The 57,671-nt window shown below is 61.4% G+C and carries 47 protein-coding genes and 1 pseudogene (1 of these 48 only partly in view); 23 read left to right on the top strand and 25 right to left on the bottom strand.

What is annotated here, in order from left to right; all coding sequences use genetic code 11:
* Window positions 1–33 precede the first annotated feature (33 nt).
* The 5 genes from RHM57_RS13265 to RHM57_RS13285 form a co-directional block, all read right to left on the bottom strand.
* Window positions 34–612, bottom strand: coding sequence for a uracil-DNA glycosylase family protein (locus RHM57_RS13265; RefSeq protein ID WP_322135198.1), 579 nt, complete (start codon window positions 610–612; stop codon window positions 34–36).
* A 97-nt stretch (window positions 613–709) separates the two neighbouring features.
* Window positions 710–970 (bottom strand): hypothetical protein, encoded by a 261-nt coding sequence (locus RHM57_RS13270; RefSeq protein WP_134450068.1) that lies wholly within the window; start codon window positions 968–970, stop codon window positions 710–712.
* 686 nt (window positions 971–1,656) lie between these two features.
* Window positions 1,657–1,998 (bottom strand): hypothetical protein, encoded by a 342-nt coding sequence (locus tag RHM57_RS13275; protein ID WP_322135195.1) that lies wholly within the window; start codon window positions 1,996–1,998, stop codon window positions 1,657–1,659.
* A 699-nt stretch (window positions 1,999–2,697) separates the two neighbouring features.
* Window positions 2,698–2,928, bottom strand: a complete 231-nt coding sequence (locus tag RHM57_RS13280; protein ID WP_322135194.1) for a hypothetical protein — start codon at window positions 2,926–2,928, stop codon at window positions 2,698–2,700.
* Window positions 2,929–2,937: 9 nt separating this feature from the next.
* On the bottom strand, window positions 2,938–3,831 hold the full coding sequence (locus tag RHM57_RS13285) for a hypothetical protein (protein ID WP_322188298.1): 894 nt from the start codon (window positions 3,829–3,831) through the stop codon (window positions 2,938–2,940).
* A gap of 1,951 nt (window positions 3,832–5,782) precedes the next feature.
* On the opposite strand from RHM57_RS13285, the gene RHM57_RS13290 reads away from it, so the two are divergent.
* Window positions 5,783–7,084 (top strand): ISL3 family transposase, encoded by a 1,302-nt coding sequence (locus tag RHM57_RS13290; RefSeq protein ID WP_322135197.1) that lies wholly within the window; start codon window positions 5,783–5,785, stop codon window positions 7,082–7,084.
* 782 nt (window positions 7,085–7,866) lie between these two features.
* On the opposite strand, the gene RHM57_RS13295 is transcribed toward RHM57_RS13290, so the two are convergent.
* Window positions 7,867–8,166, bottom strand: coding sequence for a hypothetical protein (locus RHM57_RS13295; protein ID WP_322135192.1), 300 nt, complete (start codon window positions 8,164–8,166; stop codon window positions 7,867–7,869).
* On the bottom strand, window positions 8,145–8,366 hold the full coding sequence (locus tag RHM57_RS13300; protein WP_322135191.1) for a hypothetical protein: 222 nt from the start codon (window positions 8,364–8,366) through the stop codon (window positions 8,145–8,147). Before RHM57_RS13300 ends, RHM57_RS13295 begins: the two co-directional genes overlap by 22 nt.
* A gap of 196 nt (window positions 8,367–8,562) precedes the next feature.
* Here RHM57_RS13300 and RHM57_RS13305 point away from each other — a divergent pair, with 196 nt between their 5' ends.
* The 4 genes from RHM57_RS13305 to RHM57_RS13320 all read left to right on the top strand — a co-directional run bounded on the left by RHM57_RS13305 (window position 8,563) and on the right by RHM57_RS13320 (window position 12,111).
* Entirely contained in the window at window positions 8,563–8,967 is a 405-nt protein-coding gene (locus tag RHM57_RS13305) for a cytidine deaminase (RefSeq protein WP_322135190.1), read from the top strand.
* Window positions 8,968–9,267: 300 nt separating this feature from the next.
* On the top strand, window positions 9,268–9,576 hold the full coding sequence (locus RHM57_RS13310; RefSeq protein ID WP_322135189.1) for a hypothetical protein: 309 nt from the start codon (window positions 9,268–9,270) through the stop codon (window positions 9,574–9,576).
* Between the two features lie 606 nt (window positions 9,577–10,182).
* A complete protein-coding gene (locus tag RHM57_RS13315; RefSeq protein ID WP_322188300.1) occupies window positions 10,183–10,947 on the top strand; it encodes a hypothetical protein in 765 nt (254 codons plus the stop codon).
* A 213-nt stretch (window positions 10,948–11,160) separates the two neighbouring features.
* Window positions 11,161–12,111 carry an alpha/beta hydrolase gene (locus RHM57_RS13320; RefSeq protein WP_322188302.1) on the top strand — a complete coding sequence of 317 codons (951 nt, stop codon included), beginning with the start codon at window positions 11,161–11,163 and terminating at the stop codon, window positions 12,109–12,111.
* Window positions 12,112–12,573: 462 nt separating this feature from the next.
* Here the strand turns inward: RHM57_RS13320 and RHM57_RS13325 are convergent, their stop codons facing one another.
* Window positions 12,574–13,233, bottom strand: a complete 660-nt coding sequence (locus tag RHM57_RS13325) for a DUF1345 domain-containing protein (protein ID WP_322188304.1) — start codon at window positions 13,231–13,233, stop codon at window positions 12,574–12,576.
* A gap of 644 nt (window positions 13,234–13,877) precedes the next feature.
* Window positions 13,878–14,948, bottom strand: coding sequence for an LCP family protein (locus tag RHM57_RS13330; protein ID WP_322188306.1), 1,071 nt, complete (start codon window positions 14,946–14,948; stop codon window positions 13,878–13,880).
* Window positions 14,949–16,098: 1,150 nt separating this feature from the next.
* Between RHM57_RS13330 and ftsW the strand changes: the two genes are divergently transcribed.
* The 5 genes from ftsW to RHM57_RS13350 all read left to right on the top strand — a co-directional run bounded on the left by ftsW (window position 16,099) and on the right by RHM57_RS13350 (window position 21,535).
* Window positions 16,099–17,265 (top strand): putative lipid II flippase FtsW, encoded by a 1,167-nt coding sequence (ftsW, locus tag RHM57_RS13335; RefSeq protein WP_322188309.1) that lies wholly within the window; start codon window positions 16,099–16,101, stop codon window positions 17,263–17,265.
* A 284-nt stretch (window positions 17,266–17,549) separates the two neighbouring features.
* Window positions 17,550–17,978, top strand: coding sequence for a low affinity iron permease family protein (locus tag RHM57_RS19620; RefSeq protein WP_416173091.1), 429 nt, complete (start codon window positions 17,550–17,552; stop codon window positions 17,976–17,978).
* A 148-nt stretch (window positions 17,979–18,126) separates the two neighbouring features.
* A complete protein-coding gene (locus tag RHM57_RS13340) occupies window positions 18,127–19,065 on the top strand; it encodes an undecaprenyl-diphosphate phosphatase (RefSeq protein WP_322188310.1) in 939 nt (312 codons plus the stop codon).
* A gap of 573 nt (window positions 19,066–19,638) precedes the next feature.
* Window positions 19,639–20,340, top strand: a complete 702-nt coding sequence (locus tag RHM57_RS13345) for a DUF4397 domain-containing protein (RefSeq protein ID WP_322187993.1) — start codon at window positions 19,639–19,641, stop codon at window positions 20,338–20,340.
* Between the two features lie 382 nt (window positions 20,341–20,722).
* Window positions 20,723–21,535 carry an anti-sigma factor domain-containing protein gene (locus RHM57_RS13350; RefSeq protein WP_322188312.1) on the top strand — a complete coding sequence of 271 codons (813 nt, stop codon included), beginning with the start codon at window positions 20,723–20,725 and terminating at the stop codon, window positions 21,533–21,535.
* Window positions 21,536–21,762: 227 nt separating this feature from the next.
* Here the strand turns inward: RHM57_RS13350 and RHM57_RS13355 are convergent, their stop codons facing one another.
* From RHM57_RS13355 to RHM57_RS13385, 7 genes are all read right to left on the bottom strand, one after another.
* Window positions 21,763–22,920, bottom strand: coding sequence for a cation:proton antiporter (locus RHM57_RS13355; RefSeq protein ID WP_322188314.1), 1,158 nt, complete (start codon window positions 22,918–22,920; stop codon window positions 21,763–21,765).
* Window positions 22,921–22,933: 13 nt separating this feature from the next.
* Entirely contained in the window at window positions 22,934–23,335 is a 402-nt protein-coding gene (locus tag RHM57_RS13360) for a hypothetical protein (RefSeq protein WP_322188316.1), read from the bottom strand.
* A 579-nt stretch (window positions 23,336–23,914) separates the two neighbouring features.
* A complete protein-coding gene (locus RHM57_RS13365; RefSeq protein ID WP_322188318.1) occupies window positions 23,915–25,036 on the bottom strand; it encodes a nuclease-related domain-containing protein in 1,122 nt (373 codons plus the stop codon).
* Window positions 25,037–25,243: 207 nt separating this feature from the next.
* Window positions 25,244–26,566: an MFS transporter gene (locus RHM57_RS13370; protein ID WP_322188320.1), complete on the bottom strand. Its 1,323-nt coding sequence runs from the start codon at window positions 26,564–26,566 to the stop codon at window positions 25,244–25,246.
* A 5-nt stretch (window positions 26,567–26,571) separates the two neighbouring features.
* Window positions 26,572–27,720 (bottom strand): galactonate dehydratase, encoded by a 1,149-nt coding sequence (dgoD, locus tag RHM57_RS13375; RefSeq protein ID WP_322188322.1) that lies wholly within the window; start codon window positions 27,718–27,720, stop codon window positions 26,572–26,574.
* A complete protein-coding gene (locus RHM57_RS13380; RefSeq protein WP_322188324.1) occupies window positions 27,717–28,367 on the bottom strand; it encodes a 2-dehydro-3-deoxy-6-phosphogalactonate aldolase in 651 nt (216 codons plus the stop codon). The genes dgoD and RHM57_RS13380 overlap by 4 nt, the downstream gene beginning before the upstream one ends.
* Before the next feature lie 2 nt (window positions 28,368–28,369).
* The gene (locus tag RHM57_RS13385) at window positions 28,370–29,488 is read right to left on the bottom strand and encodes a 2-dehydro-3-deoxygalactonokinase (RefSeq protein ID WP_322188326.1); all 1,119 of its coding nucleotides are present in this window, start codon (window positions 29,486–29,488) and stop codon (window positions 28,370–28,372) included.
* Window positions 29,489–29,558: 70 nt separating this feature from the next.
* Between RHM57_RS13385 and RHM57_RS13390 the strand changes: the two genes are divergently transcribed.
* From RHM57_RS13390 to RHM57_RS13405, 5 genes and pseudogenes are all read left to right on the top strand, one after another.
* Window positions 29,559–30,365, top strand: a complete 807-nt coding sequence (locus RHM57_RS13390) for an IclR family transcriptional regulator (protein WP_322188328.1) — start codon at window positions 29,559–29,561, stop codon at window positions 30,363–30,365.
* Between the two features lie 342 nt (window positions 30,366–30,707).
* Window positions 30,708–31,706, top strand: coding sequence for a hypothetical protein (locus RHM57_RS13395; RefSeq protein ID WP_322188330.1), 999 nt, complete (start codon window positions 30,708–30,710; stop codon window positions 31,704–31,706).
* Between the two features lie 96 nt (window positions 31,707–31,802).
* The gene (locus RHM57_RS13400; protein WP_322188332.1) at window positions 31,803–32,579 is read left to right on the top strand and encodes a hypothetical protein; all 777 of its coding nucleotides are present in this window, start codon (window positions 31,803–31,805) and stop codon (window positions 32,577–32,579) included.
* Window positions 32,527–32,775, top strand: a pseudogene (locus RHM57_RS19625) (DUF3037 domain-containing protein); the annotation flags it as partial. The gene RHM57_RS13400 and the pseudogene RHM57_RS19625, both read left to right, overlap by 53 nt.
* A gap of 249 nt (window positions 32,776–33,024) precedes the next feature.
* Window positions 33,025–33,459 carry a hypothetical protein gene (locus RHM57_RS13405; protein ID WP_322188334.1) on the top strand — a complete coding sequence of 145 codons (435 nt, stop codon included), beginning with the start codon at window positions 33,025–33,027 and terminating at the stop codon, window positions 33,457–33,459.
* A 369-nt stretch (window positions 33,460–33,828) separates the two neighbouring features.
* Here RHM57_RS13405 and RHM57_RS13410 read toward each other — a convergent pair whose 3' ends face one another.
* The 7 genes from RHM57_RS13410 to RHM57_RS13440 all read right to left on the bottom strand — a co-directional run bounded on the left by RHM57_RS13410 (window position 33,829) and on the right by RHM57_RS13440 (window position 48,431).
* Complete coding sequence (locus RHM57_RS13410; protein ID WP_322188336.1) at window positions 33,829–34,929, bottom strand: IS110 family transposase; 1,101 nt, start codon at window positions 34,927–34,929, stop codon at window positions 33,829–33,831.
* Window positions 34,930–35,053: 124 nt separating this feature from the next.
* Entirely contained in the window at window positions 35,054–38,242 is a 3,189-nt protein-coding gene (locus RHM57_RS13415; protein WP_322188338.1) for a type I restriction endonuclease subunit R, read from the bottom strand.
* Window positions 38,243–38,934: 692 nt separating this feature from the next.
* Window positions 38,935–40,137, bottom strand: a complete 1,203-nt coding sequence (locus tag RHM57_RS13420; RefSeq protein WP_322188340.1) for a type II toxin-antitoxin system death-on-curing family toxin — start codon at window positions 40,135–40,137, stop codon at window positions 38,935–38,937.
* Window positions 40,138–40,247: 110 nt separating this feature from the next.
* Window positions 40,248–43,436, bottom strand: coding sequence for a type I restriction endonuclease subunit R (locus RHM57_RS13425; protein WP_322188342.1), 3,189 nt, complete (start codon window positions 43,434–43,436; stop codon window positions 40,248–40,250).
* Window positions 43,436–44,632, bottom strand: a complete 1,197-nt coding sequence (locus RHM57_RS13430) for a restriction endonuclease subunit S (RefSeq protein ID WP_322188344.1) — start codon at window positions 44,630–44,632, stop codon at window positions 43,436–43,438. The genes RHM57_RS13425 and RHM57_RS13430 overlap by 1 nt, the downstream gene beginning before the upstream one ends.
* A complete protein-coding gene (locus RHM57_RS13435; protein ID WP_322188346.1) occupies window positions 44,629–46,245 on the bottom strand; it encodes a class I SAM-dependent DNA methyltransferase in 1,617 nt (538 codons plus the stop codon). Before RHM57_RS13435 ends, RHM57_RS13430 begins: the two co-directional genes overlap by 4 nt.
* On the bottom strand, window positions 46,245–48,431 hold the full coding sequence (locus RHM57_RS13440) for a hypothetical protein (protein WP_322188348.1): 2,187 nt from the start codon (window positions 48,429–48,431) through the stop codon (window positions 46,245–46,247). Before RHM57_RS13440 ends, RHM57_RS13435 begins: the two co-directional genes overlap by 1 nt.
* 345 nt (window positions 48,432–48,776) lie before the next feature.
* Here RHM57_RS13440 and RHM57_RS13445 point away from each other — a divergent pair, with 345 nt between their 5' ends.
* On the top strand, window positions 48,777–49,265 hold the full coding sequence (locus tag RHM57_RS13445; protein WP_322188350.1) for a hypothetical protein: 489 nt from the start codon (window positions 48,777–48,779) through the stop codon (window positions 49,263–49,265).
* A gap of 81 nt (window positions 49,266–49,346) precedes the next feature.
* Window positions 49,347–50,270, top strand: coding sequence for an Ltp family lipoprotein (locus tag RHM57_RS13450; RefSeq protein WP_322188352.1), 924 nt, complete (start codon window positions 49,347–49,349; stop codon window positions 50,268–50,270).
* Between the two features lie 269 nt (window positions 50,271–50,539).
* On the opposite strand, the gene RHM57_RS13455 is transcribed toward RHM57_RS13450, so the two are convergent.
* Window positions 50,540–50,974, bottom strand: coding sequence for a DUF3846 domain-containing protein (locus RHM57_RS13455; RefSeq protein WP_322188354.1), 435 nt, complete (start codon window positions 50,972–50,974; stop codon window positions 50,540–50,542).
* Window positions 50,975–52,079: 1,105 nt separating this feature from the next.
* On the opposite strand from RHM57_RS13455, the gene RHM57_RS13460 reads away from it, so the two are divergent.
* The 3 genes from RHM57_RS13460 to RHM57_RS13470 all read left to right on the top strand — a co-directional run bounded on the left by RHM57_RS13460 (window position 52,080) and on the right by RHM57_RS13470 (window position 54,177).
* Complete coding sequence (locus tag RHM57_RS13460; RefSeq protein ID WP_322188356.1) at window positions 52,080–52,586, top strand: hypothetical protein; 507 nt, start codon at window positions 52,080–52,082, stop codon at window positions 52,584–52,586.
* 484 nt (window positions 52,587–53,070) lie between these two features.
* The gene (locus RHM57_RS13465; RefSeq protein ID WP_134564062.1) at window positions 53,071–53,367 is read left to right on the top strand and encodes a hypothetical protein; all 297 of its coding nucleotides are present in this window, start codon (window positions 53,071–53,073) and stop codon (window positions 53,365–53,367) included.
* 216 nt (window positions 53,368–53,583) lie between these two features.
* Complete coding sequence (locus RHM57_RS13470; RefSeq protein ID WP_322188358.1) at window positions 53,584–54,177, top strand: NUDIX hydrolase; 594 nt, start codon at window positions 53,584–53,586, stop codon at window positions 54,175–54,177.
* On the opposite strand, the gene RHM57_RS13475 is transcribed toward RHM57_RS13470, so the two are convergent.
* Window positions 54,103–55,314, bottom strand: a complete 1,212-nt coding sequence (locus RHM57_RS13475; protein WP_322188360.1) for a helix-turn-helix transcriptional regulator — start codon at window positions 55,312–55,314, stop codon at window positions 54,103–54,105. The genes RHM57_RS13470 and RHM57_RS13475 overlap by 75 nt on opposite strands.
* A gap of 161 nt (window positions 55,315–55,475) precedes the next feature.
* Between RHM57_RS13475 and RHM57_RS13480 the strand changes: the two genes are divergently transcribed.
* The 3 genes from RHM57_RS13480 to RHM57_RS13490 form a co-directional block, all read left to right on the top strand.
* Window positions 55,476–55,862 (top strand): hypothetical protein, encoded by a 387-nt coding sequence (locus RHM57_RS13480; protein ID WP_322188362.1) that lies wholly within the window; start codon window positions 55,476–55,478, stop codon window positions 55,860–55,862.
* Window positions 55,863–55,935: 73 nt separating this feature from the next.
* The gene (locus RHM57_RS13485; RefSeq protein WP_322188364.1) at window positions 55,936–57,339 is read left to right on the top strand and encodes an FtsK/SpoIIIE domain-containing protein; all 1,404 of its coding nucleotides are present in this window, start codon (window positions 55,936–55,938) and stop codon (window positions 57,337–57,339) included.
* Window positions 57,340–57,380: 41 nt separating this feature from the next.
* Window positions 57,381–57,671, top strand: partial view of a replication initiator gene (locus RHM57_RS13490; RefSeq protein WP_322188366.1) — the beginning only. Its footprint extends 1,125 nt past the window's final position; 291 of the gene's 1,416 nt are visible here — the first part of the coding sequence; it begins with the start codon at window positions 57,381–57,383; its stop codon lies beyond the right edge, outside the window.

Below are 57,671 nucleotides of genomic sequence, written 5' to 3' on the forward strand. Positions count from 1 at the left end.
CAGCGGGGACTCTGTCGATGACACGCTGGGCGCTTACTCGATCGCGTCAGCGACGGAGGTCCTCAGCGCGGGCACTAGGTCAGTCTCGAACCAGGGATTGCGCGCTTGCCACCGGAAGTTGAGCGGTGACGGGTGCACCACGGGAAACACATCGGGCAGGTACTCTCGGAACGCTCGGACAGTCTCGGTGAGGTTGCGCTTGCCACGGCCGACGAGATACTGGTCCTGCGCGTACTTGCCGACGAGCAATGTCAAACGAATCCCAGACAGCTGGCCGACGATGAGCGGATGCCACCGCGGTGCAAAGTCTTTTCGTGGCGGCAAGTCGCCGCTGGTTCCTTTGCCCGGGTAGTAGAAGTCCATCGGGAGGATCGCGAACAGCGCGGGATCTCGGAATTGATCCTCCGTCACACCCAGCCACAGCATCAGCTTCGCGCCGCTCGCGTCGTCCCAGGGGATTCCGGAGGCTTCCGCCTTCTGTCCGGGCGCCTGACCGATGATCACAATCCGAGCGGCAGGGTCCGCGACGAACAGGGCCCCCACGCCTCGCTTCGCCCAGGCAGCGTTCGAGGGATCGGTGTCAATGGCCTGCCGGATCTCGTCGAGGGTCACGTGTCCCTCCTGAGCCGACTCGCCAAGCTCGAGAACGGTTGCAGCATTCTGCAGACAGTAGCAGTTGTGAAAGTGCGGCGCCGAGATCGTGAAATCGTCAAATTTTGATGCGAATAGTTCCCCGGTAAGCGCCCTTGTCATCGTCGCCGGGCAAGGGGGCCGGCGCGGGCAAGATCGACTGGCGGTCCATCTCTACCTGCGCTTCGTAACGTGTCGGATTGAATGCCTCATCGGCGATTGTCATCGATCCGCCTCGACGCCTCTGATTCCAGGAGAAGTCGACCCACCCCTTGCGCTGCCCGACAATGGCTACAACAGTGATCACGGTGATGACACCTGCAACGATTATCCAGTTCACCCTTCAAATCTAGTTTGATTACATTCCGAGGTGGCGAGTCTCTTGGGGCCCCTTCCCGGAGCTGTTGCGGTCAGGCCAAGTCCTTGAAGCTGTCCTCGCCGGGGCGCCAGACCGTCCACGCTTCGTCGTGGAATCCCCTGAGCTCGGCGATCTCAACGTAGACGTCTTCTTTCTCAGGGTGGATCACGATCGCGCCCGTGTCGAGGTCAATGCGGATACCTGCCCCGGAGGATTCGCGACGTCAACGTGCCAGGGGTCAATCAGCGTAGAGAATCTGCGTAGCCACGGTCCTGCTGCGGCAGATGCGAACGGCTTCTAGAAGAAGTCGAAAACGAAGCGGCCAAGCGCCCGCAGAGATCGGCCAAGACTGCGCACCCACCCGATACCGCGACGTCTCGATTCTGCCCAAGTGGCGCCGGCCACCATCACTGCGGCAACCAATGCGACGAGCAGCGCGACCTCGACAATCGGGCCGGGCAGACGGACTACACCATCAAGGGCGATGACGATTCCGGCTGCGAAAAGAACTACAAGCCCGAGGACGGTCGTCCACAACGGCCAACGGGACCTTGGTCGGTGTTCCTCGGGCGGCAGCACAGGCCAGACGCTAGCACGCGAACTCCCATTCCATGCAAGCATGACACTCATGCGTGACGCCGACTGCCCGGCATCTAGAGCGGCGTACGTCACGCGTTTGAAGGAGGGCTGCCAATTCCGAGCTCCCACGGGCCCGCACCCGACCAGAACAAGTTGAATGAGCACGACTGCCCCAGCGTCGAGCCCTGCTTCGCCTTGCCCACCAAATCAACTGTCATCAGCTTCGGGGAGATATCGGAGTCACTGCTCATTTCTCGTCCAACCGGAGAGATCTTGGAACACTGTTCGAAAACGACACCCGCACTCTCGGCAGTGTATGCCGACGGTGCAGACGCGAAGAGATCCTCGAGCGCCTGCTGGTCCCCGGCGTCAATGGCCGCGATCACCTGCTGACGAAGCTCTCTTGCCGATCCGTCAGGGGGCAAGGACATCGTGGGCTCATCGAATGCGGTGCACCCGGAAAGCACCAATCCTGCGAACGTTACAACGAAGCACAGGAGCAAACGCTGGGGGTGACCGCGATCCATTCTGGACGATATCGGCATTAGATTTCGCGAACTGACCGGGCGTCGTCGATTCCGTGGTCAAGCGTCCTGCCGGCTGCCAACTCGTTGACTTTGTTATTCGAACTCATCTCGACACGCGGCCACGCAACACGCCCAGAATTCAGTACGGCCGAGTTAGAGAGGGATCGTTGCATCGCGCTCTTCGTCTTCCCCATGGGTTTGATCATTGCAGCCCCCGCGGGCATTGCCCAGAAGTGCGCAGACTCACTGCGGTGCAAGGCTGTCGACCCGGCCCAAACCATTTCCTTTTGGGTACACACGTAGGTACACGCATCGACCTGGACAGAAACGGCGGATACCAACGGTCCAAGTCACCGGAAACGCCGATAAGGCCCGGTTCGGCGTGAAAAAGTGTGCCCCTGGAGGGATTCGAACCCCCAACCGTTTCCTTAGGACACAACCGAAAATGCTATCTTTTTCGCCAAGATTACAGTTTTGATCAGGGATAATAAGTAGCGATGTGGTCCTGGTGTACACAGCGGTGTACACATACAGACTGATCGACAACGCACGCCTCGCGCGCAGCAGTAGCCCCGACGGTCCAAGCACATACGACAAAGCCGATTAGTGCTCTTCCTTCGTTCTCGCCGCGATGGTGAAGACAACGGCGAGGTAGGCAATCACAGCCACGGGGACCACCGTCGAGACGATCGGCATCAGAGCCGGGCTGGGTGCGATCCAGTAGAGAACAAGTGCGACTACGGATAGGACCCCGATGACGATGCCAATTGCCGCGTACACGGGTGTCCTGATGACTCGCCGCGCTTGGCGTCCCAGTGTTTCACTGTCTTTCACTATTGCCTCCTATGCATAGCAGTTGATGATCACGGGATGGGCGGAGCCACCAATGGCTAGCATCCGGAATCCCACGCACTGTCCCGTGTTCTTGGCCTGTACTGCGGCGACCCAGAAAGCAGCGCTATACACACCGCATGCGAAGCCGATAATGGGGTTGAGAAGGGCGGCGCCACCGCACAGCACGGCGCCCGCCCCGACGGCGGTCTCACTGGCCGTTTGCGTTTCGGTCTTAGTGAATTCAAGCGTGCACCAAACGAAGTCACACTGCACTCTCGGATCAGCGACGACAGGAAAAGCCGTGGAACTGGATGGCGCGACAGATTGGATGAGCGTGTTTCCATCGATCGTGTACGACGTTTCGACGGGGCTGCCTTGAGCGTCCTTCGCCCATGCCGAGCCGATCACGTTCACAGCAATTCCGTTTTGATCCGAAACCAGAATCCGGCCGTCGATTTCGGAGAGTACTGCTGGCTTGTCGTTCGCAGTGATCTGGAATCGGTAGTCCGTTGGGGCGTTCTTGTTGTGGAGGACGATGTAGCCAGCATTGGCTTGTGCTCCTCCTGACTGACTCGTAAGGGCATACGAAGAATCAGGCCCAGCGAGAATTGTTACCTTCGAGTCCGCGGATAGTGCACCTGACAAGGTCGAAACCGGGGCGATTTCAACCGTGCCCGTCTTCGATCGCACCTGGAGACGCTCGGCAGTCAGAACGGTTGTACCGGGGTCCGCTACCGTGGCACGCGCAGCACCCGAGCCGAGGGTATTTGACAGTAGTCCGAGACTATTCAGGGCGTCGGTCACGGTATCTGAGTTCGGGGCCGCTGACGCGGGTGCCGCCGAGATCCCCCCGACAATGACTGCGCCGATAACAGCGCTGGCGAGAATGTTCTTGAATTTCATCTCTGGTTCCCCCATCTACATGTGTCCACGCCTACCTGACGCGAGCACGCGTCACCCCAAAACGTGAATCACTTCTGTTCAATGGAACCGCACAACCGCCGCGCCAGCAAGTCGGCGGATATGCCGACTTGAATGTCTAAGCGCCACCCGATATGGTCACGATCAGGAATTTCAGAATGTCTGCCCCGACTACTGAAGGAGCCAACGGCGGACTACCAACGGTGGCACAATGCACATCAACCAGCGTCCCAACCCTTGGGAGCGCGTGCATCAGGCTTCCAAACCCGAGCTGAGGCATCAGATGACGGCGCTAGCGGATTTCATCGAGGCTGACATCGATCACCGCGCCGAAGACGCCCGAGCCCTTCAACGATGGGTCAGCGCTACAGGCCCGCGGCGAATCCACTCGTTGGCCAAGCGAACGTGTCAAAAGGCACCCTGAGAGGGTATCCGCGATTTCACACCGACATTAGTTGAAACCATCGCCGTCACCGCGCATATCGCTGGAAGGCCGGCAGTTCAGCGCAGTGAACGCAGGTAGCGTTTGCGCACGATCCGTTGTGCAATAAGCATCAACGGGCAGAGGACTCGCCAGGGCTACGTGGCGCGGGGCTTTTTGGTATACACAGCGGTGTACACATGGGCAGCAGAAGAAATGGCGGATATCGGCTACAGAACTGACCGAAAATGCCGATTAGGCGTGTTCTGGTGAGGAATAGTGTGCCCCTGGAGGGATTCGAACCCCCAACCGTTTCCTTAGGACACAACCGAAAGTAGCTTGACTTTCGACAGAAATAGTCATTTGATCAGGATATAAGAATCCCGAATTCGTCCAGGTGCACACAGAAGTACACACATAGCGGTTACTCGATCAAAGACTGCGGTCACATCTGTCCGCTTGAGTGGATGGCCGGACAATCCGGTGGATGCCCCATGACAACCCCACTGACCGCAGCAACCACTCCAAGATTTAGGAGCGGCTCGACCTGCCCGAGGATCGGCGTCGGCTTGGTCCGCTGACCGCTGACCGCTGACCGCTGACCGCTGACCGCTGATGGTGACCAAGCTATGGGGTATGTCAAGTCAACCAACCGCCGTCAGTCCCGGCCGAATATGGATTCCATCGTGTCGCAACTTGAGGCGAGCGTCATAGCATACTGCGGAAGGGCACTTAGATCGTCTCGACAGCGAACCCGAACCACTGCAGCGCAGCACACGCAATCCCAAAGACCCCGGCTGATGCGTCGGATGCCGGTGATATCGAGTTCCGATACACCCCGATAGTCATCGGCGACACGAGCATCTCCGAGTCGATCGTGTAGATCTGATCATAAACAGCCACCTGCAACCCGGTTCGACCGAGCAACTCCAGAGATGAACCTGAATCGTCTCGGACAGAAGTGGGTGACATCTTTCGAAACGCCATGGCCATGCTCCTATATCCGAAGAGTGAATTGGCCGCAGCTCTTCTTCAAGCGCGTGGTCATGCCCCGGCTAGGTCTGGTGAACAAGCTGCTCTCTCAGATCGCAGCTGTAGTTCATCGGAATTCTGACGGCGACCGTCTTCAAGCGAGGCGCCGGGGTAGAGACTACCCAATGCCTTGACAGAACTACGAATGAGACCGATCGTCGACTACGGCAAGCATCATCCCCTCGGGGGGTTGGTCGATATCGTATGTTGACCGCTCTTCAAGCCGTTCGCTTCTGTTGGCGGTCATCCACGGCGGAGTCGTCTGAACGATCATAAGTTCCGGGTAGCGTTCGACAATCTCCTCACGTGATCGCGCCCACAAGTATCCCCAGAGTCCACCCGTGCCGTAGTCATACGCGACTAAATATGGCTCTCCTGACGTTACCGTGGGTGGTTTCCGAGCGCCTTAACGAGTGCACGCCGCTCTCCGTCTAGGTTTCTAACTGACAAAGGCAAGAAACACAGGGACGAGAAAACGGCGTGCAAAACTCAACACTATGGCGGACTCTGCTCGGAGTCGACAAAACCATCGTCGAAGCGGTCGATCTCGACGCGGATACGGGCATGCTGGTCGCGTCGGTGCGCCCAACGGCATCGATGCGGAACCGGTGCGGGGCCTGCCGGAAGCGCTGCCCGCGCTACGACGCCGGTGACGGGCGGCGCCGCTGGCGATCCCTGGACGCCGGCTCGGTGCAAATCCACTTAGAAGCTGCGGCGCCGCGGGTGAGCTGCCGGGTGCATGGCGTGACGGTCGCCGCCGTGCCGTGGGCCCGGCATCAGAGCGGGCACACTTTGTTCTTCGATGACCAGGTCGCGTGGCTGGCCACGCAAACATCCAAGTCCGCCATCACCGTGCTGATGCGCATCGCGTGGCGCACCGTGGGCGCGATCATCACCCGGGTTTGGGCAGATACGGAGAAGCAGTTCGACCAGTTCGCGGGCCTCACCCGGATCGGGATTGACGAGATCAGTTACAAGCGCGGCCACAAGTACTTGACCTGCGTCGTGGACCACGATTCTGGCCGTCTCGTCTGGGCGGCACCAGGCCAGGACAAGGCCACCCTCGAGACGTTTTTTGATGCGTTGGGGCCGGAGCGTTCGGCACTGATCACGCATGTTTCCGCGGACGGTGCGGCCTGGATCGCCAGTGTTGTCGCGGAACGAGCGCCGAACGCTGTTCGCTGCGCTGATCCGTTCCACGTCGTGAAATGGGCCACCGAGGCCCTCGATGAAGTCCGCCGGGGCGCGTGGAACGAGGCCCGCAAAGCCGCCCGGCACAACGATGCCCGACGCACTCGCGGCCGGCCCCCAGCCGACGCCCCGGCACGCCCAGACAGCGCCCGGGCGACGGGCATCAAGAACTGCCGATACGCGCTTTGGAAGAACCCGGAAAACCTGACCGAGAAGCAACAAACGAAGCTCGCCTGGATCGTGCAGACCGACCCCCGGCTGGCTCGGGCGTACTACCTGAAGGAAGGCCTCCGTGTGATCTTCAAACTGCCTCTCGAGGAAGCGACCGAAGCTCTCGACAAATGGGTTGGTTGGGCTCGCCGCTGCCGCATCCCGTCCTTCGTGAAACTGCAGAAGAGCATCGTGAAACACCGCACCGCGATCCTGGCCTCCATCGAGCACAGCCTCTCCAACGGCCGCGTCGAATCCATGAACACCAAGATCCGCCTCATGACCCGCATCGCGTTCGGCTTCAAATCACCCGAGGCCCTCATCGCCCTCGCAATGCTCAGCCTCGGCGGGCACAAACCCGTGCTTCCCGGCCGGGACTAACCCACGGAAGAGTCAGGAGAGCCCTAAATATCTAGATTTACGTTTCCCGCTCATCGCAGACCAGCCCTCCTCAATGAAACTCCAGGCACATCACCTGCAGCGACGACGGCAGCCTCTGAAACGACGCCCGATTCACCGTAGTGCGGATCGACCCGAATGATTATTGCGCTCGGCACGGCGAGGCTCCCGCACCTCGTCCCGACGGAGCAGCTCATTCGCGCTGTCAGTCGATCACCCCCCAGCCGACGTCTCGACCGTACCAAATCGTGAATCGCACGCCAGAGGCAAAAAGAGCGTTAACCTCAGGCGCCCAAGGCGTTATGCGCACTTTCACTGGCGGAACCCCCGGGTGCAACGCCTCGCCAGATTCTGATTCGATCGTGGCGCCCACTTGTGCTTCACCTCCACCTTCTTTGGCCAGAGGAAACTTGAGGACCAACGATCTCGTCCCCGATGGGAGAGATGAGACGATCCCACCGGCATCCGACGAAAACAGGGAGATCCGCGCTTGCGCACTCATCAAGCGCCTCCTTCTCCACCTCACCTGACCTCGCATGCGTCACATTACCGATCATCACCTCGATCCAAGGCCAAACGGATCAGAAGAACACCATTCCTATCGAGGCTGACTAAACCACACAACAAAAATCCAGAAACTCCGCACCGGCCCAGTCGAGCAGGGCTGACGTCGCGGCCGAAAGACCGGAAGCCGCCAACCTAGGCCGAGTTAGGCGCATACGCATTATCCATCTTTCGAGACGACGCGATCAGAGATCGTCGTGCTACTCGCTCAGTTGCAGAGCCAGCGCCTTGAGAACATCGGAAATCCAAAGAAGCGAATAGGGAATTGCATCACCGTCTTCAAGCATCGTGTTAGTCAGCCACTGCAATGACTCACTTACTTGACCGATTGTGAGGTCGTGAGGCGGCGACTCCACGTGATATATCTGATCGTCGGGGATCGACCAGAAATAGTCATTCGAGAGCTCAACCTCAGCGAATCCGGATTGCCGAAGAACTTCGAGTACGCGCGTGAAGACACGCTCAAGTTCGTCTAATTTTACGATGGTCGGCTTTGCCATTCTTCTCCAAGGAGTTGTCGGATTTGGCGGCTGAAAGTAGCAATCTCCTTTTCAAGATGCCTAATACGGCCTTCAATAGTACGCTGTCGAATTTCCGACGATCCAGCTTCGCGCTGGCCTGAACGGGTGCTGCCGAGGTGGACGGTGAGAACTAGCTCGGCTGCAACGAAACTGGCTGCACTGATGGTGATTTCCTTCATGCGGCTCCCCCGTGGGCCGTCCCAACGGCACGGCCTCAATTTATCCCAGCCACGGATATCCGGCACACGGCAGTCGCTGCAGGTGCTGTCCCTTCCAGCTTTGGATCGTTGGATAGTCGGCCACCACGCGCGTCCACGTCCCCCTATTCCATGCACGACGGACCGGGTGGGCGGGAGTCGAGGCCACACTGAGCAAGTGCTGGAAAACAAGGAACGTCGCCTCGTATCCATCGCCGAGGAAATCGTGCGATCCCTGCCACACGGTGACACGCACACGGTGGCCGCCGCCGCCATGGACAATCGGGGCAACGTACACACGGGTGTGAACGTCTTCCACTTCACCGGTGGCCCTTGTGCGGAGGTCGTCACGATCGCAGCCGCCGCGCAAGCACTGGCCGGCCCACTGGTCACGATCGTCGCAGTCGGTGACCGTGACCGCGGCGTCATCTCCCCCTGCGGACGTTGCCGACAAATCCTGCTGGACCTTCATCCCGACGTGGCCGTCATCGTTCCCCTCAAGGATGGCGAATTGGCAGCGCGAACCGTACGCGACCTGTTGCCCCTCAGCTACTCCCTACCCGAGGCCGCAGAGGCGGACTGACACACTGCCCTCATGGCCGGGGACATCCTGATACTCGAATTCAAAGATCCGCGGGTGCAGCAGCTCATGCAGGCGGGCTACTTAGTAGTCGGCTAATCGTGGGGCGCCCGCCTGTGTCTGAGAGACCCACCCGACCTCTCTGCATTCACTGGGGCAATCGTCGCGGCACGGGAACGAGCGTTCATCATCCAGGAGCTCGACGCCAGCTGGGCGCCAAAGGTCACGGCACTCGAGGCCCTGAACCAGGCCGACTACCCCGACACACCAGCGACAGCAGTGCCGGACCGGGACGAATCCGACATGCTCGAACTCTGGAAGTCCGGCCACCGATTCTTTGGTGCCAGCAAGGCCGGGCAGCTTGTAGCCGTCAGCCTCATCGGCGCGACCCTGGTGCGCGCGGAAACGGAATTCCCGTCCGACGACCCTTCCTTCAGACGGATAGGGCTCGCCGTTGCCGTCAACGCCGCGTCGATCAATGCACTGGCCGCCGACGGAATCAGGATCTTCGGCACAGGCGGCGCTCAGTCCAACGCCGGCAGCATCCGCATGAACGAACACCTCGGATACGTCATCGAAGAACGATGGCTGAGCCTCGCTCCGCCGCAGTAGTACGAAGAATCGGGGAGGCGCAAACCATTCCCTATTTGGTACACACATGGGTACACACATAGGCACGACGGGAAACGGTCAATATCGACCGTCTAGGTAACCAAAACGCCGATTAAGCCCGTTTCGACCCGAAAAAATGTGCCCCTGGAGGGATTCGAACCCCCAACCGTTTCCTTAGGACACAATCGAAAGCGACATTACTTTAGGCACAAAAATGCTTTTGATCGGGATATAAGAATCCCGAAATCTCCTAGGTACACACAGAAGTACACACATAGCCGTTGCGCGACGAAAACCTCCGGTTGAAACAGGGTCCTATCGCTTGAAGCGGGGACAAGCCGGAAAATCATTCCAATGACGACGACACACCTCTGGCCAGTGCCATGCCGGCGTGGCTGTCGCGAGACCGGTTTTGGACCTATTTGGTGGCAGTCTCGAGGTTGGCCATGACCTGTTCCGCTACGTGTGCGACGAGGGTGGTGTCGATCTTCCCGAGCCCGATCTGGCTGACCCGATGTGCCGGCCTTACCGAACCCGAACATTGATCTCACACTTCTCGAACAGGACGCGGGCAGTGTGGACCACGTCGGATTCTCTTCGACATCCGTGACCGAATTGGGAGTCCTTTCCGTGAATCGAACTATTACGCGATCCAGCATCCTTGGTGTCGTTGCCATCACCGCATTCGCTGCCCTTGGCAGCGCACCTGCATTTGCTGACGCGACACCCGCACCGGCGCCCACCTCCACGGCCGGTCCCACGAAAACGCCACGCACGCTCACCAACGTGCAGGAATCAGCCGCGACCGCGACCGCGAAACGAATCACCTCCTTGAACACCGCGATCACAAAAGTCACCGCCAACGCCGTCCTCACCACCTCCGACAAGACTGCTCTCCTAGAGAACCTCAATAACGACCTCGCCGGCATGAACACCCTTGCGACGAAAATCGCTGCTGACACCGACCTGGCACAGGCCAAAATCGACTACGCCACGATCTTCACTACCTACCGTGTCTACTCGGTCTCGCTTCCCCAAGCCGCGTATACAGCATTTGCAGACACTGTCATCTCAAAGACAGCTGCGAAGCTCACCGCCGAACAGACCCGGCTCTCGGGCCTGCTATCAGGAAAGGACTCCTCTAAGTCCACCGCGGCGTTGCAGGCCAGCCTGACAGACATGACTGCCCAGATCGGTAACGCCGGCAGCGCTGTGGCCGGACTGGCCGCCGGTTCACTCGCCGCCACACCCGACCAGTACGATGGTAACCACGACGTGATGAAACCCTTCAAGGCATCTGCGACCACCGCGCGCGCAGCACTCAAACAGGCACGGACCGACGCGAAGACCATCCGCTCCGCACTCAAATAGCACCGGCCCGGCAGCGCGCCGGCCACTTCTCTGCCGTCGCGCTGCCGGTTCACAATAACTTGCCCTTCCGCGTTCTACGGATGCAGCGCCCGCATCGGAAGCCCTGCATTCTCGTTCGGCCCCGACTCGATCGCCCTCCGACTGGAATCGACCAGCGGTCGATGCCTGGGCGTTCCGTAGTCAACTGATAGAACCGAGACACAACCTGTGAGAATGAATTCAGGGCGCAGCAAGACCCTCATCGCGGGTGTCACTCTCCTCGTCCTGGGAGCCGCAGGCGGGTTCCTTGTCGTCCACCCGGCTTCCGCTGCCAGTCAGACCTCTCAGTCCCCATCGGACACGCCCCGGCCGGCGTCGGCCCTCGCCATCACGGGCACTATTGAGACGGTGCATATTCCGGCGACCGCATCCAATTTCACCGCCAGGGATGCCGAGGTGTATCTTCCTCCGGCCGCCGTGGCCGTCGACGTTCCGGCATTCCCCTTCGTGCTGATGATGATGGGCCAACCCGGGAACCCGGACGCGTCCTACATCGCTTCAGTCCTCGACACGTTCGCCCTCACCCATGACGGTCAGGCGCCGATCGTTGTCGTTGCGGACCAACTCGGCGATCCGAGTGTCGATTCACTCTGCCTGGACACTCCGGCGCACGGGAATGTGCAGACCTACCTTGAGCAGGATGTCGTCAACTGGGCGCGCGCGAACCTGCACATTGAAACTGATCGCGTCGATTGGACAATTGCGGGGTTCTCAAACGGTGGCCAATGCGCCATTTCCCTTGCTACCAAGTTTCCGGACGTATGGGGAAACGTGATCAGCGCGTCCGGGACGACCTTCGCAGGCACGGAATCTGAGCCCACGGTTCTCGCCGACGTCTTCGGCGGAGACCAGGCCGCCTACGACGCGACAAAACCAGCGACCGTGATGTCGTCCACGCACTACCCCCATACCGAGGCCGTGTTCACCGTGGGGGCGGATGACTCCGTGATCGGTCCACCCCAGAAGGCCTTGAGTGCCGTGGCTTTGGATGCCGGCATGGTGACCAGCTACTACGAAGTTCCCGGCGAAGGCCACAGCGTCGGAGCGCTCCTCGGAGGACTCACGAAGGCGTTCGACGTTCTCGCCCCACGCCTCGGATTTCAGGAACCATCACCGCAGCCATAGTCCCGCACGCCGCTATCCGGCCAGCCCTGATCAGTGGACACCCGAGAGGCGGATCACATCACTCCGACCCGACGTTGCATCTCCGGCTCTGAGGGCACCTACCTATTGGGTCTTCCGACCGCTTCGAGAGTTCAAATTTCGCAAGCGTTGGTACCCTACTGGGGTTGGCACTAAGCACTAGTCCCAAATCCTCGGGTGGGCAACGCGACAGAACCTTCTCGGATCATGCCGCTGGCATCACTGGTCCTCACCAAGCCCCGTCCGCAGACAACGACACTAATTCAAACGCTCCAAACTTCAACCGCTCGATCGCCCCCAGGCCTTGAAACAGTGGATGGGGCACTCCGGTATCGCGATTCTGCGTTTGCGAGACCCGTCAGAAACTCCTGGATGGGCTCCGGGACTCGTTCGATTTTGCGGTGCGTGTCCGGCCTTATTTGCTCGAGTTAGTGGCTTCCGGGGTCAGTTGAGGATGTTCACGGCGCGGGAAATGACCAGGGCGAGCAGAATGAAGCCGGTCAGTGCCTGATACGCCATCAGCATTTTCGCTCGGTGCGTGAGCGGCATCACGTCCGTGGGGCTGAACGCCATCATGTTAGTCAACGAGATGTAGGCGTAGTCCAAATAGCTTGGCCGCCAGTCCTCACCCCCTGGCGCCCCGTCATGTTGCGGGAAACGGAAGTCCACAGTCGCCGTCGCCCACTGGGCTGCATCGCGACGCGCAACTGGACCTGACCGGTCCAGCTCCCAATACACCAACGAGAACGCAATCACGTTCGTAACCCAGACCTGCAGCGCAGTGAGGAGGACATCCGGACCATTCACTCCCCCATAGAGAAGCTGGCGGACCGTGAAAACAACGGTGACTTGATTGGCGAGGGTCAGCAATGACGCCAGCCCAATAGATAGCCACCGGGACCATGTGGTCTCCCGCGATAGCCGGCGTGGGTTGAGGATCGTCAACGGGATCAGCAGAAGCAAACCCAACACCGGGACGACCCACCGGGGCAGAATCTGCACCTTCTCGGGAATGAGCAGATACAGAACCAGACTCAGAATGATTGCGGCCAGGACCGGCCAGCGGTGCTCGTGCCTCACAAGAGGCGTCGACGTTTCAGTCACAGTCGAGAGTGTAAGCGATCCCCAATCACGTCGACGCCGTCACCGGTGAAACGACTCTTCGAAGCGCCGACGCACAGTTCGCTGTCCTCGCTCAGGTTTCCGTGCGACTAGGTGAGGAATGGTGTTGAACCCAGTTCCCTCATCGCCACCGCGATAATCGTTGCTATTGCCAGCACTATCGTTGCCACTGTCAAACCGCGACCAGGAGCACCTACCGGGATCAGACGGTATGCCCGGACGGAGAGCCCGAGCCCCACTACCGTGGCGATGAAGGCGGCAAACGGGAACACAACTGCGAACAAGATGCTAGCAAGCGTCAACCAGAACCCGGACTTGCGGCCCGGAGTGTTCGTCCAATCCCCGGGCGGCCGTCTCAGGCCACTCAACTCGTTCTCGTCCGCATTGAAGTGTGCGTCGTTCAATTGATGCCCCTCACGTTTGTTCGGCGGCCAGTATCACACAATCCCCCCTGACCGAAGGAACATCGCCCAGGAAGCGGTCGACCCAACGAGGGCTATCAGCCTCCCTGTGCGCCATACCTGGCGAGCCGCGAGCACTTGGCAAACGACGCACGGTGCACCAATCGTGACGGTCTAATCGGTGCGGTTCGAGATGGGAGTTGGACGGTTCTCTTGGCGGTGGATCTAGTTGCCCTTCGTACAGGTTTGCTGATCAGCGGTCTGACCGGTGACGCTGGATGGGAGCACGGCATTGGCCCCAGCGGGAGCGGCGACGGGGGTCGCCGTCGGCGTTGAAGCTGGAGTGGATGTGGAACTAGGTTTTGCGGTCGCGGCTGGCGTGGGAACAGGGGCCACCGGAGCGTTACTCGGGAGCACGGCCGCCCGGCCTGGGGCCCCAGAGAGCTGCAATGGTTTATCCGCGACCAAAGCGGTGTTCAAGACTGTGGCGGCACTGGACTGGGCGATCACCCGTCCTGGCTCGGCCGGGTCAGTGACGGTGGGGTACTGAACAAAGACCATGTTCGCCAGCCCTGTGTCCTTGATCGCGAGAGCGATCTGGACCAAGGTCGTCGGATTCGTCAGCGTATCCGAGAGAACCATGTTCCCCGTTGCCGCTTTGGCCAGGGAGAACAACGCGATCGGGTTTCCCAGGACGCCGCCACTTTGGACCTTCCGGGCCAGAGCAGCCATGAAGAGCTGCTGGTTACTGATCCGCCCCAGGTCACTGCCATCACCGATACCGTGCCTGCTCCGCAGGAACGAGAGTGCGTCGTCGCCGACGAGGGTTTGCTGGCCCGCCGCCAAATGCAACGGAGGCGTCGTGTACAGATCATTGACCGCCGAGGCCAGGCAGACGGTGACCCCGCCGACAGCGTTCGACATGGCAGTCACCCCGTCGAAGCTAATCTCCGCGGCGTAGGGAATCTGGACGCCGGTGAGCTTCTCGATCGTCAACACAACGCAGGACAGGCCACCGCGTGACAGGGTCGTATTCAGCATCACCCGGCTGGACGCCGACGCGGTCCCGCCATCGGCCTGCGGACACGCGGGAACGGCAAGCATCAGGTCCCGGGGGAAACTAATCACACTGACGCTCTGATGATTCTGCGCAATGTGCAGCAGCATGGTCACGTCGTTGTTACCCGCGCCAGAACTACCCGCGAGCTCTGCGGCCGTCCCATAGGCCCCGCCCTGGCCGGTACGGGTGTCCGTGCCCGTCAATAGCAGGTTAACCCCGCCGGCGATCGCGGTCACGTCCGCGGCCGGGGCAGGAGCCGCCGTGTCGCCGGGCGTCTGATCAAGGTGGGCCAAATGAACACCGGGCTTGACGCTGCTGGCAACATCCCACGCGGCAATCGCCGCAACGGAGCTCCCACTAACCAGAAGCACCGCGAGGGTGATGCCAAAGGTCTTCGTGACCGTCCGCCACGGCCCCCGAGGTGTCAACCGTCCATGCCGGATCGGCTGACCGGCATTCCGGTCACGCCCACGCAAGGGCCCAGCGTGTGTCACGGTAACCCTCTTCCGCCCGGTCGAACCAACCGGAACATCCACGAACAGTCGTTTCGACCGAACTGTATGCCAGCAGTGACCGGAGATTCCTGTGAAAGTGCTCCTCGACCAGCGCAATCTCACAGGAAGCCCGCCAAGCCCACCAAACGGGGGATGACGAGTGTCGCCGGATCAGAGTCAGCGTTGTTTGATGGCGTGTTCAACACGGGAGTTCACAAATGGCGTCCATGGTCGTCAGATTGCAGCTCCCCAATGGGACACAAACGCGGCATTCAGTATGGAAACGAAACGTTTCCAGTGGGGAATCCCTACTGCAGAAGATGGGAACGGGCGCCCGGGGGTCATCTCGAGCGCCAACATCGGGAAAGACTTTGGCCCCGCCGCGAGTAGCCGTTCATTCCGCTCCGCGGTGCACGGGCAAGTCGACGAATCGAAAAACGGCGACCGCCAACGCCGTGAACTGTCTTGTCCGAGCCGGCGATACAGGCAGCCTGCGCACCTCCACGGCCCCTTGTCGGTCGAGCTCAACGTCGACGAGGCTTTTCCAGCAGAGATTTCCGAGCAGGCACAATCTGGGAGAGACATGCGACCCGACGCGACACGTGTGGGATGAACGAGCGGTTCTGGATTCCCTCAGTAGTGTCGTGGTGGCGCCCCAGCCCATTGCCGCGCACTCTGATCTGATCCCACACCCGGCAGGACACTCCCCGCATATGACCGTATGTGAAGTACCGAGCAATTGTGGTCAATCCACACTAAATTCCACCTCCGCGACGTCTCCTGAGAAGGGGCTCGGTTCGTGATGAGTTCGCGCAACCCGACCGGTGCGCCACGTTCAAAGACCGACCACAGGGTTCCGTCAAATAGACCGTCACATTCGACGCGCATTAGCGTGGGCCGTTTGATCCGCTCAGAATCCCCGAACTATTTTCTGCTCCTGGGAACGACGCTGTTCTTGGTTATCTTGGGCTTGATCATGGTCCTGTCTTCGTCATCAGTAGATTCCTTTGTTGCTCACGAGGGTTTCTTCGGCGTTGTGCTTCATCAAGGTGCCATCGCCCTGGTCGGCGTCCCATTGATGCTCGTGCTCAGCCGGATGCCGTTGAAGTTCTGGCAGCGTATCGCTTGGCCGACGCTCATCGCTACTTGCCTCGTTCAGTTGCTCGTCTTCACCCCGCTGGGTGTGACCGTGGCCGGGAACACCAACTGGCTGTCCATTGGCAGTTTCCAATTCCAGCCATCTGAAGCCATCAAAGTCGCCCTCGTCATTTGGCTGGGCATGCTTCTGGCACAGAAGAAAGATCACCTCGACGACTGGCGCCACGTCCTCGTGCCCGTTTTCGGCGTCGGCGGCACGGCCGTCATGCTCGTCATGATCCGCGGCGATCTGGGGACAACAGTAATCCTCGCCGGTATCCTCTTTGGCTCCCTCTTCTTCGCCGGCGTAAAGCTACGCATGCTCGCCATCCCCTTGGGGATCGGCGCCCTTGGCGCCCTGGCTGCGGCCATGGCCAGCGGAAACCGGATGGCCCGGATACTGAGCTTTTTCGGCACGGGCTGCGATGGCTCAACCGGCACGATTTCCGCCGCATGCTGGCAACCCTTGCACGGCACGTGGGCTCTCGCGTCGGGCGGTATCTTCGGCGTTGGACTCGGGAACTCCAAAGCGAAATGGTCCTGGCTTCCAGCCGCGGACAACGACTACATCTTCGCGATCATCGGCGAGGAACTCGGTCTCATCGGCGCAGTCGTGGTGCTGGGCCTTTTCGTCCTGCTGGCCATCGCCTTCCTCCGCATCATGAACGCCACCACCAGCCCTCAAGCCAAAGTCAGTACTGCCGCCGTCATGGTCTGGATCATCGGTCAAGCACTCGTCAACATGGGCGTCGTCCTCGGATTCATCCCTGTCCTCGGCGTGCCCCTCCCCCTCATTTCTGCTGGGGGCACCGCCCTCCTCACCACCCTCATCGCAATCGGAATCGTGCTCTCCTTTGCACACAGCGAGGCGTCGCCGACACGCACACCTCCACCCGAAATGCCGGACGCCGACCACCCATAACTCGTCCCGCTCGCTCTCGTCGCAACACAGCACGCTGATTGAAGTGGAAACGGCACGGAATCGATTCTTGGTCCACCCACGGTGTCGACGCTGTGAAATCCTTCGCCGTTGTCTCCTCGATGAACCGTCCACCGAAACAGTGCCTCGCACCACCGGGTTTGCGCGTCGAGTCAACAGTTGTTTTGACGGGAACAACGCCTAGTCTTTCGTGTGTGCAGAATGGGGCTAACGGCTACGAATCGATCAACGCGGACCACCAGAAACGGCTGGATCGATCTCGCGAAATGACGCGGAAGGACCGGACGAGCGTGCCCGACAAACGGTGGAGCAGCAGGGTCCTGCACCATATCGGCACAGTGAGCGAACACGCCGCCGCGGGATTGGTTGCCGGAAGTGCACTCGTAGTGTGGGTCGCGGTCGGGATAGCGGCGGGATTTCCTCCATGGTGGGAGAACGTCCTTTACATTGCGAGTTCATCCGTGACAGTCGTTATGGTCTTCGCAATCCAACATACGCAAGCACGACAACAGTCGGTAACCCAGCGCAAGCTCGACGAGTTACTACGCGCCCAGCCAACTGCCGACGACCGACTCATCGCGCTCGAAGGTGCGTCGGACGACGAATTGGAGGCCCTCACTGACCTCAGCCAAGAGACCCGAAAACGAGCCCTCGAGACGGATGCCCCGCCACCGGCGGTAAATCCCCTGACGTAAGGAATCGATGTGGCCCACGTCCCGACCAGATCGGGATCGGTCTGGCCGACCGTCCCAGTCGTTGGATTTCGTTCACGTGGAGGAACCCTTGACTTCACCGTTAGCGGCGCACGCCGGCGCAGGTGACCAGAGCCTCTAACCTGTTCATATGATCACTTTGATTCAAGCGGCGATTCTGGGATTCCTCCAAGGGATCACGGAATTGTTCCCAATTTCCAGCCTTGGCCACAGTGTCATCCTGCCCACACTCTTCGGCTGGAACATCGACCAAAGCAGCCCCGCCTTCCTCGGGCTTCTCGTTGCCACCCATCTGGCTACCGCTATCGTTCTCTTCCTCTTCTTCATAAAGGACTGGATCCGGGTTTTCCAAGGGTTCGGACGTTCCATCCGGGATCGTAAAATCGGCCCCGACGACATCTACGCGAAACTCGCCTGGCTGCTCATCGCCGCAACAATCCCCGCGGGGATCGTGGGCTTGCTCTTGGAGAAGCCCCTCCGGTCCCTTTTCGCATCCCCACTGATCGCTGCCGCATTCCTTGTGATCAACGGCCTCATCCTTCTAACCGCAGAACGCCTCCGACGGCATCCGAACCGGGCTCAGACCGGACGGGTGAGCGTTGATGCTGTTGCGAGCGGACGCCCCATCCCCGCGGGCTCGGCCAACACGCAAATGTCCGAGACCGAGAGCTCCGACACCACGATCGCCAAGCTCACCTGGAAACAGGCGTTCGGAATCGGCGTCGCCCAGACGGCCGCCCTCCTTCCGGGAATATCCCGATCAGGATCAACCATGGTCGGTGGGCTCCTCTCCGGACTCAACCACGAAACCGCTGCCCGATTCAGTTTCCTACTGGCCACACCCATCATCGGCGCCGCGGCAGCACTGAAACTCCCGGGACTGTTCAGCCCACAGATGGCCGATGAGAGCGGCGCGTTCCTCGTCGGTGCGCTCTGCTCGGCCGTTGCCGCATGGTTAGCCACGAAGTTCCTGCTGCGCTTCTTCGAGACCAGGACACTCACTCCTTTCGCGATTTACTGCATCGTCGCCGGAACCATCTTCTTCGTAGTCCTGCTCGCGTTCCCTTAGAAGTCCGTCAGGACACCGCACGTCAAATCAGTTGAGATTCCATTCCTCGGAGCCCACACGGTCATCACCCCCTACGTCCTCGCTCGGCTGAGGCATCCTTGGCGATGACGTGCATTATGGCCGCATCACCCGCGCCGATCCGCACTTCGAGGTCATCACGGGGATCCAAATAGCCGATCGTGCAGCGGGTTCAGGATCTGTGCTCGATGTCGACAGCAAGCGACCCGCCCGATCACAGGTCGCGCCTGTCTCTTGTCAGAGGTCCCTACCCAGCCGCGACTTTGCGGATCTCAGCTGGCGCCAGAATCCGAGTTCGGAAAGTTGACCCGGCATACCGACGGGACAGGATCATCGACCAAGTGATAAGAATCGCACCCTACGAGGGACAGTTCGCGGCCCTGGACCACACTGCGGACCCGGCTGAGAGATTCGCGCTGGCAGCGCCAGCCAGGGTTCAGCAGATGGATTCCAGAAAATTGTTAGCGTCGCGTGCATCCAAAACGGAAGTTCAATCAGAAGAGAGTCTGGGAGGCGATGACGCTTCCCGTCCAGAACAACTAGCAGGAGGTAACCATGCGCAAGACCATCGCTGTCGGCGCCGTAGTCGGTGTACTCGTCGCCCTCGCGGGATTCATGCCGGCCAACGCCAATGAGAACCACAGCCACGGGGACAACGGCCCCGCCGAACTAACCGTGTTCCACGCAATCCCGGGCGTCACCGTCGACGTCTACGTCAACGGAGCACTCACTCTCGATAATTTCACCCCCGGTTCATTCTCAGACACTCTGAGCCTTGACCCAGGCACGTATTCCGTGGCGATCACCGCCGCTGACGCCAAAGACGCCTCCAATCCTGTGATCGGCCCGATCGATCTCAAGCTGGGCAGCGGCAACAACTACACCGCCGTCGCACACCTGACGGAGGCCGGCATGCCGACCGCGACCCTGTTCCAGAACAACCCGGATGCCGTCGGAAAGGGCAAGGGTCGACTCACGGTCCGCCACGTCGCCGCTGCACCCTCCGTCGATATCCTGGCCAACGGTGCCGCCGCGATTACCGACCTGACCAACCCCGACGAGGTCGAACTGACCCTCCCGACGGGGACGATCAGCGCGGCCGTCGCCGCGACCGGCACGACCGCAGCGCTGATCGGTCCGGCCGACGTGACCATTGCCAAGCGCACGAACACCATCGTGTACGCGTGGGGCAGCCTCGCTGACCACAACCTCGCCCTCGCCGTGCAGACCGTCAAGCTCGACAAGGCCCACCACTAAGCAACACCCAGACACCTCCTGCGCTCTGCCATCCGAGCGCAGGAGGTGTCCGCTTCAACGCACACAAACTAGATCCAAATCCGCCCGATACATCAGGGTGAGCTCCACCGGTCTCCTGTGGGCCAAACGTGCATATGGCCGCCGACTCAACCCGAGCCACGAGGACACAAAATCCCTTCGACGGCCGAACGTATTGTCAGTGGCTCCCTGAAGGGGGCTTCTGGCTATTCTGTGCCTGACATCGTTCTGCGCCCACCGTCGACGGGGGGACCATGAACAAGCAACATGCCGGTCGACGCTTTGAGTGCGAATAGCCCGGGCACGGGGATGAACCGCATTCTTCGAATCCTCAGCGGAGCACGTAACCGATTGGAGGCGAGCGATGACACACATTGACCCCGAGAACCTTGCCATCATCGCCCTGGCCGGGACCGACCTCACCGCAGCTGAACGCCAGCACCTCACGGGATGTCCGGGGTGCGCGCTCGAACTCCTTTCTCTCCAGCACACCGTGATTGTCGGCCAGGCGGCGCGCAACGTGTCCCTCACCGAGCCTGCTGAAACGGTCTGGGAGCGGATTCATGGCGCTCTCGGACTCAGTGCCGCCGTCAAGAGCACACCACGACGTGACCAATTCGTCGGCGCAACGCCCGCAGCGGCAACCAATGTCCCGGAGCCCGCCCAAACCCGAACTTCGAGGGATCATCTCACCGCGACGAGGGCTCGCACACTCGTTGACCTGGCACCGCGTCGCCGTCTGTGGCTACCTGTTTCCTTCGCAGCTGCGCTGGTCGGCCTCATCGCGGGCCTGGCCGGTGGCATCTGGTTCGACTCACTTCAGCAGGCCGCCGCACCAACAGTGATTTACCAAGCGCAACTCACCCCCTTCCCCGGCTGGCAAGCACACGGCCAAGCGTCGGTTAAGGAGAGCGCGGACGGGCACCGCAACGTGACCGTCGACCTGACGGCTCCCGCCACCCCGGATACCTCGCTACGCGAGGTCTGGCTGATCAAAGCAGACGCCTCAGGACTGATCAGCATCGGCCTGCTCGACGGAAACACCGGCCGCTTCGACATCCCCGATACTGTCGACCTCACCCAATATCCCCTCGTCGACATCTCAGCTCAACCCAACAACGGGAACCCCGCGCACTCTGGGAACACGATCGTGCGTGGACACCTGCAAGCCAGTTGACACACACTCGCAGGCCCAAACACGTGAGAACGCCTCGACCGCCGAAAGGAAACGTAGGTGATCCGCGCCGTGGCACTCTAGCTTGCCTGGAATCGGGCAGTCCGGAGCAACAGACGGGGGCGCGATCGGGGCCGCTGGCGAGGCGGCAGGTGGGAAACGTCCAGGGCTGCGGCCGAGGCGCTCTTTGGTAAACTCTCGTCGTCCTCCCGACGCGGCTGGATCTGAGACTAGGGTGCCGCAGGAGGTGCGGCAGAAATGTTCGCCTGCCGCTTCGCGGCGCGCCCGCCCGCGAGTGAGGAGAGGACGATGGTCACGAGCGCGCCGAGGAGGAGGGCCGCGCCCTCACCGGGTACGAGTAGGTGGGCTTGCTCACCGATCGTGGCCGCGGCGACGGGAACCCCGAGCTGGGCAGCAGACAGCAAGCCCAGAGGCAGCTCCTGACCGAGGAACCGAGTGGCGGCGTGGGCGAGCAGGGCGCCACCACCGAGCGCGAGGCCCAGGAGAATCATCTGCGGGTGTGTGAGGAGGTCACCGAGGTTGAGAGACGCGCCGAGCCACACGAAGAAAAGTGGTCCGAAGAGCCCATCCGCGAGTGCGAACAGCTGTCTGGCTAGCCGGCGGGGCTCGCCGATGGCGGCGACGACCAGTCCGAAGGAAAACCCGGCCAACATGATCGAGACGTGGCCGAAGACCGCGAGAGCCGACATCGCAAACAAGACCGCCAATTGGATGCGGAGTTCGAGAGCGAACTTGCGCTGCTCGGAGAGCCGATGCAACCGCAATCGAGCGCCGTTTCGCTCCAGACGCGACAACGTCAGGTAGAGCACCGCAGCGGCCGCAGCGACGGCGCCCGCTCCGAGGGCCGCCCGGCCGGCGTTGGGCGGATCGATCGCCAGAGGCAGGGCGATGATCGCGACGATGTCGGCGATGGCGACCTGGGCAGTGAGTTGCAGCACCGAGTTTCCGCGCAGCCGCAGGGCATCAATCACCGGCAAGACGAGTGCCGCCGAGGACGATGCCATCAGTACGGCGTAAAGGGGAGCGTGTGCGCTCCCGAAGACGACGGCGGCACCAATACCAAGCGCCACCGCCAGGACTCCGGTGAACAACGCACGAACTGCGCCCGTGCCCAGTGCGGATCGGATCTGCGCGTCCCGCACGGGCACGTGTGAGCCGGCCACGAACATGATCAGAGCGAATCCGACATTGGCCAACAGCGTGATCGATGGGTCCGACGAATCGACCAGACGGAGCCCCGTATGGCCAACGAGGATGCCCGCCAGGATCTCGCCCAGCGTCACCGGAAGATTCCACCGTCGTGGGATCGCCAGCAAAGGCCCGAGCAGGGCAACGATCGAGATGATCGCCAGGGTTTGGAATGTCATCGCTAACCCACCACTAGGGGACGGCCGGCCGCCCCAAGATCAGGTCGGCCAGCTGCACGGGAATGTTCGTGTTCTCATCGGTGTGATATGTCGCACAGACCCGGTGGTAGCCGTCGGCAATGTGTAGAGGCACCGCCGAAGAGAGATTGCCACGAACGAGCAGGATTGGCGAGAGCTTCACGCCGGTCCGGATTTTCAGCAAGTCAGAGGCGACGTGGGGGTTGGTCACGTCAAGGAGCGGCAGGCCCGCAGCCCGGAGAATGTCCTTGGCTTTCTGAATGGTGATCGGCGTGTCTTGGAGCGCCTGCACGGTGGCGTCGACGCTCTCAGCTTGCAGGAGCAGGTGCAAGTAGTCCGCGGCGCTCGGGTAGTCCTGCGCCTCGGGCGACTCCAGCCATTTGACTTTTTTGGGCATGGTGGTCTTCCGTTGTTTTTTCGAGCAGGCTTTGGGAATGAACTTTCCGGCCCGGCCCGGTCCGGCCCGGGCTAGAATCCACCGCCTGATAGCTTGAGCGTAGTAGTGATCCGGCCGCCATGGAGGCGACCGCGATGCAGGCGTAGTAGGTGCATCAATTTGCGCTGGGCGGCCGCTCAGTCCAACGCCGGCAGCATCGGTATGAACGAACATCTCGGATTCGTCATCGAAGAACGATGGCTAAGTCTCGCTTCACCGCAGTAGTACGAGGAATCGGGGAGGCGCAAACCATTCCCTATTTGGTACACACATAAGTACACACATGGACTGCCGAAGAAACAGCGGATAACCACCGTCAATTCGACCGAGAATGCTGATTAGGCCCGTTTCGGCCCGAAAAAGTGTGCCCCTGGAGGGATTCGAACCCCCAACCGTTTCCTTAGGACACAACCGAAAGCGATATCACTTTCGACGTAAATATGCCTTTGATCAAGATTTAAGAATGCCAAATTCATCTAGGTACACACAGAAGTACACACATAGCGGCTCCGCGATCACAACCTCAGGTCGCGACATCGTCTAGTGCGTGAATCGTCGAACAAACCAGAGAATCGACCCGACAAGAGCCGCAACGATCACACCCACCACTCCAAGGTTCAGGAGCGGAGCGAACGCCACGAGCAGCGAGGGCAGCACGCAACCGGCTGGGGAGGTGCACGGCTGGTTCGCGACGCCTTGGAGCATCGACATCGCTGTGATGATGAGTCCGCAAGCGAGCCACAGCTTTACGAGGTCACTCAGTGTCACTCGCAGTCGGCCCTTCCGTCGTGCCGGGGAGCGAGGCGGAGTCGCGCGGCTGCGGACGGGAGCGCGATTCGGAGCGCAGTTGGGAGCACGGGTCGCGGGGCGAGATGTGCTTCGAGTCGGCGCGGCCTTGGCTCGAGAGCGAACCGCAGTGGGAACGCTCGGCGTCACGACCTGAACGACGAGTCGCTCGAAACGTGGCATCACCCGCAGCGTGTCTGCTGCTCTCGGGTCGACATGCCAGGTTTCCGGTTCTTCCGCTGCGAACTCGATCAAGGCCAATTCGCTGTCACTCAAGTGCTGAGGCCGGGCCAGGAGCCAGGCGACAAGTTCCTTCGCGTCCACAACAGAAACCATGCCCTCGTCGGGGACCCGCTTGTCGCTGATCGACCTCGCACCAAGAATGGCCAGGACGGAAATGACCGGCACGGGGAACCCGACTTTTGCCGTCAGCCGTCGGCCCACATCTATCGTGTCGCTCTGCGCCTGCTTCAGGTGGCGGGTATTCGCGTTGTTGACTCGAAGCACGAAGTCGCCCACCCAAACGGATGCGCCGGCATGGTGCTTCGTGTTGATCGCGAACACTCCCCCGGGCCCGATCACGAGGTGGTCCACGTCCTTGGTGCCGGCACCGATCGGCACCGCGTGGCGCACGAACCACGTCGGGCCGAGCGCGGTAAGTAGGGCGCCTACCTCGATCTCACCGAGAGCTCCGGCGTACCAGGACCAGGCATCAGCACACAGCGTCACCCCGGCGGGGGATCTCAGTGAAGGATCGAGCGCCTCAGCGGCAGCCTGGACCTGTAGACATTTCGCCGCCACCGAGTAGCCAGCTCCGCGCGAGGACAACGCCTGGATGCCCGCAAAGTCAACGCGCCCGTCCAAATCGTCAGACATCGCCACCCGTACCCCCGTAGCCTGACGCTACCCGCACGCGACCGACATCCTCGTCCCCCACTATGGGGTTCGAGGCGACCGAACTCCGCGCACGTCGCCGAAACGACGGAACCCGAGACGCCGTCCGGTGCTCACGCAACGATGTCAGCGCCTCAGGTTCCATGCCCCGATGTCATGTCGGTTGCATACGCCTCTTGGTCGGTAACGCTATTCGATCACGCGTTCAACCTTTCCAACCAAGAACACGTAGGAGCAGATCCCGGCCGCCGTGATGAGTGTCATGTAGACGAACGCGGGGGCGAAATCGGTCTTAGAAACGAGCAAGCCGATCACGATGGGAGTCGCGATTGACGAGAGGTTACCGATGAAGTTGAACATGCCACCGGTCAGGCCCATCAGACGGGCTGGAGCCATTGCCGAGACCAGAGACCACGTAATCGACGCCAGGCCATTGCCGAAGAACGCCACCGACATGAACATGACGACGAGAGTGGTGTCGTCCGTGAAATTCGCTCCGATCATGGTCATTGAAAGGAGCAGACCAGCGATGATCGGTAGCTTGCGTGCCAGCCCGAGGTTGAATCCCCTCTTGACGAGGTTGTCGGAAAGAACCCCACCGAGAAGCACCCCTACGAGTGCGGCCAGGAACGGGAGCGAGACTAGGAATCCACTCTTGATGTAGTCCATGTGGCGGTAGTTCACAAGGTAGCTGGGGAACCAGGTCAGGAAGAACCACAAGGTTGACGTTAAGCAGAACTGGCCGAGGTAGATGCCCCACAGCTTGCGTCGGCGGAGAACAATAAACATGTCCGTCCAGGCAATCCGCTTTCTTGGGGCTTTGGTCGGCGTCGCATCCAAGTCGACGAGACCGCCGCCTTCTTTGATGTATGCGATTTCTTGGGCATTGGCCTTGGCCGACTCACGAGGGTTGCGGTAGACGATGTACCAGACCAGCGCCCAGACCACTCCCGCCGAACCAGTCAGAACGAAGATCCAGTGCCAGCTGAGCACGAACTGGAGCCACGTCAGCACGGGTGTCAGCAGAGCCAGACCGATGAACTGGCCCGAGGTATAGAACCCGATGGCGGTGGCGCGTTCCCGCTCAGGGAACCATCTCGTGACAACCTTGTTGTTGATCGGATAGGCGGGGGCCTCGAAGATACCAACGGCGAGCCGGAGCACAATGAGCGCCGCGAAGCTGCCGACGATACCCATGAAGATCGTTGCGGCTGACCAGAGTACCAAGCACGCCGGGTAGAGGAGACGCGGATGGACGCGATCAACGAGCCAGCCACCAGGGAGCTGAAGGGCGGCATAGGTCCAGCCGAACGCAGATAGAAGGAGTCCTTGCTGCGCCGTGTCCAGACCAAATTCTTTGGAGATGAGTGGTGCGGCTACGGAGAGATTGGCTCGGTCCATGTAGTTGATAACCACGGTAACGAACAGCATTATCGCGATCACATAGCGGACTTTGGTAGTACCCGCCAGTGCGCGGGGTCTTTCCGGGCGTGTTTGGGTCGTGGTCGACATGTGAGTCACCACTCCGCAAATGAACCGTCGGTGTGACGCCAAACTGGGTTGCGCCAGCGGGCACCTTCCTGGGCGCGCTCGAGGACATACTCTTCGTTGACCTCGATGCCTAGGCCGGGTCCGTTCGGGATGGCGACCATACCGTCGTTGTAGGCGAAGACGCCAGGATCGACCACATAGTCGAGCAGATCATTGGACTTGTTGTAATGAATACCCAGGCTTTGCTCTTGGATGAAGGCATTGTAGACATTGGCATCTACCTGGAGACAAGCGGCGAGGGCGATCGGTCCGAGTGGGCAATGCAGCGCGACGGCGACGTCGTAGGCTTCTGCCATTGCGGCGATCTTACGAACTTCGGTGATGCCACCGCAGTGCGACGGGTCGGGCTGGATGATGTCTACAGCCCCGCTGGCGATGATGTCTTTGAAGTCCCACCGGGAGAAGAGCCTTTCGCCTAGTGCAATAGGTGTGGGAGTGTTCCTCATGACGTCCAGGAGGCTGCTGACGTTCTCACTGAGGACAGGCTCCTCGATGAACATCAGCTTGTAGGGCTCGAGCTCCTTGATCAGCACCTTCGCCATCGGCTTGTGGACGCGACCATGAAAGTCGACACCAATGCCGACGTTCTTGCCGACAGCTTCACGCACCGCGGTAACGTTCGCGATGCACTTTTCCACTTTGTCCCAGGTATCGATGAACTGCAGCTCTTCGGTGCCGTTCATCTTTACCGCTGTGAAACCGCGGTCGACGGCGTCCTTGGCCGCCTTGGCCGTATCGGAGGGACGATCGCCGCCGATCCAGGAATACACGCGAATCTTGTCGCGGACCTTCCCACCGAGCAGTTCGTGTACCGGGACGCCGAGCGCTTTGCCTTTGATGTCCCACAGCGCCTGGTCGATTCCGGCGAGGGCGCTCATGTGGATTCCGCCTCCACGATAGAAGCCGGCACGGTAGAGCACAGTCCAGATGTCTTCGATATTGCGGGGGTCCTTGCCGATCACGTAGTCGGAGAGTTCTTCAACCGCTGCGGCCACAGTTGCCGCCCGCCCCTCGAGCACGGGTTCACCCCAACCGACGATGCCCTCGTCCGTCTCAATCTTCAGGAAGAGCCAGCGCGGTGGTACCGAGTAGGTGGTGAGTTTGGTGATTTTCATGCTGACTTCCTTGTCGAGGCGAGTGCCGATTTCCAGGCTGCAATCATGGCGATGGCACGCTGTCGGAGGTCCTCGATAGCGATGCCTGGTTTGTACAGTGACGAGCCGATTCCAAAACCGGTTGCGCCGGCTGCCATCCAGATTCCGATGTTGGTTGCTTCAATGCCGCCAACAGGAATTAAATGGATTTCTTTGGGAACGACTGCAGTCCAGGCTTTGAGCCCGTTGATCCCGACCTGTTCGGAGGGGAAGATCTTGACGTTCTTCGCGCCGGCGCCGATAGCAGCGAAGGCGTCGCTGGGCGTGGCTGCTCCGGGGAAACTCTGCATCCCTAGACGCACGGTTTCTGCAATCACAGCGGTGTTGGTATTGGGTGAGACGATGATCTGACCCCCGGCGTCGTGGCATTGACGGACCTGATCCACAGTGAGGACAGTTCCAGCACCCACTAGGCAATCCAGTGGAAGCAGCTCGCGCAGGGCAGTGATCGTTGCGAGAGGGTCGGGCGAGTTGAACGGCACCTCAAGGGACCGGAAGCCCGCGTCGTACAGGCACTGGCCGACCTCAGGGGCCTCCTCCGTCGTCAGACCCCGAAGAATCGCGATGAGACCTGGGTAATTCATGGGTGTTTCGATTGTGGATTTCACGCTCAGCCTTTCGAAATTGAAGGATGTTGCTGGAAGGGTTGGGAGGGCAGGATCCTGGTCTCGGAGAGGAGCCCGGCCGCAGTGGCGGCGTGCCACATCCCTGCCACAGCCGCAGTAGTCGTCTCGTGTGCCACCTGCAATCCGAACCTCTTGAGTGCTCGCCGATATCGGTCGTTGAGGTCGGGCTCACCGCACAGGAGGATCTCGCCGGAGAATTCGCCGAGCCAGGATGCTCGAATGCCGGCGATTTCGGTACCAATCAACAGGCCTGAGAGATAATCCTCAACCTGGGTCGGGTGCAACTTGCCAGTCATGACGAGCGTGCGAGCCAAGAAGGCCGTCATCAAGATTCCACCGTTCGGAGCCGCAGCGACCTCGAGGCCCCGGGCGAAAGCCTTCCAATCGGGCTTCTGCGATCGGACAGCTTGAAGGGACAAAGTGCTCTTAGTCGCGAGCAGTGAAAAGAACTCGCCGGTCATGTAAGTCGTGAAGGCGGTCACGGTCGTTCCCGAAACCCGCACCCACTTGGAATGGGTCCCCGGCAACAAAACGATCCGCTCGTCGCGCTGATGAGCGTTGAGCTGAGGGGCGCTCATCAATGCCCCAAGTACCTGTGTTTCTTCGCCGCGAATAACGTCAGGAAAATCTGAATCAACGATTAGCCCGGGAATGATGTGAACCATGACGTGTCGCTTCGTTGGAACGGGAGTCAGGATTCCCACGGTGGCAAGATCAGAAGGCAGCTTGCGATACGGGGTCTCGGCCCAGCCCTGATTGCTCCCGACCATGCCGCAGGCAATGACGGGAACGTCCGGCCAAAGCATGAGCCAATCGCCGCAGAGCGCCTCGAAGCAGTGTTCAAAAGCCTGCGCATGATCTGTTCCCGCCCGATTCGCATCTGACGTCACGGCCAGAACACCGGAACTTTGCCGGCGCTCGGACAACACAATTCCGAAATCTCCCAACAGATACGCTCTGAGCGAGCTGGTCCCCCAGTCCAGTGCTATCAATCGGGCTCGGCTTTGATTCGTCATCGACTCTTGGTTCCCTGCTGATTCGCTGAGGGGAATGTGCATCCCTGCCCGCACAACAAGACTGACGGGATCATCCCAATAATTCAAACGTCGTCTCATATACTGGGATCATGCGTATGCGAAATAGTCGCTCGGTCTGCGAGCAGCGGGAGCAAAGATGACCGACCCGGTGCAAACGTCCAACAACGTCGAATCCCGCCCGCCAGGAACGCAAACACTCTCCCGCGGTCTAGAAATAGTGCGCGCAGTGGCGACTGGCGCCACCGATTTGAAATCCGTGTGTCTGGCGACAGGCATAGGCCGAAGCACCGCTCACCGTCTCGTCCAACTCTTGGAACAGTTCGGGTATCTGCGCAGTACTCACGGCGCCGACTATTCTCTTGGGCCGACACTCATCGAACTCGGATTCCAGGCGCTGTACCAAAGCCCGGCATCCACCGTTGCCCGCCCCTTCTTGGAACTCCTGTCCAAGAAGTACCTCGATACCATTCACCTGGCCATCGAGGAAGAAGGACAGGTTCTCTATGTTGACAAGATCTCGGGCTCGCGCGGCGCGGAAATGCGCTCGCGCATTGGCTACCGGATGCCTCTGAGTCAAACAGGCATCGGGAAAGCGCTCCTCCTGGACGAACCGCACCGCTGGGAAGCCGTGTTCGACCAAGAGCACCACGGGCTCAATACTCCAAATGACGTTCGCAAGCTCTTCCTGACCCGCATGTCCAAGTACGCGAAACAAGGTTCAACACTCGACCTAGAAGAGAATGAACCAGGAATTCGCTGTGTTGCGGCACCTGTGCACAACGGAAGCGGTGCCGTCGTCGCAGCCATCAGCATCTCGGCCATCACCCCCTATATGCCAGCTGAGAGGATGAAGGCTCTTCAACCCGTGATGCAACAAACCGCTCTCGCGATATCAAGGAAGCTCGGCTACGCGGGACGAACCTTCCACGCTGATCCAGCGTGAGCTTCGCGTCCTGATCGTCGGATAGTCTCGGCCGCCATTCGCCCACGTCCCCACATTCCATGCACGACCCACCGGTGGTCGGAGTGGATGCCACACTAGGTGCGGCCGCAGCCTGGGCCACCACACCGCGTCCAGCCGTGCGTCGCCTGTTGCTCCAACGTCTTCCTGCTTGCGGTCATCGTCGTTAGTGAGGCCGATGTCGATGACTGCGCGCCACAGATTCCGCGACGAAACGCAGGTCAGCACACCATCACCTGACGACCTCTTCTCGGCCGCAACAGCCCAGTTCCTATTTCTGCCGCGATGACACACCTCGTCGTTGCATTTGACCTAAGGTCAGCTATGACCACCTCTCAGGGACCAAACGGCTTTCCGTTCAACCGCTCGATCGCGCCCGATTCTGAGCAGGTGGCCGTCACCCTCTGGCAGCTCACCTTCGTGCGGATCGCGGCGGCCAAGGCGAAGCTCGATGGAATATATGTGCAGGTCGTAGAAGACCGCTCCAGCCTTCGGCTTGACGATCGCTACTTGGGTACCTGGCGCACTGGCAGCCTGCACGTCGCTGCGATGCAAGCCGCGGTCGACGCGCTCATGACGGTGCAGGCAGTTCTTGAGCCCGTTATTGCCGGCACGGGGAAGCTGCCCATGTCCGGGCTGTATCCGGTGCTTCGAGCGGCCACTGAAAGCGCAGCTCTCGCGATCTATTTACTCGATCCAAATGATCGAGACGAACGCCTTCGCCGGAGCTATTTGACGGCGGTGGAAGACGCGAAATATCAGGACACGTTCGCGGCGTCGATGGGCAATCCGAACAGTTCGCTTCACGAACGTGCGAAAAGTGAGATTAAGGAGCTTATCGCCACGCGGCCTAGCCTCGGTGAGCCCCTAGCTTTTCGGTTCGCAAGGCTGAAATACAGCGACCTGGTAGAGAACGCGGATGCCATCATGGCGTCTGACCCGTCGACACCGACCGTGAGTCGCATGACGCTCATCGCATGGTGGCAACTGCTCTCCGGGTTGAGTCACGGAAAGCAATGGGCCTTCATCGTATCTATGGAACGCAGCGAAGCGATCGTGGACGAAGCGGATGAGTCGGCCCACGTACGCCAATCGTCCTCAGCTGCAGCCATAGCTATCGTCCTCCGACTCGGGGTTGAGACGCTAGAGGCAGCACTGCGCCTGTACGGGCACCGGTCCAAGTCGGCATGGGCTCAGCCGGAAGACGCATCCGAGCCGCCCTTTATGAGCTACACCGAACTGCACGGGCGGGCGAAGAGCGACCGTGAGGAACGGCTCTGCTCCCCAGAACGCCATAGCGCTGATTCACCGCATCGATGGTAAACCGCTATGAGTGGAAGAGTCGACTAAGAGTTGGAAGCGTCGATATCCGACGAAGGGTTGGTCTAGTGAAGCATCGTCCGTCGATATGCTGAGCGAGTGGCAACGCCCTCGGATAATCAAAACCTCCAATTGGTCACGCTCGTTGCGCCACTCCAAACCACCGAGTCGGGATCTGGAACCTTTCTAGGGTTGGCCTCCGATGGGAATCAGTATTGGATCAAAGCCCCAAATAACCCGCAGGGCGTACGCACGCTTGCTGCTGAGGTCGTCGTGCACGGGATTGGGGCCTTGATCGGCGCCCCAGTGTGCCGGACCGCCTTGGTGAACATCCCCATTTCGATGAATTCCCTGAATTGGTGGTTCACCCCGCAGCACAAACTGACCGGCGGCATCGGACACGGATCATTGAATGTCGATTCGGTAATCGTTTCAGACGAATGGACTACGTACTCGGCGCGTGACAACAACCGTGCCCGGCAAGCGCAAGTGTTTGCGCTCTGGGACCTTTGCATGGGCGGCGACCCTCAATGGCTCCATGACACATCGGATGACTACTCGATCTGGACCTTCGATCATGGATTCTGGTTGGGAGGCGATGGAGATTGGTCAAGCGAATCACTCAAAAGAGTTAGAACGAGTCCGTGGCAATACGATCTTGACCCCAGCGTCGCGTCCGCCGCAGCTCTCCGAGACGCAGCCACGGCCGTAGATGCACTGGATCGGGATGCGATCCGTAGCGTTACGCAGTCAGTGCCCATAGAATGGGGAATTCCCTCGTCGGACCTTTCCATCCTGGCGGACATGCTTTATTTACGTACCGATGGTGTCGCCAAACGTCTGGCGACGGCAGCTAAGAACTCAAGCTACGACTAGGAGGCGACCTGTGGAGTACCAGTATTGGGTGATTCGATATGTCCCAAATGTCGCGCGCGGCGAGTTCACCAACATAGGCGTTGTGTGCGGACGCGACGGCGGCGACTGGGCGGTGGAATTCGACAGGCACTCGGTAAAGAATCACGGGACGCTAAGCAATGATTTGAGTGAGTTAACTTCGTGGATTACATGGTTTAGGCGAACAGTCGAGTCTCCTGGCCGTTCGTCGCTATCCGCCAATGACATGGTCGTCGGCAGCGGTTGGATCGAGCACCTTCGGTCGCGGCAGGCAAACTCCGTGCAGTTCTCGTCGAGAGCACCGATTGACGTGTCGTCCGGGCGAGAAGGGGTTGCTCTCCTCTTTCCTCATCTGGTCGAGCGCGAAAGTTCTCGGCGCCAACGAACTGTGAATAGGCGTTCCCTAAGGGCCGAGGTTCGAGACACCATGGTTCACGAGATGGGTTTCAGACTTGGTCACGACTTGTTTGTTCAACCTCAAGCGATCATCGGGAAGCAACGTGGATCGTTCGATGTCGTCCGCACCCAGCGGTTAGTCGAGCGCGTCACTAACGTCTGGGCGTTCAATGTGGCGACTTTGGAGCCGCTGGAACGCGAGATTCAGTCCTGGAATTTCCTCGTCAGCCGTCTGCGCCAGGATGGTGCTTCCTTGCGCATCGCGGGCAATAGAGAACTCGCGCTAGCTCCAGACACTCCGGTCGAAGTCATCTACGACCCGCTGCGGTCTCAATCCGACCGCCAATGGCGCACAGACATATTTGAGGCCGCTATTGAGGCTTGGGAAATCAACCATGTGACTTTTAGAACACTTGACGAGTTTCTTAACTCGGCACGGGAAGACGATCTAGTTTCTGTCAACTGATATGTGCGGTTTTTTGTCAAGAGGGCGTGTTTGAGCGGCGCCCGTGATGATGGCCGTTCGGGTTGTGGTTGGTGGCTGCGGGGGTGCTTTTTCCCCGCTTCCGCCGGCCACGATCCGAGAGAGTTGAGTCTCGGGTGCTGCGGGGCTGGTCGCCGGGGCCGGAGCGTCGAGCGTGTCTTATCGACGCATGGTCAGACTGATATGCGCGGGTTGGTTACCGCAGGGCGAAGTGTTCGGCGGGAGTGGTGCCGCAGGTCTAGGGTCGGGCGTCGCACGACCTGAATGTCGTGCTGCTCATAGTTGAAAAGCGGGTCACTCCACATGCTTGCCGGTCGCTCCGGCCGGGGCGATCAGCCGGTCTTGAGGGGCTTATCCGTCCATGACGGCGAGGGACCAGCACCAGCCGGCGAGTTCTCGAGCGATGGCGACGTTCGCGATCACGGGCCGCTTCTTCCTCATCGTGAATGACGCCCATTGGCGATATAACCGTTCGTTGCCGGCCTGGCCGCGGAGGCGCGCCTCGACAGGCGCTCTGTCCCACCTGGCCTGCATCACGGACTGTTTTCCTGGGCGGTAATCGCGGCGATGCTGCCATGCTGCCTCGACGAGCAGCCTTCGGGCGTGGGAGTTGCCGGTCTTGGTGATCCCGCCCAACTGACGGGACTGGCCCGAGGAATACTCGGCCGGCACCAACCCGAGGAAGGATCCGATGGTGTTGCCGGTGAAGCGGTGCCAGTCGGTGATTTCAACAGCCAACGCGAAACCCGTCAACGGGCCGATGCCACGCAAACAACCAAGCCGGTTCACCAATGGTGTGAACTGTGAGTCCGCAGCCATCGCGTTGATGGCCTTGTCGAGACGGTCTCGCCTGGCGGAGGTCTGGATCACGGCTTCATAGTTCGCGTCGAACGCGGTCGTGAACGCGAGGTCACCGCCGCGGTGGGATCTCAGCCAAGCATCGTGTTTCTGCGTCCACGCTGCGCCGTCGGCATAGACGAATCCGTGTCGCAGGAGCAGTTTCGACAGCCGGTGCCGGGCGCCCATCAGGTCCTGTCGGGTGTCTTCTCGGGAGCGCACGAGATCACGAGCGGTTTCTTCCTCGACCGAGGGAACCCGCACCGCGGTGATCTCGTCCATCCGCAGCAGCCGAGCCAGGTGCTCGGCGTCACGCGCATCCGTTTTCACCCGGTCACCCGTTGGACGTTGCAGCTTCGACGGCGCTGCGACCACGCACGTCACTCCCGCTTCAGAGAGCTGCCGGAACAAACCGAAACCGGTCGGGCCGGCCTCATACGTCGCCGTCTGCGGGCCCGGCAACGACCGAACCCACGCCACGACTTCGAGCAGATCGCCGCCGAAGCGACGCCGCAAAACCTCACCTGTCTCCTCGTCGATTGCGAAAGCTACGACACTGCGGGCATGGACATCCAAGCCAATGAAATTACGAGAGATACTCACTGGGGCCTCCAAAGTTCAACTGTGGATAGGCCAACCCTCCAAGGCTGGTAACCCACGTCTACTTGAACGGAGGCCCCAGCCTCAAGAGCTGAACACACTCATATCGTCTAGATACCCATGCAATTGTCGGTGTCCACTATGCCGCTCGCTCTTCGCTGTAGCGCGGGGCCATGGACTCCATCTGCTCCATCACGAGCTTGATGGCCACGGGCTGGCGGTCCGGTGGATAGCCGTATTTTACGAGCAGACGCTTGATCGAGGAACGCAACTTCGCGCGAACGTCGTCGCGCACAGTCCAGTCGGTACGCACGTCGCGTCGCATCACCGCAACGAGCTCGCGGGCGATCTCGGCCAGCACCCCCTCGCCCTGAACTTCGACGGCCGACTCGTTCTGCGCCACGGCGTCGTAGAACGCGAGCTCGTCGTGGTTCAGCGGCGGCGCGAAGCCGGCGCCGCGGTTGGCCTCGGCGGCGACCTCACGTGCCAGGGCGACGAGTTCCGCGATTACCTCGGCCGAGGTGAGCTGCTGGTTCGTGTACTTGTTCATCAGCTCGGAGATTCGGTCTGAGAAGGCGCGCTGGCGCACCAGGTTGTTGCGCGTCGTGCGCACCGCCTCATCGGTCAGCAGCTTGCGCAGCGCCTCGATCGCAAGCTGCGGGTTACGCGCCTGCTGCGTCTTGGCCATGAACCCCGGGCTGAGATCGTAAAGCGACGGCTTCGGCATCCCGGCCGCCTCGTAGATGTCGAGCACCCCGCCCGCTGACGTCGCGGAAGCGATCAGCTCGCCGAGCAGGCGTTGCACATCCTCGGGCACCGGCTCCCCCCGGGCCTGACGGTCGGAGGCGTCGAACTTGGCCATCCACACCCGGGCCTCTTCGTACAGCTGGATCTCCGGCCGACGCTCCTCGAGCTCCTGCGACCCGGCACCCGAGCACAGCGCCCAGGCCCGGGACAGCTGGCCCGAGTAGCGCCGATACGCGGCCGCCAGGGTCTCCTCGCCCTCGGCCACCTGGCTGCCCGGCGTCGCCGGATCCCTCAGGAAGTTGACCGAACCGGTCACCGCGTTCAGGTAGCGCTTCGGCCCGCCCTTGGCGAGCTCCGCCTTCCAGTCGTACCCGGCGAGCATCGCGCGCAGTATGTCGACCAGCGACAGGGTCAGCACGATGGCGTCATCGACGTCGCGCCCGATGGGCTTGCTCTCCTGGTCGGTCTTCGTGTACTCGCCGAGCGCCTTGGCCAGGTTGTCGGCGAGCGGCGCATACGCCACGAGCAGACCGTCCTCCTTGCCGCGGAACGGGCGGTTCACCCGCGCGAGCGTCTGCATGAGCAGAGCGCCCTTGAGCGGCCGGTCCAAGTAGAGCGTGTGCAGCGGCGGCGAGTCGTAGCCGGTGAGCATCATGTCTTTCACGATCACCAGCTGCAGTTCGTCGTCGACGTCCTTGAGTCGGGCTTTGACCACGGCGTTGGCCGAGGTGCGGCGCACGTGGTCGATCACCGGCGGCTTGTCCGACGCGGTGCCCGAATAGACGACCTTGATGACGCCCTTGTCGAGGTCGTCGGAGTGCCAGTCCGGGCGCAGCGCCACGATCGCCGAGTATAGGTTCGCGCAGATCTCGCGCGTGCCGCCCACGATCATTGCTTTGCCGGGCGCCTCGATGAACTTGTTCATCTGACCGCGCCGGTTCTCCCAGTGCTCCACGATGTCCTCGGCGAGTGCGGCGATGCGGTCCGGGGCGCCGTACACGGCGTTGACCACGGCGACGGAGGCCTCGATCCGCGCCCGTTCGGTGTCGTCCAGCCCCACGGTGGCTTCGTCCGCGGCCTCGTCGAGGATCTCTTCCGTGACATCCGTTGCCAGGTTCACCTTGATCAGGCGCGGCTCGAAGTAGACCGGCACCGTGGCACCGTCGTCGACGGCGCGGGACAGGTCGTAGATGTCGATGTACTCGCCGAACACGTCGCGGGTGTTGCGGTCGTCGAAGGAGATAGGCGTGCCGGTGAATGCGATCAGGGTGGCGTGCGGCAGGGCGTCGCGCAGGTGGCGGGCGTAGCCGTCGAGGTCGTCGTAGTGGCTGCGGTGCGCTTCGTCGACGACCACGATGATGTTGCGCCGGTCGGAGAGCAGCGGATGCTCCGCGCCGGCCTGCTTCTCGGCCTCGCTGCGCCCGAACTTCTGCAGTGTGGTGAAGTAGATGCCGCCCGTGGCGCGGTTGCTGAGCTCGTCGCGCAGCTCGCTACGGCGCTTGATCTGCCGCGGCTTCTCCGGCAGCAGCAGGCTGGCCGCGAACGTCTCGTAGAGCTGCCCGTCGAGCTCGTTGCGGTCGGTGATCACCACGACCGTGGGGTTCTTCAGCTTCGGGTGCCGCGACACCAGGTTGGTGTAGAGCTCCATCTCCATCGACTTGCCCGAGCCCTGGGTGTGCCAGACCACACCGGCCTTGCCGTTGCTCTCCACCGCCTGCGCGGTGCTGCCGACGGCCTTGGTGACGGCGAAGTACTGGTGCGGTTTGGCGATCCGCTTGGCGAGGCCGTCGGCTCCCTCGTCGAACGCGGTGAAGGAGCGCATAAGCTGTAGGAACCGTTCCTGGTTGTACAGGCCGAGCAACGCGATCTCCATTCCGGTGGTCGCATTCCAGTCGTTCGTGTCACCGGGCTTCACCGGGGTGCCGTCGTCATCGACGTTCCACGGCGAGAAGTGGTTGAGTGGTGTGAACGGGGTGCCGTACTTGGCGAGGATCCCGTCGCTGGCGAGCGTGAAGACGCAGAACCGGAACGCCATCGGGAACTCCCGCAGGTACGTCTGCAGCTGGGCGTGCGCCGCGGCGACATCGGCCGTCTCGCTGCCGGCCTTCTTCAGCTCGATGACGCTCACGGGCATGCCGTTGCAGTAGAGCACCAAGTCGAAGCGCCGCTTGTAGTCGCCACGGACGAGCGTGACCTGATTCACCGCGAGCCAGTCGTTCTCCGACGGTTCGGCACTGACCAGACGGATGCTCGGATTCACCTCGGTGCCGTCGTCACCGATGTAGCTGAGGCGGAACCCCTCGATCAGGTAGTCGTGGATGCGCTGGTTCTCGGTGATCGCGTCCTGCGACTTGGGCGAGGCGATCTCGGCGAGCGCCTGCACCAGGTACTCCCCCGGAACGGTCGGGTTCAGCCGCCGCAGCGCGTCGAGCAGCCGCGGCCGGATGAGCAGCTCATCCCAGCTGTCCCGCTCCCCGCTGCCCGGCGCAATCTGCTCGCCCGCCATCGGCTGCCAGCCCAGCGGTTCGCTGAGCAGCTCGAGCGCCACCTGCTCCCACTCTGCTTCTGAAAATCCCGCCATCAGAGCACCCCCTCAAGTACTTTCTCTGCATCCCTCACCCGAAGCTTGCCAGACATGAGCTGCGGGAGGAGCGCGTCGCGGGTTGCGGTGAGGGTGCGGCTCTCTCTGCGCGCTCTCCCCGCGAGACTGACGAGATTGGTGACTAGTTCGCTACGTTCGCGACTGATTAGGCGCGGATCGATAATCAACGTGTTTAGCGCGTCGTTCGGTTTAACACGCTGATGGCTCCCTGAAGTCCCAGAAACCTTTGCGTCAAGCGCGATTGAAAATTCAGGCTGCGAAATAGCAGCCCAGAGCGCAGCCGTATTCGAATTCACTGGTTCCAAGACCAGGAACTCAGTGGAGGCCAAGGCAGGCCGGTCGCCGACTGACTCAACATTCCACGCCCGTGGGAAACGTGGGTTCAACTTTGAGAGCAATACGACCGGTCGATCGAGTCGGAATTTGGCGCTCTTGATGTCACTGGCTGAATCCGGCGCCGGCATGGCTCCGCCGTCGAAGGCGGGCAAACTGAAATGGTCAACTGTTTGATCGTCAAGTGAGTCGGGACTGCTGTCGGTTTGATTGACTCCTGATTTGTGAGGATCAGTTCTCAGGCCGCCTGCCGTTCGTCTCTGGGTTCAGAACCAGATCAAGTGGTAACTTCGGCCTCACCTTGCCGCACGAGCGCAACGACGTACTCCCCGATACAGTCAAACTCGTGCAAGCCTCCGCAGGAGTTTCGAGTATTCAGCAATGAAATAATCAGGCTCACGGTCACGCGAATAGAAGTTCTCGGAGTCAATTCCGTTTTCGTCATTCAATTTCAGATCATCGCGTATTCGTTTCAACTGGCCTCGCGGCACGTCTCGCCCATCGCCCGTGCTGACAAAATGGGTTGCCAGAAGTTCCATCTTCCTTGATCTAAATAGGCCACGCCGTCGAACTTCCACCGCCCTAGAGATTTCCAGTTTCTCCCCCCGCACTTGTCGAATTTCACATCCATAGCCTCTGAGGATCCGCTGCAGGGTGCGCCACGTTACGGTGCGCTCGTCCCTCCTGATGGGGCGACTATTCTTCTGAATCCACTCGCTGATTGCATAGGTTTCACGTTCGGCTTTCTGGTCATACTCAAGGCCCGAGGGTAGGAGATCGTGAGCTGCCACCTGCACCATCCAACGAAATAAGTCGTCCTGATTCGATTCCAGGACCACACCGTTTCGGTCGAGAATGACGAGCATGGCGACCAACGCCGTGCGCTTGTTTCCGTTATGAAACGGATGATTCTGCACCAGGGAGTGAAGCAAGGCCGCCGCAGTTGCAGACAGGGAAGTGTACTTACGCTCGCCACCGTAGCCTGCGTTCTGGCGTTCAACAGCACTCTCCAGAAGGTCCTCGTATCGGATACCCGGGGGATAGATGGGATCGTCAGTGAGAAGAAAATCCTGCTCCAGCTCCGCGTGAATGTCTCGGACCTCGTGGGATTCGAGACACAACACCGCTCGACGGGTGCCAACAGAGGCCCATTCGAATGGAGGAGCAGCCGGGAGAGCTTCTTGGGTCTCGTTCGTCGATGACGCAGTTGCGCGCAGGTCTTGTATGTGCTCGAGGCGCTTGATGGCCCCCTTTGGGATGTTGCGGGCCTGCTCGTGAAGCGTGTATCCAGTCTCCAGGAGGAGCGCTGAAATCTCCGACCTTGACATGGCCAGCTCGTACTCCCAGTAAGAAACTCGTCGACGACGGGAACCAGCAATTCCGACGGCGACTTCGGCCCGCTTGGAATCCTCAGGTCGGAGACGTGTCGAGGACTCATCAACGTAGTTGATCCCCTCACCCCATAAGGCGACAAGGACCTGTTCAACATCGAGGCCGCTTTCTTCCACAAGACTCGCTACGGACCAGTTTTTTCTTGCCACTTCTCCCCCACTTTTTGGTATTAGGTGACTTGCACGGCGAAAGTCGACATGCCCCCCGAAATTCCCGAGCGCGTTAACGTACTGCGGGCCAACGCTAAATATCGTCCAAGCTAGGCCGCTCGCTCTTCGCTGTACCGCGGTGCCATGGACTCCATCTGCTCCATCACGAGCTTGATGGCGACGGGTTGACGGTCTGGCGGATACCCGTACTTCACTAGCAAACGTTTAATCGACGAACGCAGCTTCGCGCGGACGTCGTCGCGTACGGTCCAGTCGGTACGCACGTCACGGCGCATCACGGCAACCAGCTCCCGGGCGATCTCCGCCAACACCCCCTCGCCGTGCACTGCGACGGCCGACTCGTTCTGCGCGACGGCGTCGTAGAACGCGAGCTCGTCGTGGCTCAGCGGAGGAGCGAATTCGGCCCCGCGGTTCGCCTCTGCTGCGACCTCACGGGCCAGGGCAACGAGCTCGGCGATGATTTCCGCGGATGTCAGCTGCTGGTTCGTGTACTTGCTCATCAGTTCGGAGATCCGGTCCGAGAAGGCGCGCTGGCGCACGAGGTTATGGCGTGTGGAGCGCGCGGACTCCTCAGTGAGCAGCTTCCGTAGCGCCTCGATTGCGAGCTGCGGGTTGCGGGCCTGCTGCGTCTTAGCGATAAACGCAGGGCTAAGGTCGTCGAGGGTCGGCTTTGGCATGCCTGCGGCCTCGTAAATGTCGAGAACACCGCCCGATGACGTGGCGGATGCGATCAGCTCACCGAGCAGACGCTGAACATCCTCGGGCACAGGCTCTCCCCTGGCCTGTCGGTCGGCGGCGTCGAACTTGGCCATCCATACCCGGACCTCTTCGTAGAGTTGGATTTCAGGCCGACGTTCCTCGAGCTCTTGCGATCCGGAACCCGAGCAAAGCGCCCACGCCCGTGAGAGCTGCCCCGAATAGCGCCTATACGCGGCCGCAAGATTCTCAACACCCTCCTCGACCTGGTTGCCCGGCGTCGCCGGATCACGCAGGTAGTTTACCGACCCGGTCACTGCGTGCAGGTAGCGCTTGGGGCCAGCCTTAGCGAGATCGGCATTCCAGTCGTACCCGGTCAGCATCTCCCGCAGCGTGTCGACGAGGGACACCGTGAGCACGATGGCATCGTCGATATCGCGCCCGATGGGCTTCCGGTCCTGATCGGTCTTCGTGTACTCGCCCAGGGCCTTGGCCAGGTTGTCGGCCAGCGGCGCATAGGCGACGAGCAGCCCATCTTCCTTGCCGCGGAACGTGCGGTTCACCCGGGCGAGAGTCTGCATCAGCAGCGCGCCCTTCAGCGGCCGGTCCAGGTACAGCGTGTGCAACGGCGGTGAATCGTAGCCGGTGAGCATCATGTCTTTCACGATCACCAGCTGTAGCTCATCGTCGACGTCTTTGAGTCGTGCTTTGATAACGGCATTCGCTGAATCGCGGCGCACGTGGTCGATGACGGGCGGCTTGTCGGATGCCGTGCCCGAATAGATGACCTTGATGACGCCCTTGTCGAGGTCGTCGGCGTGCCAGTCGGGTCGAAGCGCCACGATCGCTGAGTACAGGTTCGCGCAGATCTCGCGCGTACCACCCACGATCATGGACTTGCCGGGCGACTCGATGAACTTGGTCATCTGCGCGCGCCGGTTCTCCCAGTGCGCCACGATGTCCTCGGCGAGGGCGGCGATTCGCTCCGGTGCGCCGTAGACGGCGTTTACAACAGCGACGGATGCTTCGATCCGCGCCCGTTCGGTGTCATCGAGTCCCACGGTGGCTTCATCTGCGGCTTTGTCGAGAATCTCGTCCGTGACGGCCGTTGCCAAGGTCACCTTGATCAGACGCGGCTCGAAATACACCGGCACGGTGGCGCCGTCATCGACGGCACGGGAGAGGTCATAGATGTCGATGTACTCACCGAAAACCTCGCGGGTATTGCGGTCGTCGAACGAGATGGGCGTGCCTGTGAAGGCGATGAGGGTGGCGTGCGGTAGGGCGTCGCGCAAGTGGCGAGCATATCCGTCTAGGTCGTCATAGTGGCTGCGGTGCGCCTCGTCGACGACCACGATGATGTTGCGTCGGTCCGAAAGCAGCGGATGCTCCGCACCAGCCTGCTTCTCAGCCTCGCTGCGGCCGAATTTCTGCAGCGTGGTGAAGTAGATGCCACCAGTCGTGCGGTTGCTGAGTTCGTCCCGCAGTTCACTGCGGCGCTTGATCTGCCGGGGCTTCTCCGGCAGCAACAGGCTTGCCGCAAACGTCTCGTATAGCTGCCCGTCGAGTTCGTTGCGGTCGGTGATTACCACGACTGTAGGGTTTCTGAGCATCGGATGCCGCGACACCAGGTTGGTGTAGAGCTCCATCTCCATCGACTTACCCGAGCCCTGTGTGTGCCACACCACGCCGGCCTTGCCGTTGCTCTCCACCGCCTGCACCGTGCTGCCCACGGCCTTCGTTACGGCGAAATACTGGTGAGGTTTGGCGATGCGCTTGGCCAGGCCATCAGCCCCCTCATCAAAAGCGGTGAAGGAACGCAACAGCTGCAGGAACCGCTCCTGGTTATACAAGCCCAGCAGCGCTATCTCCATGCCGGTGGTCGCGTCCCAGTCGTTCGTGTCACCCGGCTTCACCGGGATGCCGTCGTCGTCGACGTTCCACGGCGAGAAGTGGTTGAGCGGTGTGAATGGCGTGCCGTACTTGGCGAGAATCCCGTCGCTGGCAAGCGTGAACACGCAGAACCGGTAGGCCATCGGGAACTCGCGCAGGTAGGTTTGCAGCTGGGCGTGCGCCGCGGCGACATCGGCAGTTTCGCTGCCGGCTTTCTTGAGCTCCACGATGCTCATCGGCATGCCGTTGCAGTACATCACGAGATCGAAGCGCCGTTTGAAGTCGCCGTGGATGAGCGTGACCTGGTTCACCGCGAGCCAGTCGTTCTCCGACGGTTCGGCACTGACCAGACGGATGCTCGGACTCACCTCCATGCCATCGTCACCGATGTAGCTCAGTCGGAACCCGTCGATCAGGTATTCATGGATGCGCTGGTTCTCAGTGATTGCGTCCTGCGACTTGGGCGAGGCGATCTCGGCGAGCGCCTGCAGCAGGTACTCCCCCGGAACTGCCGGATTCAGCCGGCGGAGCGCGTCCAACAGTCTCGGGCGGATGAGCAACTCATCCCAGCTGTCCCGCTCCCCGCTACCCGGCGCGATCTGCTCACCCACCGTCGGTTGCCAACCCAGCGGTTCGCTGAGCAGCTCGAGAGCCACCTGCTCCCACTCCGCCTCCGAAAACCCCGCCATCAGAGCACCCCCTCAAGTACTTTCTCTGCATCCCTCACCCGAAGCTTGCCAGACATGAACTGCGGGAGGAGTGCGTCGCGGGTTGCGACGAGCACACTGTTCTGAATCACAGCGGCAGTCACCGAGTCTAAGAGCGGTGTCACGACCGCCTCGATGCGAGACGCTCCTGCTGCGTCCAAGTCTGGAAGATGCAAGTGATCGAAAGTCTTCATCGTGATGGTGTCGAAGACCGATCCGTGCGCAAATGCTTTCGCGCGTGCGGTCGCACGAAGGATCGAGAAATAGAGAACTCCCGCGGGGAGCCTTCCCGGCGCAAACCCGTAGCATGACTGGTTGAAGGAAGAAGGTTTGGCTAGCCTGGCAACTGCTCCGACCGTCCCACGCGCCGTGAGGATCACACTACCCGCAGGGAGGGGCTTCGCTTTGGTGGTCGTAATCGCACTGTCTGAGATCCTTTCGTCAGTATCGATGATCACTCCGCAGCTCGCCCCCGTGACATCTTTGGCGGACGCCCAGAAATGTGAACCCTCCCAGAATTCAAGGTTGGCTCTCGCCGGAGTACCCCCAAGGATTGGGTTCAATACCTGGCCCATTGCGCGCACGGGGACACCGGCCACTGCCTGGTCGTATAGGGCGCCCGCGAGGCTGAAGGCCGCGTCTCCAACGCTTGAATTAGAAGTGACCTTGTCGTCGATCGCTCCAAGGACATCGGCGATTGCTCGCTGCGCATGAAGTGTGGGGAATGGTACCGTGAGCTTCCCCAGCTCGGTTAGGCGAATACCTGCTGCTGCCACCTGCTCCACAATCGTTTCCATTTGCCGACGGCCAGATGGAGAGTTGAAGTAATAGAAATAGAAGCGCGCATCGGCAATCGAGGGGTCCAATCGAGCACGAATGATGGAGCTCTCCCACGTAGTCGGTTCGTGGACCTGCTCAACGATGCTGCACTTTCCCGCACCTTCGAGCGTCAGGGAACGGCGCGCAAACATGAGGTCATGGCGCTTGAGCAAGCTCCGTTGCGCATTGAATCCTGTGAGATTCACACGCGCCATCTCAACGTTTGGAATTCGGGGGAATCTGAAAAGCTCGCCCATGTTGAGCATTTTGATGCCTGAACCGCGACTTGCGGCCGCAACCGTGACACCGCTGCGCAGGGGGTAATCCAAGAGCTCGTTGAAGACGATTTCCTTCGTCATGAAACGCGCCCCAACTGTTCGCGCACGACAACACCCAACCGCTCCGACTCGTCGAATTGCGCGAAGAGCTCGGCACTGAGCCGCGCAATTTTCTCTTTGATCGGCTCCCCGTCGCCCTCAACCTCCGCAGCACCGACGTATCGGCCAGGAGTGAGCGCATAGTCCGCATCTTTGATCTCGGCTAAAGACGCGGAGTACGCGAAGCCCGGCTGGTCTTCGTACGCGAGCGAAATCTCCGTTTCCGATGTCGTGCCGCGCCACGAGTGGAAGGTGCCAGCAATTCTCGCGATGTCCGCGCTCGAAAGTGCACGCTCTGCCCTGTCGACCATGTCACCCAGGTTGCGCGCATCGATGAAGAGCACTTGACCAGTGCGGTCGATGCTGCCGTGCTTTCCGGCCGCCTTGTCCTTGGCGAAGAACCAGGTGCAGACCGGGATTTGCGTGCTGCGGAACAGCTGAGTGGGCAGCGCTATCATGCAGGAGACGAGGTCTGCCTCGACTAGCTGAGAGCGTATGTCACCCTCGCCCCCGGAGTTCGACGTCATCGATCCATTCGCCATTACGACGCCGGCGCTACCGCCGGAGGCGAGCTTCGAGATGATGTGCTGAATCCAGGCGTAGTTCGCGTTTCCGGCCGGGGGGACGCCGTACTTCCAGCGCGGGTCGCTCTCGCTCCGCGCCCAGTCCTTGATGTTGAAGGGCGGGTTGGCGAGGATGAAATCGGCCTGAAGCTCGGGGTGCTGGTCGCGGGCAAAGGTATCGCCCCAACGGCTGGCGAGGTTACCGTTCAAACCGTGGATGGCGAGGTTCATCTTGGCCATCCGCCAAGTGCGCTCATTCAGCTCCTGCCCGTAGACGGAGATGTTGGAGCCCTCTTTGTTGTGCGACTCGAGGAACTTCTCGGTCTGCACGAACATGCCGCCCGATCCGCAACACGGGTCGTACACTCGACCGTGGGTGGGTTCGAGCACCTCGACGAGCACTCGGACCACGCCGGCAGGCGTGTAGAACTCACCACCGCGCTTGCCCTCGGCGTGTGCAAACTTCTCTAGGAAGTATTCATATACCTCGCCGAGGATGTCACGGGCCTTGGAGGCACCGTGGCCAGTGAAGCGAGCGGAGTTGAGCAGGTCGAGAAGTTCACCGAGCCGCCGTTGGTCGACGTTGTCACGGTTGTAAATGCGCGGGAGCGACCCGGCGAGAGTGGGATTGTCGGAGGAAATCAGGTCCATCGCCTCGTCGATGAGTAGTCCGATCAACTTCGGTGTCTCTCCTGGGATGGCTGGCAGGCCCTTCGCGTTCTCGGCGAGGTAGCTCCATCGGGCGCGGGCGCCGACCCAGAACACGCCCCGACCGGTGTACTCATCGACATCGTCGATTAGTTGGCCGATCTGGTCGTCGTTTTGGCCATCGGCCTCCAGCTCGGAGCGGATCTGCTCGCGGCGCTCATCGAAAGCGTCGGAGACGTACTTAAGAAAGACGAGGCCAAGGATGACGTCCTTGTACTGCGAGGCATCCATGGAGCCGCGAAGTTTGTCTGCGGCTTTCCACAGGGTGTCCTTGAGCTCTTTCATTGTCGACGGCAGCGCGGTGACTTTGACCTTCGGTGGCACTAGGGGGTTCCTTCCGGTGGAGCGAATGATGATGAGTTCTGTAGGCCAGCGGCCTGAGAAAGGGTGAGGGTGCCGGCGGTGACACCGGCCATTAGCAGGCCGGCGAGTTCGTCGAGCTGCGCGAGGCGTCGCCGTGCGTGTTCCTGCTCCAACCGTAGCGAGGCAAGGATGCGGGCGAGGGCAGCGCCCTGCGCGTCTGGTATCTGGCGTAGCGGCCACCGTCGCCAGCGCCTGTCTCCTGCGGCAAGCGCTGCGATGTCGGCGGCGAGTACCGCGCTGAGTAGCCCGTTCGGGTTGCCGGGGTTGATGCGCAGGATCCGGGCGGGGAAGAGAACAGCGGAGGTGCCGTTCTCGTCCACGATGGCGGCGGGGGTCGGGGCCGTGCAGAAGATCACGTCGCCTGGTTCCGTCACACGGCCGGCGGGATAGTCGGTGGCGAAAAGCAATGGGTCGATCCGACGGTCCCCAACGGCAGCCTCGCCACGGACTTCTGCCAGACCGATCACACGGATGCCCGTTGAGCGAGTGCCTGTGGCCGGAGCGCCGGCGTCGCCTCGAGGCGTCTCGTTGAGATCAGCGCCATCGATGCGGTTGCCCGGGAAGTAGCGGAGATGCCGCCCTGCGAGTAGTTGCTCGACTGATGCAGTCGTTGGCTGCGCTACGGAGCTGGCGGCGTTGTCGGCGCTGATTGGTGGGAGCGTGATCGCGAGGCCGACGGAGCGGACGGGCGTATCCGAGGCGGTCGTCGCCTCTCCGACCGGCGGCACTTCAGATGCCGGGTCGTTAAGAGCACGAAGGAGCTCGTCGACGCGCACGGCCAGTTCTGTACCCCGCGTGCTGCTCGCCGCGCATGCAGCAATGTGCGCGCCGGCAACAAGGGAGTCGCGGCTCGCGAGCAGGGTGCGGGTGAGCACGAGGCGGGCGAAGCGGAACGCGTGGGCGCGCACGGTGACACGGTCGCCGAGGGATGCGACGAGGTCGCTGACCAGGTCCTCGATGGCTGTTGGATTGAGTCGTTGGGCTGAGAGGTCGGCGACCATGGTCCAGCGATCGGCCAGTGGGACGCGGGCGTGGGCGGCACCCAGTACCCAGAGGGTCTGCACCTGCTGCGGTTTGTAAGTGAGGAGCCCAGCGGGGAGCCGCACGATGGCCCGCACGCGTCCGGAGCGCAGCAGGGACGACCGCACGGCGTCGGTGTCACGGGCGAGGCCGGAGTCGCTCAGCACGGCGCTCGGCGCCAGGATCACGGCGAGCTGGTCATCGTCCATCTGCAGCACGATCTGTTCGACCGCGGAGAGCATGTCGGTTGCACTCATGCGGGGCTCGTTCGCCGAGGGCAGCTGGGCGACATGCACGGCGCGGCCGGTCACGGAGAAGGCTCCCGACGGTTGAATCTCAAGCCCGTCCCGGGCGATGCGGTGCACGAGCAGGCGTCGGCGCACCAGCCGCGCGGTGTCGCTGTCGTCGTTCGCAGTGAGAACGGTCACGTCGCCAGAGGCGGATTCAGTGCGGGCGATGGCAAGGAGCACGTCGCTTGCGCCGCCGGTCGCGTCGACAAACGCTGGCTCGCTGGGCTGGGTTGCGGCGAGGGCGAGGGCGGTGCGAGCAATCAGGTCTAGGCCCAGGTCGTTCAGGGTCGTATCGCTAGCGCCCTGGGGCTCGCGTTTGAACCGATCCGCGAGGAGCCGCTCGAATGCTTCGGCCTCGCCATATGCAGCCTCGACTAGCGCGTCGACATAGCCGACGAGGCCAGCGCATTCCGCGCCGATCGCCTCGATCTCACGGTAGAACGCGTCATCGTCGGGGTCGTGTTCATCGGCGGCATCGACGAGGTCTGAACCCGTCAGCACACCCAGAGACCGACCGATCACACTGCGGAGGGCGAGGAGTGCCGTTACCTTGCGGAAGGTATCGGCCTGGGTGTGAGTCTGACCGTCCAGGACCGCGTGCGCAGCGGCATCCGCTGACGCCTGGGGATTGTTGCCGTGGCCGGTATCGTGCAGCCAGGTCCCGACCGCGTGGGCGTCGAACAACTCGCGACCATTTCGCACGGCAGCAGGGGCCGGGAATGGCGTGTCCGTCAGCGCGGACCGGCTGCGCCAGACCGAGACGACGGGGCGCTGCACGCGGGCGAGCGCTGCGATGTCGGACATCGACACCATAAGTGCCGGTTCGGCGATGCTCATGTGCGATTCCCCCTTCATCGTCCGTTGTTGGCGTGAGTTCAGGCTAGGCCACAATTCGTACTGAAGAGTCGGATTAGTGATAACCCCCTTTATCACACTCTCGTTCCATAGCGTCCGATACCCGGCTCTACCTTGGCTTTGCGCCCGATTCACCCGAAGGATTCGGCGTAGGCAGGCGCCGGGCGAGCACCAGGGGGAACAACCGCTCGGCGCCTGCAACCCACTCCCCACCTTGAGACGCCAGCCGAACAACGACCAATTACTCGCAGCACTACCCCCACCATGACACCGACACGAGGGCCCAACATGCACATAGACGATGAACACGCGACACCGGAATCGACAATGGCCAGTGGCGACCCAGTAACGGGCGCCCCGCGTGAGGAACATCCGGCACTCACGTCGGCATCGGCCTTCACCAAACGAGAGCTCCGTCTCGGGGCCGCCGGCATTGGGCTCGGACTATTTGTCGGCGTTCTCGGCACCGTCGGCATCGGGTTGCTCGCCAGCAATATCAGCACGCTCGCGGCGACCACGCCGATGACGGATGCCGCCACGGCCTGCCACGTCACGGGGAACGCGTCGATCACCGTCGGCGACAAAGGACAGAGCATCTCGATGAAGAGCACCGGCGCCAAGTCCACAGGTGCCAAGATGACCGACCTCTCCTGCATATTCACCCAGCTCGAAGCCCCCGACAGCATGATCAGCCGCATCGATAGCACCCGCGCTCTCGACGGCCGCCAGACCGCGAGCTGGAAGGACTACTCCGCGTCGTGGGGATATCACCCGGACAACGGCCTCGACATCGTGATCGAGGTCGTCGCGAAGTAGCAGCCTCGCATTCCTATCCCTGTCCAACTCAGTCCCACTCACATTTGTCAGCAGCACACACACCGAACCGGAGAACACACCATGACCAACAACGTCCCCCAGACCAACCCAGCTGGCGTTCCCGCCGGACAGAAGGAACAGACAGTCAATACCTACGCCGCGCCGACAACCCAAGGCACGCCCGGCGGTTACACGCCGGCACCCACCCCCGGAAAATCCTTCGTCGTCACCTGGCTCTTCGCCTGGCTGCTCGGCGGGCTCGGCATCGACCGCTTCTACCTCGGCAAGATCGGCACCGGCCTACTCAAACTGGTTACCTTCGGCGGCTTCGGCGTCTGGTGGCTCGTGGACCTGATCCTTGTGCTCGCGGGAGCTCAGCGCGACAAGCAGGGCCACTCGCTAGTCGGCTACCGGGAACACCGAAAGATCGCCCTGATCATCACGGCCGCCGGCATCCTGCTCTCGATCATCACCTCGACTGTCAACGCGGCCAACGCGGGCAAGTCTGCGACAACGGTGTCCGTCAGCGCCCCCAGCGCGGCACCGACCGCCAGTGCTGCACCGACGCCCCTCGCGACTGCAACACCGACGCCGGTTGCAACCGTGCCACCCGCACCGGTGGAGGCGACTGCGCCGGTCCAGGAGACGACCGTACCTGCGCCTGCCGTACCGGTTGCGGCTGCTCCGGCTCCTGCGGTGCCCGCCGCGTACAAGTCCGCGTTGGCCAAGGCCACGAGCTACTCGAAGACGATGCATATGAGTAAGGCGGGAATCTACGATCAGCTCACATCGGAGTTTGGCGAGCAATTCCCGCCGGAGGCGGCTCAATACGCGGTGGATAATGTCCAGGCCGACTGGAACGCGAACGCTCTCGCCAAGGCGAAGTCGTACCAGGATCAAATGTCCATGTCGCCCGAGGCGATTCGTGATCAGCTCTCCAGCGCTTACGGCGAAAAGTTCACAGCTGATGAAGCTGACTACGCTGTCCAGCATTTGAACGGCTAGGCGGTCGATCAACGCGAGGACGACGCTCGCTCTCGGGGGCCTCGCGTCCCGGGTCCAGACAAATTCCACTACCAGATCCCTCGCAGCGTCAGGCCGCTGCTTCATCTATTGCGGTTCTGCCCACTTCGTCCGAAGGATTGGAAGCCATCACGCCAGGCACCCCGACGAGCATTGCGTTCGTCGGGGTGTCCTGCTGTCCTGCCGAAGCAACTCGGCCGGCTATTCACCGGTCACCGTTGAATGGCATAGTCCCTGACTAGCGTGGGGCGTTAGTTGCGGCGGAGTAGGGCGACGAGGGCGGGGAAGGGAGCGAGGCTCTCGGCGAGGCGGTCGACGATCTTCGGGTCGGGCTTGCTCTGGAAAACGCGGTTGATGCGGGAGAGCTGGGTGTCGGTAAGGCTGATGGTGTCACCGGTGTTGGGGTTGCAGCCGAGGGCGATGCCGGTTCCGAAGAGCACGGCGGGGGTGCCGAGGGCGTGGGCGACGATGGTGAGGTAGAGGTTCAGTGGGGATCCGTTGATGGCGCCTTCGTCGTCGACGAAGAGGTCGATGTCTCCGTCGAGGCGGACGACGTCGAAGTAGTCGCAGGGGATGCTGCGCTGGAGGGCTTCGACGTTGTTGGGGTCGGGCTGGATGTGGACGTGCTGGATCTGCTCGTGGGTGATGCGCAGGGCCCGGAGCGGGGTCTTGGGTGTGGTGGTCATTGGTCTCTCCTTCTCGATCGACTGGTTTTTTTGCCTTCCGGCGAGAGAATCGATAGCGAGCGGGAGTGGTGGAGTGCCCAGAATTTGGGGCGAAATAAGGGAGCGTGCGACCGCGTCCGAAAATCTGGGCACGGAGCCACGGAGCGAGCTACGGTCGACAGCCGGAAAGGTCAAAAAAGCCTCACCAGCACAGTGCCGCGTAGCGGCTCCACCCAGCACTGGCATGAGGCCCTTCGTCCTGGGCATGAGCGCCTCCTTCCTCGAGCGATGCGAACGGATCATGCGATGGGTTGTGCGTTTCAGAGCAGATTGAGCGGGTCGGTTATGTAGACGACGTCGACGTGGAGGTGGTCGCAGCTGTCGTCGAGCCTCAGCTGAATCGACCGACGATTCGTCCGGATCGAGGAGTCTCCATCAACTGCTGGATGAGGCCGGGAGGGAACACCCCAAAGATGGGCTCAATTCGTGCTCCCACCCTCCTCAAACAGGAATGAGATGCACCTTCGAAGCTAGTGTGTCGAGAGGGGCACTAGCTCTCCACGCGACGAGCGCGGGACCGGGATGCAAGTTGGCGCACGATGAAAATGGGGGGGGTCGAAACCTTGAACGACAGCGTTCGGGGTACCGAGATAGCTTTGGCGGTTCCGGTCAGGGGCTTTAACCCAAGGCCCGAGTCTGGTTGGCCGTGGTTCCTTACCGAATACGAAGTCAACTATGTCGAGCGATTCAATGTTCGACCTATGCGCGACCAACTATGGGCAGACGAAGCTGCTGCGGACGCAAGGCTGGATCTTGAGGCCGAGGGAGTGCGCTCCCACCCACGCGCCAAGCTCAAGGCGCCGCGTCAGCCGACGAGGTTGCGACGACATGTCAGGCATCCCTGGATCGTCATAACGATCGCAGCCCTGCTGGTAGGCGCAGCCGCGTATTACGGATATCGAAGCCAGCTCAACATGGAACTCGTTCACAAGCTGACCTCCGAGGTCAGCACGTGGGACGCTCATTGATATCGCCGGACGAAGGAGTTCGAACTTCGGTTCAGGATGCTCCTCGATCAAAGGAGCCGAAAAAGCGATTAGGCCTGTCTGCGACCTGGGCGACCGTGATGATTCTGATACCGGGCCTCTTACTCGGAGGGAGCATCGGCTTCAACCAATACACGGCCTCACAGGTCGCGACCGCCCAGTCTGACGTTGACCAAGCGCAAGTAGCTGCCCACCAGCGCAGCGCCAAAGCCGCGGCCTCACTCCAGGCTCGTCAAGCCGCCAACGCAGCCGCCGCCACGGCATCAGCTGCACAGAAGTCGCAAGACGACGCGATGAAGGACCAGGGTTATTCCCCCGCATCCAAGGACTTGTACTTCCGATTCGCGCCCGACAAGAATTTCACCTGCGGCAGCGTTCCGTGCGCGGCGGTCTACATCTACACGTTTGCCGCTTGTGCCTCTGGCGTCTACATCGCCGCAAGCATCATGGACGGGTCGTCGTCAGTTGGGTTCACGAACAAGATAACTGGCGCGCTCTCCGCAGCCAGTGACGCAAGCGCGATGTTGGAAAACTATCTTGGCTACGGAACGTCATTCAAGATAACCGACGTGCACTGCATGGGCTGACTCAAAGTCGGGGAGCAGAGTGCGAGCAAGGACCTCGACAGCCAGCCCACAGCCTTGGCCGACTGACTATGGGGAAGGCTATACCGAAAGATCGCGATTGCCCGTCGGAACACGCTTTTGCGTCCGCAGCGCCATGCATAGCGTTCGTGCTTGTAGAGCAAGAGTACTGATGCTCCGCGGGCGGGAGTGAGGCCGCAATGCAGCGTCCACACGACATGGGTCTGAATGATCTTGCCGGAGTAGGACGGAGTGACCTCTTGACTCGATACCCGGCGTCATCCCAGGGCTCAGTCAGGTCGCCAATTCGGACCTCGGCACCGAGGAGGCGACGAGTGCGTTCCGTGCTTCAACAATGCAGCGGACGTCCTTAGTGTTTCCAAGGTTCGTCATTCGACGCTGGAGCTGCCTCTAGCGGAGTTGATCCACTTTCGGGATAGCGAAGCTGTAGGCCGGTTTGAGTTGCTGGGCCGATAGAGTCCGAATCATGACTTGGGATACTTTATCGATCGTCGGCCTCTATGTTGGCTCCGCCGTGTTGCCAGCCATTGGCCTGTGGGGCCTGTATCGCACTGCTGTTGGCGATACGAGAACATACGAGGTCGCTCCAACGTCAGCCAACGGAGAAGGGACAACCTTCGGACAAATGAATGTTCTTGTCGATTTTCTAAGCCGCGCGGCACTTGGCCGGCCACAAGCTGCGATCAGGGACTTTGTCTTCATCGGTTCAGGTCTGTTACTCGGGGCTGTAGCAAGTATCTGGTCCGTCGTACGGCCCTTTTGACTGCGGGCTCCGCCTACTTGACGGAGTAGAGATAATTTGGACACGGACCGAGGGTTGATTTCACGCTGAGGTCCAGCCCGGTGGTTGCGCAGCGGCGGAGCGGGGAGCGAAGCGGACCGCGCCGCCTTGCCTGCAGAAATCCGACGCGAATGAAATTCTCAGTAGAATCGCCCTGACCCGGAGTCGGTTGCCGCCGCATCTGGCTACGATCAGACCGTGGAACCTAACGTTGGGGCGGATTCTCTGCCAGAGCTGGGCGGTCTCGGAGAGATCGACGAATTGCGCTGGGTACAGCACGGGGAACGGTCCCTGTATGAGAATAAGTGGGTGCGTCTGACGCTTGCCGACGTGACACCTCCCGACGGCAACCGGTTCGAACACCACGTCGTCCGCTTGCAGCGCGTGGTCATGGTCGCGGTCGTTGACGACATCGACCGCGTTCTGCTTCTCTGGCGGCATCGTTTCGTACCGGATTCCTGGGGCTGGGAACTTCCTGGCGGGATCGCAGAGGCCGGTGAGAGCGATGATCGAACTGCCATTCGGGAAGTCGTTGAAGAGACTGGCTGGAAGCCGCTGACGTTGGAACGGTTGGCAGAGTTTCAGCCGATGCCTGGGATGGTCGACAGCCCGCACGTCATCTTCACGGCCTATGGAGCTGAGCATGTCGGCGAGCCCACGGATGCCGAAGAAGCGTCGATCGTTAAATGGGTGCCGCTGACAGAAGTTGCATCCCTCCTATCGGCGGGGTTGATCGCCGGTGCTGGGTCGATCGTCGGGTTGCTCCAATTGTTGGCCTCGAGGACTGGGTAGTTCGATTGCCGCAAGGCGATTGAGAAGCCGCTGCGACCCGACTTCGCGAGCAAGCTCTTTGGCGAGCCGGATGTGTTGCCTCGACTCATCACGTTGACCTGCAGCGGCCAAGGCTCGCGCAAGATCAGCGTGAACGGCGCACCGCGCGCGAACGAAGTCCGGATCGAGGTCGACGAGCACGTTCCTGAGATCGTCAATCGCAGCCGGGTCGCCCAGCTGTGACAATGCACTGCCCCTCCATCGAGTCAGGTGAGTGACATCCAGCGTTAGAAACGGTAGTTCGAAGTCCACCGGATCAGCGGGAAGAATCTTGAAGGCCTGCTCGAATGCGCGTCGGGCTGGTTCGGCAGCGCCTTCGGCCGCCAGGAACTCCCCCTCCGCTGCAAGCAGCCATGCACGCAACATCGGAGGAAGCGGCGCAAGTGCCGAGGCGTACGCGATCAGTTCGCGGGCTTTCGTCGGTCGGCCCAACTCGAGCAGCGCATAGGCCTGTTCGCCGATGGCGTGCGCGAGCAGTGCGGGTTGGTTCCCCTCAAGACCCGCGAGGCGAGCAGTCGTGAAGTGATCCCATGCGCGCTTCGCGGCGCCTGAGTCAAGGGCCTGCCATCCGGCCAGGGCCGCAGCGTCAGCAAGGACACGGGCCAGCGCTTCCCGCTGGCCGGCAGCGACGGAATGTGCGAGCAACCCCTTAAGCATGTCGACGTGCGCGGTCATCTGATCGAGCATGATCGCAGCGCCAAAGCGTCGGTCTTGCAGCCTGAAGTAGTGCGTCTGGGTTTTCATGAGGGTGACGAGAGCGCTGTCGACTCGTTCGGCGCTAAGCACGCGAGCCGACAGCTCTGCAAAGGCATCGACGGATCCGAGCGCCGGGTCGCCATTTGAGAAGCCGAGTTCAACATCCGTGAGGCCGTACATCTCGCGAAGGACTCGACGGTTGGCCGCGTCCGGTGTTCGCTTCCCGTTCTCCCAGCGGGAGAAAGCCGTTCGAACGGAGCCGAACTCGCCGGCCGATATGCCGAGGCGCTCGGAGATCCGGATAAACGTATTCGCCGCGGCGTCTTGACTCCAACCCCGTGCCTGGCGCGCGCCGCGCAAGGCGGGACCAGCACCTGTTGGGACCGCGGCGGGAGCGACCATGATCGTTCATCATGCCCTGATCAAGGCGGAATTCAAGGGTTACTCGAAGAGACGGTTGCGTCAGCCCCCGTCAACCAGCGTCACTTATCTTCATTCCTCCGTGGCGATTTGCTTCAGGTATGGCCCGCTCCGAGGCCACACATCGAGGAGGAGAAACACACATGAAGCTCATGATCAATACGGAGGGCGTTGCCTTCTTCTGCACTCGCGCGCCGGAAGCGCGGACAGACCGCGAGAGCGGGGCCGCTCGCTTGGACCGCGAAACCGGGCTGCCCCTGTGGCAGGTGCAGGTGGCGGCACTCGACTCGACGGGCGGTGAGGTCTTGGCGATCACCGTCGTCGGACAGCCCGCCGTCGCGGTGGGGTCGGCCGTAGCTGTGGACAACCTGGTTGCGATCCCGTGGACCCAGGGCGACAGGTCCGGTGTTGCATACCGGGCATCCGCGCTGCGAACAGCCAGCGGCGCAATTCCGGGAGCTCACTCCGCGACGGGTGCCGAACGCCCGGCAGGTACCACCGGAAACCCGGCCGGCAAGCCAGGCGCGTAGTCCAGACGCAGGCTCGCTCAGCTCACCCCATCGAGCTGAGCGGGCCTGCAACCAAACTGTAGGGAGGTCCAAAGTGGTACGAAGCGAAAACAGTCAGCCGCCACTCGTCGCGACCGGCATCCTGGACGCTCTGATCGTCGCCGTGGTTCAGCTCACCTGGCTGGCTATCCGCACCGTGGCACGCCTGACGTGGTGGTCCCTTCTTTTCCCGATCCTCAGCGTCCCGATTCTCCTATCCGTGTGGGTATTCACCAAGGGTGGCTGGCAGCAGGGTTCCGCCCTCGCCCTGACTTTCGTTGCTGCGCTCGTGCTGTGGCGAATCTTCCGACCGTTGTCCTTTCGAGCCTGGATCACCGGCCGCATGTGGAAGCGGCGCCGCCGGTTTCACTACCTGCGCCGGTGGCCGAGCGTGTGCGCTCTGCACGGTCTGACGGCCGGTCTCGATGGCACCGTGCTGGTTCCGGTGCTCGGCAAGGTCGAGGTGGGCTATGACCGAGATAAATTGACGGTCAATATCCTGATCGGCCAGACATTTAGCGACTGGTCCTCACGATCCGAATCGCTCGCCTACGCCTTCGGGGCCATGGCCGTGCACATCGAACCGATCGCGCCGGGCTGGATCGTGATCACCGTGCAGCACTCCGACGTCCTCGCGACTCCCCTGATCACGCCCGCGCCAACGGAGCCCACCGACCTGCGGCACGTCCGGGTCGGTCTGCGCGACGATGGCTTGAGTTGGAATCTTGGGATCCAAGGGCACCACATGCTGGTCGCGGGCGCCACCGGTGCCGGCAAAGGCAGCGTTGTCTGGTCGGTGATCTGCGGCCTGGCGCCCGCGATTCGAGACGGGCTGGTCGCCCTCTGGGTCGTCGACCCCAAGGGCGGAATGGAGTTCGCCGCCGGCGAAGCCCTTTTCACCCGTTTCAGTCATGACACCGGAGAGAACACCCTCGCACTCCTCCGGGACGCCTGCTCGATTCTCGTAGCTCGCGCGAACCGACTTCGCGGGGTGACCCGTCAGCACGTCCCCACAGTCGAGGAACCACTGATCGTGATCGTCATCGACGAGCTCGCGACACTTACCGAGTATCTGACCGACAGGAAGCTTAAGGCGGAGATCGAGCAGTTACTCGGTCTCATCCTGTCGCAGGGCCGCGCCGTCGGGGTAACCGTCATCGCTTGCGTTCAAGATCCGAGCAAGCAGGTGCTGTCGCTCAGGCAGCTCTTCCCAATCCGGATCGGCCTGCGTTTGACCGAGGGCATTCAAGTGGGGATGGTCCTCGGAACCGGCGCACGCGAGCGCGGCGCGCTGTGCGATCTGATCAGTGATCAGACCCCCGGTGTCGGCTACGTCTCCGAAGACGGAAAAGCACGGATTAGCCGCGTACGCGCGTTTCACGTCACCGACACCGACATTGCTATTCTCGCGGCGACGTACCGCGCGCCGGAACCACACACCGACGAAGGGTCCGCATAGTGATTGCCCGATCTGGCACGTTCGACCAACGACTGCTCCAAGTGGACGACTACGAAATCGCCGAGATCATTGCCCGCGCGTCCTCGATCGGTTACGACCGATGGTGGGCCCGCGTGGCGGCGGCAGGCTACTGCGCCTCACCGATTCACCTCACACGTAGCGACGAGACGGGTAGCGCGAAGATTCTGGTCCGCTGCAAGAACCGGCGCCAAGCCGTCTGCCCGTCGTGCTCGGATCTCTATGCCGGCGACACTTGGCACCTCGTGCATGCGGGACTCGGTGGTGGCCAGGACGTCCCCCAGTCCGTGTCAGTTCATCCGAAGGTCTTCGTC

Origin of the sequence: Cryobacterium sp. 10S3 (genome assembly GCF_034344045.1) — a bacterium.
Classification (GTDB): domain Bacteria; phylum Actinomycetota; class Actinomycetes; order Actinomycetales; family Microbacteriaceae; genus Cryobacterium; species Cryobacterium glucosi.

What these genes read in the sequence shown, in the direction of transcription:
- RHM57_RS13440 (WP_322188348.1), bottom strand. Translation starts at nt 48,431, where the DNA reads ATGAGCATCGCCGAACCGGCACTTATGGTGTCGATGTCCGACATCGCA.
- RHM57_RS13465 (WP_134564062.1), top strand. Translation starts at nt 53,071, where the DNA reads ATGACTTGGGATACTTTATCGATCGTCGGCCTCTATGTTGGCTCCGCC.
- RHM57_RS13340 (WP_322188310.1), top strand. Translation starts at nt 18,127, where the DNA reads ATGATCACTTTGATTCAAGCGGCGATTCTGGGATTCCTCCAAGGGATC.
- RHM57_RS13430 (WP_322188344.1), bottom strand. Translation starts at nt 44,632, where the DNA reads ATGACGAAGGAAATCGTCTTCAACGAGCTCTTGGATTACCCCCTGCGC.
- RHM57_RS13455 (WP_322188354.1), bottom strand. Translation starts at nt 50,974, where the DNA reads ATGACCACCACACCCAAGACCCCGCTCCGGGCCCTGCGCATCACCCAC.
- RHM57_RS13395 (WP_322188330.1), top strand. Translation starts at nt 30,708, where the DNA reads ATGACCACCTCTCAGGGACCAAACGGCTTTCCGTTCAACCGCTCGATC.
- RHM57_RS13285 (WP_322188298.1), bottom strand. Translation starts at nt 3,831, where the DNA reads ATGAAATTCAAGAACATTCTCGCCAGCGCTGTTATCGGCGCAGTCATT.
- RHM57_RS13390 (WP_322188328.1), top strand. Translation starts at nt 29,559, where the DNA reads ATGACCGACCCGGTGCAAACGTCCAACAACGTCGAATCCCGCCCGCCA.
- RHM57_RS13460 (WP_322188356.1), top strand. Translation starts at nt 52,080, where the DNA reads ATGATTCTGATACCGGGCCTCTTACTCGGAGGGAGCATCGGCTTCAAC.
- RHM57_RS13355 (WP_322188314.1), bottom strand. Translation starts at nt 22,920, where the DNA reads ATGACATTCCAAACCCTGGCGATCATCTCGATCGTTGCCCTGCTCGGG.
- RHM57_RS13345 (WP_322187993.1), top strand. Translation starts at nt 19,639, where the DNA reads ATGCGCAAGACCATCGCTGTCGGCGCCGTAGTCGGTGTACTCGTCGCC.
- RHM57_RS13320 (WP_322188302.1), top strand. Translation starts at nt 11,161, where the DNA reads ATGAATTCAGGGCGCAGCAAGACCCTCATCGCGGGTGTCACTCTCCTC.
- RHM57_RS13405 (WP_322188334.1), top strand. Translation starts at nt 33,025, where the DNA reads ATGGTTCACGAGATGGGTTTCAGACTTGGTCACGACTTGTTTGTTCAA.
- RHM57_RS13425 (WP_322188342.1), bottom strand. Translation starts at nt 43,436, where the DNA reads ATGGCGGGGTTTTCGGAGGCGGAGTGGGAGCAGGTGGCTCTCGAGCTG.
- RHM57_RS13445 (WP_322188350.1), top strand. Translation starts at nt 48,777, where the DNA reads ATGGCCAGTGGCGACCCAGTAACGGGCGCCCCGCGTGAGGAACATCCG.
- RHM57_RS13450 (WP_322188352.1), top strand. Translation starts at nt 49,347, where the DNA reads ATGACCAACAACGTCCCCCAGACCAACCCAGCTGGCGTTCCCGCCGGA.
- RHM57_RS13275 (WP_322135195.1), bottom strand. Translation starts at nt 1,998, where the DNA reads ATGTCCTTGCCCCCTGACGGATCGGCAAGAGAGCTTCGTCAGCAGGTG.
- RHM57_RS19620 (WP_416173091.1), top strand. Translation starts at nt 17,550, where the DNA reads ATGACGCGGAAGGACCGGACGAGCGTGCCCGACAAACGGTGGAGCAGC.
- RHM57_RS13480 (WP_322188362.1), top strand. Translation starts at nt 55,476, where the DNA reads ATGAAGCTCATGATCAATACGGAGGGCGTTGCCTTCTTCTGCACTCGC.
- RHM57_RS13360 (WP_322188316.1), bottom strand. Translation starts at nt 23,335, where the DNA reads ATGCCCAAAAAAGTCAAATGGCTGGAGTCGCCCGAGGCGCAGGACTAC.
- RHM57_RS13475 (WP_322188360.1), bottom strand. Translation starts at nt 55,314, where the DNA reads ATGGTCGCTCCCGCCGCGGTCCCAACAGGTGCTGGTCCCGCCTTGCGC.
- RHM57_RS13310 (WP_322135189.1), top strand. Translation starts at nt 9,268, where the DNA reads ATGCTCGAACTCTGGAAGTCCGGCCACCGATTCTTTGGTGCCAGCAAG.
- RHM57_RS13370 (WP_322188320.1), bottom strand. Translation starts at nt 26,566, where the DNA reads ATGTCGACCACGACCCAAACACGCCCGGAAAGACCCCGCGCACTGGCG.
- RHM57_RS13350 (WP_322188312.1), top strand. Translation starts at nt 20,723, where the DNA reads ATGACACACATTGACCCCGAGAACCTTGCCATCATCGCCCTGGCCGGG.
- RHM57_RS13295 (WP_322135192.1), bottom strand. Translation starts at nt 8,166, where the DNA reads ATGGCAAAGCCGACCATCGTAAAATTAGACGAACTTGAGCGTGTCTTC.
- RHM57_RS13365 (WP_322188318.1), bottom strand. Translation starts at nt 25,036, where the DNA reads ATGTCTGACGATTTGGACGGGCGCGTTGACTTTGCGGGCATCCAGGCG.
- RHM57_RS13300 (WP_322135191.1), bottom strand. Translation starts at nt 8,366, where the DNA reads ATGAAGGAAATCACCATCAGTGCAGCCAGTTTCGTTGCAGCCGAGCTA.
- dgoD (WP_322188322.1), bottom strand. Translation starts at nt 27,720, where the DNA reads ATGAAAATCACCAAACTCACCACCTACTCGGTACCACCGCGCTGGCTC.
- RHM57_RS13415 (WP_322188338.1), bottom strand. Translation starts at nt 38,242, where the DNA reads ATGGCGGGATTTTCAGAAGCAGAGTGGGAGCAGGTGGCGCTCGAGCTG.